A 57,671-nucleotide genomic window follows, 5' to 3' on the forward strand; every position below is an offset into this window, starting at 1 on the left:
CGCGCCTCGCCGCAGACCACCCCCGCCGAACTGGCCGCCGCCCGGGCCGACGCCGACTGCACCACCCGCACCAACCTGGCCGGGATCTGGTTCACCGTCCTGGCGGGCTACCAGCGCCAGCAGATCGACCGCAACGCCCCGGCCCTGGAGTCCCACCGCGAGGCCGTCCGGGCCCAGGACGCCAGGCTCACCCGGCTGCTCACCGAGGGGGACGCCGGTCCGACCCCGTGAGCACGGAACGCGTCGGGCCCCGGGCGCCGCGGAACGGCACCCGGGGCCCGACGGGGCCGGACGGATCAGCGGCGGTTGTAGCCGACCGTGTTCGGGGTGGCGTAGTCGCTGCCGTCGTCGATGATCACGATCTTCGGGATGATCCGGGTCTCCTCCTCGACGGGCCGCCCGGCCGCGGCGCCCGCGCCCTCGGCGGCCTCCGCCGCCACCACGGGCGGGCCGGCCGGGCGCGGCGGCACCGGGCCGGTGGCGACCGCGGCGGCCGGGGCGACCCGGCCCGGGGTGACTCTCAGCACCGCCGTGGCCGGCTCACCGGCGGGCGCCGGGACCGAATCCTTGCGCAGGTCGGCCCGCGGGTCCGCGACGACGGGCAGCGGGATCTCCCCGGTGTCCGCCTCCGAGTCCACCGCCGCGGCCCGGTCCTCCGGGGCCTGGTCCCCCGCAGCCCGATCCGCGGGCGCCCGGTCGGCCGGGGCCCGGTCGGCCGGCGGGGCGTCCGCCGGGGCGTCCGCCGGGGCGCCGTCGGCCGGCCCGGAGCCGGCGGTGAGCGCCACGGCCTCCAGCCCGGCGGAGTCCAGCGCCGCGGACTCCAGCGCCGCGGGCTCGATCGCACCGACCGCCGCACCCGTGAGCGAGGCCAGCGTCGCCTTGATGTGGTCGAGGTGCTGCTGCACCGTCTCCAGCCTGGTCGCGTACTCGCGCTGCTCGCGCTCGCTCGCCGCGTTGATCCGCTCGGCCTCGCGCCGGGCCTGCTCGATCAGCTGGTCCGCCCTGGCCTGCGCCTCGGCGTCGCTCTGCTTGATCTGGCCGAGCACCGTCTCGCGGAACTGCTCGGCCTCCTTGACCCGCCGCTCGGCGGTGGTGGAGACCGCCGCGTCCTCGGCGTCGGCCTCGGCCTGCGCCTCGGCGAACATCTCGTCGGCCTTGCGGCGCAGCTCGGCCAGCTTGGCCTCGGCCCGCTCGGAGGCCTCGGCGGCCGCGACCCGGACCTTGGCGGCGTGCGCGGTGGCGGCGTCCCGGACGGCCCGGACCTCGCGGTCGGTCTCGGCCCGGGTCGCCTCGGCCTCGGCCCTGGTCCGCTCGTCGGTGCGGCGGGCGGCGGCGTCGGCCTCGGTGCGGGTGGTGGTCGCGTACTCCTTGGCGGCGCGGTCGAGCGCCTGGCCGGCCTCGTACACCTCGTCGCGGAGGTCCTCGGCGAACCGCTCGGCCTTGTCGCGGACGGCGCGGGCCTCGGTCTCCGCCATCCTGGCCAGGCCGGCGGCCTCGTCGCTGAGCACCTGGTAGTCGGGCTCGGGGGCGTCGGCGGCGGCCTGCTTGATCTCGGCCAGCCGGCGCTCCATCTCCCGGAGTCCGGCACCGAGCACGCTCAGCCGTTCCCACCCCTCGTCGCGCTGCGCGGTGAGCGCGGTCAGGGCTCGGTCGACCTGCTCCGGCGCGTAACCGCGCCGGGCAACGGTGAAGCCGTACTGGGGGACGGCGTCGCTCATGGTGGGCTCTTCCCCTCGTGTCGCGGGCTGCGGAGCCCATGATCGGACGGATCGGTCTGCTCGGGAACCAGGTCGGGGAACCCGGTCGGGATTGGGGCATCGGGCGGATCGAAACATGTCGAGGATGGACGCTTGCGACCATCCTCTTGACCTATTTTGCGCGGATGTGGACGAAACCCCAACGAGGCACCGCCGCGGCGGTACGCCGAAGGGGCCGTTCCGGGCACCGGAACGACCCCCTGCCACCTGCGCGGATCCGGCACGGCCTGCTTAGAGCAGACCGTCCCAGAACTGCTCCAGCAGCACGGCCCACCAGGTGTCCGCCGACTGCAGCGCAGCCGGGTCGATCGCGGCCAGCTGGGCCTGGAAGTCGGTCGTCCAGCGACCGGCCTGGTCCGGGGTCAGCCCGTACCGCAGCCGCCACATCCGGCCCAGCAGGGCCAGGGAGCGGACGAGTTCCGGTACACCCGTGTTGACGAACCGGGGGGGCTCGCCGGTTCCTTCCAGGTCCACCGCGACCACGTGCGCGGTGCCGTACTGCACGCAGAGCTGGCGGCCGTAGTCGTTGCCGAGCACCAGGTAGCCGCCGAAGTCCGGGCCGCCCGGCAGGCCGCGCTCGGCGGCCAGCTCGGCGAGCGTCGGGATCGGCCGGCCCTCCTGGGCCTGCGCCCAGAAGAACGGTCCGAACTCGCGCGGCAGGCCCGACCACATCAGCGTCTGCGCCACCGGCTCGGGCACGCCCTGGCGGGCCACCGCGCGCTGCTCGAAGCGGAACACGTTCGGCCCGAAGGCCTGCCCGAGCTCCTGGGCGAGCTGCTGCGGCGCGAGCGGCGGCAGGGGCGCGACGGTGCCCGGCGCGGGCGGCGGCACCCGCAGCGGCCGGACCCGCTGCGGGCCGGAGGCCAGCTGGTGCAGCTCGTCCAGGTGGTCGAGCAGCTGGGCCATGCCGGCCTGCCGGGAGTGGTGGTCGCGGCCGTAGTCGGCGGTGTGGGTGAGCCGGACGTTCGGCCAGGAGGCGGCGATCATCCGGTTGCAGTACCCGCCGGGCAGGTCGCAGGACTCCAGCTCGGTGTAGAGCTCCAGCACCTGCTCCGGCGGCACGTTGAGCCGCCGCAGGTCCTGGAGGATCTTCCACTCCGGGTGCGGGGTGCCGGGCTCGCTGCGGTGCAGCAGCTTCTGCTCCGAGCCGTCCGGGCCGCGGTAGCTGAGCGCGGCGAAGTAACCCGGGCCGACGGCGGGCACGCCGGGCGGCACCGGGGCGCCCTGCGGCGGCCCGGGGACGGGCGCCGGCGGGGCGGCCGGGGCCGGGGCCGGGGCGGGCGCCGGGGCGGCGGCGGGCGCGGGGCCGCCCGGGTAGCCGTAGCCGGCCCCCGGGGCTCCGGCGGGCGCGCCCGCGCCAAGCGGCGGCGGGACGGCCGGGCCGCCGGACGGCGGGGTGCCCGGGTCGGCGGGGGCGCCGGCGAACAGCGCCGGGTCGATCGCGCCGGCGAGCTGGGTGCGCTCGTACGCCACACCGCCACCCGGTGCAGGCTGGGCGGGCGCGGCGGGCGGCGCGGCCGGGGCGGCGCCGGGCCGCAGACCCGCCGGGGGCGGGGGCGGCGGGGTGCTGACGGCGTTGCGGCCGCCGGCCGCGGCGGGGGCCGGACCGGCGCCGCCGCGCAGCCCGGCGGGCGGGGGCGGCGGCGGGGCGGAGGCGGGGTTGCGGCCCAGCGCGCCGGGAGCGGCGCCGGCACCGGGGCCGGACGGGCCGCCGCGCAGCCCCGCGGGCGGGGGCGGCGGCGGGGCGGAGGCCGGGTTGCGGCCCAGCCCGCCGGCCGGCGCGTCGGCGTGCGGCGGCACCGGGGCCCCGGGCCCTGGCGCGCCGGGCAGGCCCGCCAGGCCGGGCAGGCCGTCGGGCGAGGCCAGCATGGTCGGGGCGTGGTCGACGGCGGCGCCCTGCGGCGGGACGGGCGTCCCGGGCGCGGGCGTCCCCGGGCCGCCGGGCCCGGGTGCGCCGGGTGCGCCGGGAAGACCCGCCAGACCGGGCAGGCCGTCCGGCGGCGCCAGCAGCGTCGGCGCCGGCTCCACCGCCGCGGCCTGCGGCGGGACGGGCGTCCCGGGCACGGGCGTCCCGGGCACAGGCGTCCCGGGCACAGGGGTGCCGGGACCACCGGGCACGGGCGCGCCGGGCAGGCCCGCCAGCCCCGGCAGACCGCCCTCCGGCAGCAGCACGGTGGCGGCCTCCGAACCGGCCCGCGGCTCGCCGGGCAGCCCGGCGCCGTTGGTGCGCAGCCCGTCCGGCAGCAGCACGGTGGCCGCCTCGACACCCGCGTGCGGCGCGGGCGGGCCGGCCGGCTCGTCGTGGCCGGGCGGCGGGGCGAGCATGGTCGGCGCGTCCCCGGCGGGCCGCTCGGAGGCCGGCGGCGTGGTCAGGACGGCGGGCGCGGGCGGGTCCCCGGCCTCCACCGGAACCGGCGGCACGGCGGGCGGCGCCACCGACGGGGCCGGCGGCGCGGGCGCAGCCGCCGGCGGCACGGGCGCAGCGGGCGCGGCGGCCGCCGGCGCCCCCGTCCCCAGCCGCTCCGCCTCCGCGGCGAGCGCCGCCTCGCCGGCCTCCTGGAGCCACTGCGGCGGGCTGAGCAGGAAGGACGTCGCCTCGACCGGCCCCGGCGCGGGCCGCGCCGCCCCGGCCGGGTTGGCCGCCACCGGCCGCCCGTAGGCCTCCTCGTACTGCCGGACCACCTCGTTGACGGGCAGCGCGGGCCAGAGCGTGCTCGCACCGGAGTCCCGGGCGATCACCAGCCGGGCCTCCCCCTCGGCTCCGCCGGCACCGTCGCCGGGCTGCACCGCCCAACAGACGAAGCCCAGGTCGAACTCCCGGACCCGCACCTCGCGCTGCCGCTCCTGCGGCACCCCGCCGTTGATCCACTCCTCGGCGAGCTCCTGCGCCTGCGCGTACGTCACCACGCCCGGTTCACCCCTGTCCCCATCGTCCCCGCTCGTTCCAGACCCTCGACGACCACCGCGGACGCCACGTCAGCCCACCGGGACGGCGCGGGCGAAGCCGCCGTCCACCATCAGCCCGGCGACCGTCTCCAGCTCAGCCGGACTGCCCGCCAGCCGCAGCAGGAAGGCGTCGAAGTCCTCCCCGCAGGGCAGCAGCAGGCGCCCGACCCGGTCCTCGGCCGCCTCGGGCGCCCCGGAGTCGCGGGCGTCGTCGTAGAGGCAGAACCAGACCGACCCGGCCCGCTCGCCGCGCACCTTCAGCGCCACGATGCCGCCCTGGGCGTAGGCGATGCCCAGGTAGTCCTTGGTGAGGTGGTCGCGCAGGCACTTGTTGGCGTAGACGACGTCCTCGGTGCCGTACTCCTCGGTGAGGGTCAGGAACGGCTGGTCGAGCAGCAGCCCGAGCTCCGGGTCGAGCGCCACGCCGACCGGGGCGCGGCCGCCGGCGAGCTTGAGGAAGGTCCGGTAGGCGCCGGGCAGCCGGTGGCCCAGCCGCTCCTCGGCGCGCTGCACGAGGTCCTCGGAGACGCCGATCGGGTCGCCGCCGTCCTTGGCGAGCGAGAAGTGCACCGGCCGCTTCTCCTGCAACGGCCGGGTGCCGCGGCGCGTGTGGTCGGCGGAGGAGGTGGCCAGGCCGCCGTGGTGCCGCAGCAGCGCCTTGACCTCGACCGGGACCAGCTCCATCCGCCGCCAGCCGGGCGCGGCGCCGCCGACCGCGTGGTGCCAGGTCCAGCCGGGCGGGGTGGCGACGGCGGTCTCCAGGTCGGCCCAGAGGGGGTGGCCCTGGGTGAACAGCGCGGCGTTGGCCGAGACGTGGTCGGTCAGCCGCAGCTCGTCGACGCCGAAGCCGGCCGGCGGGTCGGCGACCTCGGCCGCCGCGGCGGCGTACGGGCCGAAGTCCGGGTAGCCGTGCTCGTCCACCCTGACCCCGGCGGGGTGCCGCTCCGCGCGGACCGGGTCCGGGAACTGCACCACCTGACCTGCGTACGCCGCGTTCGGTGCGGCGGCGACGCCGGGCCGACCTGTCGTCATCTGGGAGCCCCCACTGGCTGCTGCATGTTCTCGGTGCGCTTGTCGGCAACCAGCGTAGGGGGTGCGCCCGCGGCCCGGCCCCCCGCCCGCCGCGCCCGTGGGTGACCGGTGGACGGCGGGTACGCGGCCGGGGGGTGGCCGGCGGGTGCGCCGGCTCAGGCCGCCAGGGCCTTGGCCAGCACCTCCACCACCCGCTCCTGCTGCGCGGCGGTGATCTGCGGGTACAGCGGCAGCGTCAGCAGCTCCCCCGCGGCCCGCTCGGCGACCGGGAACGCCCCCTCGCGGTACCCGAGGTGCCGGAACGCCGGCTGGAGGTGGACCGGCACCGGGTAGTGCACGCCGGCGCCGATCCCGGCCGCGTTCAGCGCGGCCAGCAGCGCGTCCCGCCGCCCGCGGCCGGCGGCGACCCGGACCGCGTAGAGGTGCCAGACGTGCTCGTTGCCGGGCGCGGTGCGCGGGGTGACGATCCCCTCGGTCCCGGCCAGCAGCCGGTCGTAGCGGGCGGCGGCGGCCCGCCGGGCCTCGTTCCAGGCGGGCAGCCGGCGCAGCTTGGCCCGCAGCACGACGGCCTGCAAGGCGTCCATCCGGGAGTTGAAGCCCAACCGCTCGTGGACGTACTTGCGCGCCGAGCCGTGGTCGCCGATCAGCCGCACCGCGGCGGCCAGGTCGTCGTCGTCGGTGACGACGGCGCCCGCGTCCCCGTAGGCGCCGAGGTTCTTGCCGGGGTAGAAGCTGGTGGCGGAGATCCGGCCGTACCGGGCCCGGCCGTCCTGGCGGGCGCCCTGGGACTGCGCGGCGTCCTCCACCACCGGGCGCCCGTCGGCCAGCTCCAGCAGCGCCGCCATCGGGGCGAGCTGGCCGCAGAGGTGGACGGGAAGCAGCGCGACGGCGTCCGCGAGCACCTCGGCGACCCGGGCCGGGTCGATCAGCAGGTGGTCGGGGTCGGCGTCGACCGGCACCGGGCGCAGACCGGCCCGCTGGACGGCCTCGGCGGTGGCGACGAAGGTGTTGGCGGGCAGCACCACGCCGCCGCCGGGCGGCAGGTCGAGGGCGCGCAGGGCGAGTTCCAGGGCGTCGGTGCCGTTGGCCGCGCCGACGCAGTGCCGGGCGTCGGAGAAGGCCGCGTACTCCTCCTCGAAGCCGGCCACCTCCGGTCCCTTGACGTAGCCGCCGCCGGCGAGCACCCGGTCGAAGCCGGCCCTGACCTCCGCCTCGATCTCGGCGTGCGCGGCCGTGAGGTCGACGAGCGGGACGGGCTGGTCGGTGGTCATCCTGTGGTCTCCCCTGGGCCGGTCGGTGGGCATGGCGGGCGACGGACGGAGGTGCGGCCGGGCTCAGCCGAGCGCGGCGCGCAGGGCGGCCGCCACCCGGTCCTGCTGCTCCTCGGTCAGCGTGTGGAACAGCGGCAGGATCAGCGAGCGCCGGGTGAGCAGTTCGGTGGCGGGCAGCGGCACCCGGGCGGTCCCCTTGTACGGGGCCTCCAGGTGGGCGGCCATGATGCCGCGCCGGGCCGAGACTCCGGCCGCGGCGAGCCGGGCCAGCAGTTCGGACCGGTCCGGGGCGCCGTCGGGCGGCAGCACCCAGCAGGACTGGTAGTTGGTGGTGCCGTGCTCCGGGTCGTCGACCGGCCGCAGTCCGGTGCCGGCCAGCAGGTCCCGGTAGCGGGCGGCGAGTTCGCGCCGCCGGGCGACCATGGCGGGCAGCTTGCGCAGCTGCACCAGGCCGACGGCGGCCTGGACGTCGGTCATCCGGTAGTTGAAGCCGATCTCGTCGTACGTCTCCAGCACGCCCGCCCCGCCCGCCGAGGCGTGCCGGTCGGCGGCCGAGACGCTCATCCCGTGCTCGCGCAGCCGCCGCAGCCGGGCGGCGAGTTCGCCGTCCCGGCAGGTGACCATGCCGCCCTCACCGGTGGTCAGCAGCTTGCGCGGGTGGAAGGAGTACGCGGCGAGGTCGGCGCCCGCGCCGGCCGGCCGGCCCCGGTACACCGAGCCGGCCGCGCAGGCGGCGTCCTCGACGACGGTGACGCCGCGCGGGGCGACGGCGGCCCTGATGCCGTCCAGGTCGACCGGCACCCCGCCCTGGTCGACCGCGATCACCGCCCTGGTCCGCCCGGTGAGCAGCGGCTCGACGGTGGCCGGGGTGAGGTTGCCGGTGGCCGGGTCGACGTCCGCGAAGACCGGCACCGCGCCGACGTAGGTGACGGCGTTGGCGGTGGCGATGAAGGAGAGCGAGGGGACGACCACCTCGTCCCCCGGCCCGACGCCCGCGCCGATCAGCGCCAGGTGCAGCGCGGTGGTGCAGGAGGAGACCGCGACGGCGTGCTCGACGCCGAGGTACCCGGCGAAGGCCCGCTCGAACGCGGCGACCCGGGGGCCCTGGGCCACCCAGCCCGAGCGGACCGCCTCGGCGGCGGCCTCGGCCTCCTCCTCGCCGAGCCAGGGCACCATGACCGGGATGGTGGGCGGGACGGTGGTGCTGGACACAGGCGCGCTCCGGGCGTGGCTCAGGGGTGGTCGGGGACGGGAAGGAGGGCTACTGCTCGCGCCACCAGGCGACCAGCCGGCGCAGGCCCTCGTCGAGGCCGAGTTCGGGCTTCCACCCGAGGTCGCGCTCGGCGGCGGAGATGTCCGCGAGCCGCCGGACCACACCGCCGGCGGTGCCCCGGGCCGGGCCGTGCTCGACGCCCAGGTCGGTGCGGTCCATCGCGGTGAGCAGCGCGTCGGCCAGGCCGCGCAGCGAGACCTCGCTCGCGCTGGCGATGTTGTAGACCCGGTCGGTGACGGGCGCGGCGGCGGCCAGCAGGTTGGCCCGGGCGATGTCCTCGGTGTAGACGAAGTCCATCGTCTGCGCGCCGTCGCCGAAGATCAGCGGCGGCTGCCCGGCGGCTATCCGCTCCATCCAGCGGATGAACACCTCGGTGTAGCGGCCGTGCACGTCCATCCGGGGCCCGTACACGTTGAAGTAGCGCAGCGCCACGTAGTCCAGGCCGGCCATGGCGTGGAAGGAGCGCAGCAGCCCCTCGTTGAAGACCTTGGCGGCCCCGTACAGGGTGTCGTTGTTGTAGGGGTGGTGGGTCTCCGGCGTCGGGAAGACCTCGGCGAGGCCGTAGACGGAGGCGGTGGAGGAGGCGACCAGCTTGCCGACGCCGACCTCGGCGGCGGCCTCGACCACGTCGAAGGTGCCGTCCACCATGACCTCCAGCGCCAGCCTGGGCTCGCTCGCGCACTGGGTGATGCGGATCGCGGCCAGGTGGAACAGCAGGTCGGTGCCGGGTTCGAGCAGCCGGCGCAGCAGCGCGCGGTCGCGGATGTCGCCCTCCACCATCCGCAGCTGCCCGGGGGCGGCGATCCGCTCGGCGTGGCCGAGGTTGGCCGTCCGGCCGCGGACCAGGTTGTCGAGCACGACCACCTCGCGGGCGCCGGCCTCGATCAGCTGGTCGACCACGGTGGAGCCGATGGTGCCGGCGCCTCCGGTGACCAGGCAGCGGGAGCCCTCGATCTGTACAGCGTTCACCGCGTGGCGGACCTTTCCTGAGCTTCGGACAGTGCGGAGTCGAGGCCGATGCCCACCGGGACGGTGGCACCGCCGAGTTCGAGGCTGAGCGAGGCCGCCTCCAGCAGTTGGAGCACCCGCAGGCCGGCCCGGCCGTCGGTGAGCGGGGCGCGGCCCTCGGTGATGGCGGCGGCGAACTCGGCCATCACGTTGCGCAGCGCCTCCTGCTCGACCAGGGCGGGGGCGACCATCGAGCCGACCCGGTACGAGATGAGCGCCCGGTGGCGGATCGCGTCGGTCAGCTCGTCGGGCGGGGTGAGGTCCACGCCGCGGTCGTGGACCGCGAGCCTGGCCTGCGGGTTGAGGTCGTCCCAGACCAGGGTGCGCCGCGAGCCGCCGATCATCGTGGTGCGGACCTTGGTCGGCGAGAGCCAGTTGACGTGGCAGTGCGCCAGCGCGCCGTTGCTCAGCCGGACGGTCAGGTAGGCGACGCAGGCCCGGCCGGCGCCGATCGGGTCGGCCGCCTGGGCGGAGACGCCGACGGGTTCGACGCCCGGCGGCAGGACGAAGTCCAGGATCGACAGGTCGTGCGGGGCGAGGTCCCAGAGCACGTCGACGTCCGGCTGGACCAGCCCGAGGTTGATCCGCACCGAGTCGAAGAACTGGACGTCGCCGATCTCCCCGCCGTGCACCAGTTCGCGGATCCGGCGCACCACCGGGGTGTAGCAGAAGGTGTGGTCGCACATCAGCACCAGTCCGCGCTCGTCGGCGAGCGCCACCAGTTCGGCGGCCTCCGCGGCGGAGGTGGTGATCGGCTTCTCCACCAGGACGTGCTTGCCGGCCTCCAGCGCGGCCCGGACCAGCCGGTGGTGCGCGGCGGCCGGGGTGGCCACCGCGACCGCGGCGACCCGGTCGTCGGCCAGCACCTCCTCGAAGGAGGTGGTGGCGCGGACGGTGCTGTACTCGCCGAGCACCCGGCGGGACCTCGCCTCGTCCAGGTCGCAGAGCCAGTGCAGGCGCAGCGCCGGCGTCTGCTGCGCGTTGCGGACGAGGTTCGGGCCCCAGTAGCCGGCCCCGACCACCGCGATCCCGATCCGGCGGGCCGGTGCGGGCGGCGGCGGTGTGCCCGGAGTGGGCACGTGCTCACCCGGTGCCTCGTTGGCGGTTTCCGTCTCCGTCATCGCAAGACCCCCCTTGCCAGGCATCGGGGCCCCCCGGCCCCGGCGGCCCCAACGGCCATGGCGAGCAAGGGCGTTGCCGTTTCCCCCCGGAAACCCCCACCGGACCGGCCGACCCCTTGGGCTCGCTGCTGGAACGCTACCGGCCGTCGCGGCGACCCGGGGGCGGATTCGGGAAACCCGGGGACGAGTGGTGATGATGCCGTGCGGATCCGGCCAACATTGCGTGCCCGCCCGCCGGTCGGCCGCACCCGCCGACCCCCGGATGTGCGGTTGTCAGTGTCATTTGACAGGCTGGCCCCTGACAGCCGTGCCACACCGGGCCGGGCGGAAGGGCCGGGCGGGAGGCGGACGGACGGACGACGAGCGGGACGACGAGGAGGGCGACGCGCCATGACCACCGGGGAACCGGCCGGGCCGCCGGTGCTGCACCACCACCGCGACAGCCTGCTGCCCGCCGTCGCCGCCGCGCTGTCGCTGAAGGGCGGTGAGGTGCAGACCCTGGCCGGCGACAAGTCGGACCGCCTCCCCGTGCTGCACCCGCTGGTCGGCGGCTTCCTCGACGCGCTGCCGCCGGAGCACCGCGAGCGCTTCACCGGCCGCTGCCCGGAGGCGGTCCTGCTCTCCCGCTACCTGACCACGGTGGACGGCCGGCGCTCCAAGCGCGCCGCCCGCAAGCCGATGAGCCTTCACGAGGCGCGCAAGGCGCTCAAGGGCGCCCGGCTGACCACCGTGCGGATCCGCGAGGAGCACGATCCCGCGCACGGCACCCACGCACCGCCGTGCCGCTCCTGCGCGCCGCTGCTGGAGCACTTCACCGTCCAGAGCGTGGTGGTCGGACCGGCCGCCGCCGGCTGACCGGTCCGCCGGACGGCCGCCCCCGCGCCGGCCGTACGGCGCACCGCCCGTCCCCCGTCCCCGAGCCACCGGAGCCCGTCCTGAATCCGCCCGCCCCCTCCCCGACCCCGACCGCGCCGCCGGCCTCGTCCGGCGGTCCCGCGCTGCGCACCCGCCCGCGCTTCCCGGCCGACGTCGCCGCCGAGCTCAAGGCGGCCGGCTGGCACCCCGGACGCTGGCAGATCCGGCAGGCCGAGGAGTGGGCCGACGCCCTGGTCGGGTACGGCAGCCCGGCCGGCGTCCAGCACGCGGTGTTCCCGGCCGCGGTGGAGGCCTGGGCCGAGTTCGGCGGCCTCGCCTTCGACCTGGCCGGGCCGGGCCGGCAGCTGGCCCGCACGCCGTTCCTGGTCGACCCGCTGTGCGGCCTGCACCAGCCGCGCACCCTGGCCGACCTGGGCCGCGCCCTGGACACCCGCCTCGCCCCGCTGGGCGAGGAGGCGTACGGGCAGGCGCTGCTGGCGATCGACGAGGAGGGCCGGGTCTACAGCCTGGACCACACCGGCGAGTGGTTCCTCGGCCACGGCGTCGACCAGGCGATCTCGGCCCTGGTCCTGGGCACCCTCCCGGAACGGCTGCGCACCGCCGAGGACGGCTGAGCGAGGGCCCAGGACACGTCCGACGGTTCGCGCCCCGACGGGAACTGTCGGACGCGCCCTAGACCAGCCGGTCCTGGCGGACCGCCAGCCGGGACGGCAGCACCGCCTCGACCCGGAACCCGCCGTCCCGCTCCGGCCCCGCCGAGAAGGTGCCGCCGAGCGCGACCACCCGCTCGCGCATCCCGACCAGCCCGTTGCCGCCGCTGGGCAGCGCGGCCGCGGCCCGCTCGCCGCCCGGGCAGGCGTTCACCACGCTGACCCGCACGCCGTTCGGCGCGTACGCCAGCAGCACCGACACCTGTGCGCCGCCGGCGTGCTTGTGCGCGTTGGTCAGCCCCTCCTGCACCACCCGGTACGCGGTCTGCTCGGCCTCGCCGGTGAACTCCTGCCGGCTGCCGCTGACGGTCAGGGTGACGGCCATCCCGGCCGCCCGGGACTGGTCGACCAGCCGCGGCAGCCCGGCCAGCGAGTCCGGCTCCGGCCCGCGCTCGTCGGACATCCGCAGCACGCCGAGGATCTCCCGCAGCTCGTTGAGCGCCTGCCGGCCGACCTCGCCCATCAGCTTGGCGCTCTGCGCCGCCTTCTCCGGGTCCTTGGCGGCGATCCGCTCCAGCGCCCCGGCGTGCACCACCATCAGCGAGACCCGGTGCGCCACCACGTCGTGCATCTCCCGGGCGATCCGGGTGCGCTCCTCCAGCCGGGCCCGGCGGGCGCGCTCCCTGGCCTGCTCGGCCAGCAGGTCCAGTTCGGTCTCCAGCCCGTGCGCGCGGTCCTGGAGCGACTCGATCAGCCGTCGCCTGGCACCGACGTACAGGCCGGTCACCACCGGCACCGCGGTCGCGCCGGCCGCCATCAGCAGCGACAGCACCACCTGGCCCCAGAACGGCGGCTGGTCGACCACCGGTTCGCCGGGATTGGCCATCGACATCAGGATGACGCCGGCCGTCTCGGCGTAGGCGAGCGCCGAGAGCGCCACCACCCGCCGCCGGCGCGAGGGCCACTCCCAGGTCTCGGCCAGCGTGTACAGCGCCACCAGCAGCAGCACCATGCTGGGCACGGCCGGCATCACGAGCAGCGCGACCACCACCGGGACGGCCGGCCAGCGCCGGCGCACCACCAGGGTGGCGCCGGCCAGCGCGGCGAACATCCCGACCCCGATCTGGGCCGCCGCGCCGAGGTGGATCCGGCTGCCGATGTAGGCGATCGAGCTGGCCGCGCACTCCAGTGCCGCCACGGCGGCGAGCCCGGCGTCCAGGAGGGCGCTGCGCCGCCGCGGCCACCACAAGAACGACGACCGGTCCCGCATGCGCTCCCCAGGCGACTTGCTCATGCCCCACAGACTACGGCGCGCCCCGGGCCCGCCCCCACCGGGTCACGCCGGGAGGGCGCGCGGCCGCCCGCCGGGCTTCCCGCAGTGGTCCAGACCACATACGGTCCCGGGGCATGTCTGTCCGCCATCCGGCCACTTCGCGGACAGCGCCGCGGCCGACACCTATGCTGGTCGCGTCGGACAGCGCGGTCCGCACGCGTCACACCCGCCACACGCGGGGCAGCCCTGTGACGATGAGCCGTTGCCGAACACCCCACCACCCCGAGGGAGCCAGCCGTGACCGCTCCGGTCCCCAGCCAGGCGGACAACCCGACCCCCGTGGTCGCCGACAACGCCGCATTGCGCGCGGACATCCGTCGCCTCGGCGACCTGCTCGGCGAGACGCTGGTCCGCCAGGAAGGCCCCCAGCTGCTCGGCCTGGTCGAACAGGTCCGGCTGCTCAGCCGCACCAACGGCGAGGCCACCGCCGAACTGCTCTCCGACATCGACCTGGAGACCGCCGCCAAGCTGGTGCGCGCCTTCTCCACCTACTTCCACCTCGCCAACGTCACCGAGCAGGTGCACCGCGGCCGTGAGTTCGCCACCCGCCGCGCCCGCGAGGGCTCGCTGCTCGCGCAGACCGCCGACCAGCTGGCCGAGGCCGACCCCAAGCACCTCGGCGACACCCTGGCCCACCTCGCCGTCCGCCCGGTCTTCACCGCGCACCCGACCGAGGCGGCCCGCCGCAGCGTCCTCAACAAGCTCCGCCGGATCGGCGAGCTGCTCGACCGCATCCACCGCGAGGAGATCGCCGCCGGCCTCTCCCAGGCCGACCCGGCGCGGACCTCCTCCGCCCGCCGCCAGGCCGACCGCCGCCTCGCCGAGGTCATCGACCTGCTCTGGCAGACCGACGAGCTGCGCATCGCCCGCCCGGAGCCCACCGACGAGGCCCGCAACGCCGTCTACTACCTCGACGAGCTCTACCGCGACGCCGTCCCGCAGGTCCTGGAGGAGCTGCACGAGGAGCTCGCCCGGGTCGGCCTGGAGCTGCCCGACGGCGTGCGCCCGCTCACCTTCGGCACCTGGATCGGCGGCGACCGCGACGGCAACCCCAACGTCACCCCGCAGGTCACCTGGGACGTCCTCAACCTCCAGCACGAGTACGGCATCAAGGACGCCCTCGCCGCCATCGACGACCTGCGCAGCACCCTCTCCACCTCGGAGCGGCTGGCCGGCGCCTCCGTCGAACTGCTCGCCTCGCTCAACACCGACCTCCACCTGCTCCCCGAGCTGAGCCCGCGCTACAAGCGGATGAACGCCGAGGAGCCGTACCGCCTCAAGGCCACCTGCATCCGGCTCAAGCTGGAGAACACCCGCGAGCGCCTGGCCGGCGGCACCCCGCACGTCGAGGGCCGCGACTACCTCGGCACCCGCGAGCTGATCGCCGACCTGCGGATGATCCAGGACTCGCTGCGCGCCCACCGCGGCGGGCTGATCGCCGACGGCCGGCTCGCCCGCGCCATCCGCACCATCGAGGCGTTCGGCCTCCAGCTCGCCACCATGGACGTGCGCGAGCACGCCGAGGCCCACCACCACGCGCTCGGCCAGCTCTTCGACCGGCTCGGCGAGGAGGCCTGGCGCTACGCCGACATGCCCCGCGAGTACCGCCAGCGGCTGCTCGCCAAGGAGCTGCGCTCGCGCCGCCCGCTCGCCCCCACCCCGGCCCCGCTGGACGCCGCCGGCGCCAAGACCCTCGGCGTCTTCACCACCATCCGCGAGGGCTTCGAGCGGTTCGGCGACGAGATCGTCGAGTCGTACATCATCTCGATGTGCCAGGGCGCCGACGACGTCTTCGCGGCCACCGTGCTGGCCCGCGAAGCCGGCCTGATCGACCTGCACGCCGGGATCGCCAAGATCGGCATCGTGCCGCTGCTGGAGACCACCGACGAGCTCCAGCAGGCCGACCGGATCCTCGACGAGATGCTCTCCGACCCCTCCTACCGGCTGCTCGTCTCGCTGCGCGGCGACGTCCAGGAGGTCATGCTCGGCTACTCCGACTCCTCGAAGTTCGGCGGCATCACCACCTCCCAGTGGGAGATCCACCGCGCCCAGCGCCGGCTGCGCGACGTCGCCCACCGCTACGGGATCCGGCTGCGGCTCTTCCACGGCCGCGGCGGCACCGTCGGCCGCGGCGGCGGCCCCTCGCACGAGGCCATCCTGGCCCAGCCGTGGGGCACCCTGGAGGGCGAGATCAAGGTCACCGAGCAGGGCGAGGTCATCTCCGACAAGTACCTGCTGCCCTCGCTGGCCCGGGAGAACCTCGAACTGACCCTCTCCGCCACGCTGGCCGCCTCCGCGCTGCACACCGCCCCGCGCCAGGCCCCCGAGGAGCTGGCCCGCTGGGACGCCGCGATGGACCGGGTCTCCGAGGCCGCGCACACCTCCTACCGGGCCCTGGTCGAGCAGGACGACCTGCCGAAGTACTTCTTCGCCGCCACCCCGGTCGACCAGCTCGCCTCGCTGCACCTGGGCTCCCGCCCGTCCCGCCGCCCCGACTCCGGCGCCGGCCTGGACGGCCTGCGGGCCATCCCGTGGGTGTTCGGCTGGACCCAGTCCCGCCAGATCGTCCCCGGCTGGTACGGCGTCGGCGCCGGCCTGGCCGCCGCCCGCGAGGCGGGCCTGGGCGACGTGCTCGACGAGATGTACGGCCAGTGGCACTTCTTCCGCAACTTCCTGTCCAACGTCGCCATGACGCTGGCCAAGACCGACCTGCGGATCGCCCGCCACTACGTCGAGCAGCTGGTGCCCGCCGAACTGCACCACGTCTTCGACCAGATCCAGGCCGAGCACGACCTCACCCTGCGCGAGGTGCTCCGCCTCACCGGGGAGAACGAGCTGCTGGAGCACAACCCGGTGCTCAAGCAGACCTTCGCGGTCCGCGACGCCTACCTCGACCCGATCTCCTACCTCCAGGTCGCGCTGCTGCGCCGGCAGCGCGAGGAGGCCGCCACCGGCCGCCACGAGGACCCGCTGCGGGCCCGCGCCCTGCTGCTGACCGTCAACGGCATCGCCGCCGGCCTCCGCAACACCGGCTGACTGGCCCCGGGCACGGGGAGGGCCCCGTGACGCGTACGTCGCGTCACGGGGCCCTCCCCATGCCCGCACCGGCCCACCCCCGCCGGGTCAGTACGGCCGCACCTTGATCACCAGGGGGAAGTAGCGGGCCCTGATCTCGTCCTGCGCCCCCAGCGCGACCACGACCACCCCGGCACCGTCCTCGGAGACTCGGGCATCCCGGATGTCCACGCCCTTGGCCTCCCAGTAGAAACGGTCGGTCTCCATGATCCGCTCGGTCAGCGCTGCGAAGTCCTTGCGCGAGGCCATCACGTTCACGAACTCGATCTCCACGCCCGGATGCCGGACGTCGTCCAGCGCCTGCCGGTCGAGGTCCCCGCCGGGGGTGCGCTGCACCCACACCTTGTTCATCGTTTGGTCGAAGCAGACTCCGAACCACCGGTCCGGGAAGTGCCTCGCACCGAACTGCCCGATCGCGAGCGCCACCTCGGCCGCCGAACGGCCGCCCTGCACCGTCGAGGGCCCCACGGCCGGGTCCGACCAGTCGGGCAGTGTCACTGTCGTCTGTCCCGCCTCTTCCAGCCCCAGGGCACCCGGGCCCCTCGGGCACGGCTTCGGCAGCTCCGTACCCGTGAGGTACGAGGGCAGGTCCGCCTCGGTGCGCCCCGATGCCGGACGGTGCACAGTCCCGGCAGGACCGCCCGACCGGCCGAGCTGCGTCACGGCCCCCAGCCCCAGCACCAGGGCGAGCGCCCCCACGACCGACCGCACCGCCAACCGCCGCCGCGCCCTGCGCCGGCCGGCCGACCGGAGTTCCGCCACCGGCGGCCGCCCCCGCACCACTGCCGCCCTGGAGTCGAGGCGGACGACGAGCTCCTCCTCGAACGCGTCCGGCTCCGGCCCTCTCCTCTCACCCGTCATGACACACCATCTCCCGTACCGGTGCCAGCTCCTGCCGAAGCGTCCTCATCGCGCGCGCCAGATGGGTCTTGGCCGTCGCGGTCGAGCAGCCGAGCTCCTCGGCCACCTGGGCCACCGACAGGTCGACGTAGTACCGCAGCACCACCGCGGTCCGCTGACGGGGCGGCAGCGACCGCAGCGCCGCCTCCAGCTCCTCGTCCCGGGGGTCCGCCGCGGCCACCGGGGACTCCGGGAGCAGCGGCGTCAGCACCTCCCGCCGGGTCCGCCGCCACCGTGACACATGGGTGCGGACCATCGCCCGGCGGACGTACGCCTCGGCCGCGCCCGGGTCGCGGATCGCGCCGCGCCGCACGTACACCCGGGACAGGGCGTCGTGCAGCAGGTCCCGCGCGTCGTGGACGTTCCCCGTGATCAGGAACGCGCCGCGGAGCAGTGCCTGGTACCGCGCCGCGACGAACTCGTCGAACGGATCGTCCCTCCGGGTGTCCTCGGTGAAGCCCCCCGGCCGCATCGATTCGCGCTTCATGCCAACCAGACGCACGGGCGGTCGCCGACGGATGACACGTCCCGGAAAAAAGACCGGACGGAACACCGGAGGGGCCGGGAACGGGTCGACCCCGTCCCCGGCCCCTCCTCAGAGTCCGTTCACTCCCCCGCTTCGCCCGCCCGGTGGCGCTTGACCCACAGGGCCGCGCCGCCCGCCGCGACGACCAGCCCGCCGCCGACGGCCAGCAGGCCGGCGTCACCGCCGACCGAGCCGCCGAGCACCGGGCCGAGCTGCGCCGAGACGGGCTCCGGGGACACCACACCCGGATCGGGTTCCGCGATCGGGTCGGCGTACGCCGCACCGGCCCCGCCCAGCAGCACCCCGGCAACACCGAGCGCTCCCGCGGTGCCCAGCGCACCCGCCGTGCCCACCCGCCGTCCGAGCCTTCCCAGCCGAACCACCCGGATCCGCCGAAGGCGCCGGACCGGCCGCAAACTCCGCATCGAGAACTCCCCAACCCGTTCGCGTACTGGCCTGACGCTATCCGATCGGCACAGATTTCTCACAGGGATTCAGGTTTGGTCCCCCAAGAGTTGTACGACTGTTGCCCGGTCGGACCACCGCCCTTCCCCTGGGGGCGGAGGCGGGGCGCTGACCCCGGATCAGGTGTTGTAGGTCGACTGGGCCCGCTCCAGGCCCTCGGAGAGCAGTGCCTCCACCGCGTCCGCCGAGCGGTCCACGAACCACTCCAGGTCCTTGCGCTCGGTGGCGGAGAAGTCCTTCAGCACGAAGTCCGCGACCTCCATCCGGCCCGGCGGGCGGCCGATCCCGCACCGCACCCGGTGGTAGTCGGGGCCGAGCGACTTGGTGATGGACTTCAGCCCGTTGTGCCCGTTGTCGCCACCGCCCAGCTTCAACCGCAGGGTCGCGTAGTCGATGTCCAGCTCGTCGTGGACGGCCACCAGCGCGGAGGCCGGGACCTTGTAGAAGTCGCGCAGCGCGGTGACCGGCCCGCCGGAGAGGTTCATGAACGACATCGGCTTGGCCAGCACCACGCGCCGCCCCGCCAGCCGCCCCTCGGCGACCTGGGCCCGGCTCTTGTGGGCCTTGAACTTCGCGCCCATCCGCTGGGCCAGCAGGTCCACCACCATGAACCCGATGTTGTGCCGGTTCCGGGCGTACTGCTCCCCCGGGTTGCCCAGCCCGGCCACCAGCCAGGGGCCCTCGTACGACTCGTCGTTCATCCCACCGCTCCTCGTGGTCATGTTCACCGCCATCATCCCGGACACGCCGCTGCCCCGGCCGCTCCAGCGGGAGCGACCGGGGCAGCGGTCTCAGACTGTGCGAGAGGCTCAGGCCTCGGCGCCGGCCTCGGCCTCGGCGGCCTCCTCCTCGGCCGGGGCGGCCTGGGCGGCGATCACCTGGAGCACGACGGCGTCGGCCTCGACGGCCAGCGAGACGCCGTTCGGCAGGGCGATGTCCTTGGCGTGGATCGAGGCGCCGGCCTCCAGGCCCTCGACCGAGACGGTGACGGCCTCGGGCAGGTGGGTGGCCTCGGCCTCGATCGGCAGCGCCTGGAGGACGTGCTCCAGCAGGTTGCCGCCCGGGGCCAGCTCGCCCTCGGTGTGGACCGGAACCTCGACGGTGACCTTCTCGCCGCGCTTGACCAGCAGCAGGTCGACGTGCTCGATGGTGCGCTTGATGGCCTCGCGCTGGACGGCCTTCGGCAGCACGTACTCGTCCTTGCCCTCGATCGGCACGACCAGCAGGGCGTTCGGGGTCTTCAGGGCCATCATCAGGTCGTGGCCGGGCAGGTTCAGGTGAACCGGCGCGTGGCCGTGGCCGTAGACGACACCGGGGACGAAGCCGGCGCGGCGGGCGCGACGGGCGGCACCCTTGCCGAACTCGGTACGGGTCTCGGCGGCAAGGCGGATCTCGGACACGACTGCACTCCTCGTGAAAGCTGGCGCGGGGGTGCAGGCAACGCGAAAAACCGCCGGGACCACACCCTCATTTCGGGGGTCACTCGGCGGCGCACGACCTCTGCCGGAAGTCCGGGACTCCGGAACCGGCAGCGCGTCGATCACGGAGCGGGCACCCGCGGTGCGGGCGCACGGCATCCCTCGCCGAGCAGTTTCACGAGTCTAACCGGAGTCGCGGTCTCTCGCGAAATCGGCGGCGGCCCCGGTCCGCAGGGAACCGGGGCCGCGCGCACGGGGCTTGGTCAGTGCACGCCCTCGAAGAGGCTGGTGACCGAGCCCTCCTCGAACACCTCGCGGATCGCGGCGGCGATGGACGGGGCGATCGACAGCGTGGTGATCTTGTCCAGCTGGAGCGAGGCCGGGGTCGGCAGGGTGTTGGTGAACACGAACTCGCTGACCCGGGAGTTCTTCAGACGGTCCGCGGCCGGGCCGGAGAGCACGCCGTGGGTGGCGGCCACCAGGACGTCCGCGGCACCGGCCTCGAACAGCGCGTCGGCGGCGGCGCAGATCGTGCCGGCGGTGTCGATCATGTCGTCGACCAGGACGCAGACCCGGTCCTTGACGTCACCGACGACCTCGGCCGACAGGATGGTGTTGGCCTGGGTCATGTCGCGGCGCTTGTGGATGATCGCCAGCGGCGCGTCCAGCCGGTCGCACCACTGGTCGGCCACCTTGACCCGGCCGGCGTCCGGGGAGACCACGGTGAGCTTGCTGCGGTCGACCCGCTCGCCCACGTAGTCGGCCAGCAGCGGCAGCGCGAACAGGTGGTCCACCGGGCCGTCGAAGAAGCCCTGGATCTGCGCGGTGTGCAGGTCCACGGCCATCAGCCGGTCGGCGCCGGCCTGGCGCAGCAGGTCGGCGACCAGGCGGGCGGAGATGGGCTCGCGGCCCAGGTGCTTCTTGTCCTGGCGGGCGTACCCGTAGAAGGGCAGGATCGCGGTGATGCTCCGGGCGGAGGCCCGCTTCAGAGCATCGATCATGATCAGCTGCTCCATGATCCACTGGTTGATGGGAGCCGTGTGGCTCTGCATCACGAAGCAGTCGGCACCGCGGGCCGACTCCAGGAAGCGGACGTAGATCTCACCGTTGGCGAAGTCCAGGGCCTTGGTCGGAACCAGTTCGGTCCCCAGCGACTCGGCCACCTCCTTCGCCAGCTCCGGGTGGGCACGGCCGGAGAAGAGCTTCAGCTTCTTCTCGCCCGACGTCGTGATCCCGCTCACTGCCACCGTCTCCTCGCGTTGCTGACGTCGATCCCGTCCGTACCGCGGGCAGGCGTCCGCCAGCCGGCGAGAGGGGTCGGGGGAATTGTCGGTACGCCTGGACACGGGCGGTAAGCCCAATGGCGCACGTATGACCCCAAGGTTACGCGCCCGCTCGCGAACCGTCCGCCCCGGGACCTTGTGCCGGGCCTCCGCCCGCCCGCTCAGGCCTCCGTCGCGGCCTGTTCGTCGCGCTCCGTCGCCACCGCTGCGGCCTGCGCCGACGCGGTCCCCGGGCGCTTGCGCTGCACCCAGCCGGCGATGTTCCGCTGCTGGGCCCGGCTGACGCCGAGCGCGCCGGGCGGCACGTCGCCGGTGATCACCGAGCCGGCGGCGGTGTAGGCACCGTCGCCCACCGTGACCGGCGCGATGAACATGTTGTCGGATCCGGTACGGCAGTGCGCACCGATCACCGTGCGGTGCTTGTTGACGCCGTCGTAGTTCACCGTGACCGAGGCGGCGCCGACGTTGGTGCCCTCGCCGATCGTGGCGTCGCCGATGTAGGAGAGGTGCGGCACCTTGGCCCCCTCGCCCAGCTCCGAGTTCTTCACCTCGACGTAGGTGCCGACCTTGGCCTTGCGGGCCAGCCGGGCGCCCGGGCGCAGGTACGCGTACGGGCCCGCGGTGGCGAGGTCGCCGATCTCCGCGCCGTCCGCCGTGGTGTTGCTCACACGCGCGCCGGCGCCGACCCGGGTGTCCTTGACCGTCGAGTTCGGGCCGACCTCGCAGCCCTCGCCGAGGTGGGTGGCGCCCTGCAGCTGGGTGTTGGGCAGCACCACCGCGTCCGGCTCGTAGGAGACCTGGACGTCGAACCAGGTGGTCGCCGGGTCCACCACGGTCACGCCGGCCCGCATCGCCCGCTCCAGCAGCCGGTCGTTCAGCAGCCGGCGGGCGTGCGCGAGCTGCACCCGGTCGTTGATGCCGAGGATGTCGCGGTAGTCGGCGGCGACCACGGCGCCCACCCGGTGCCCGGCCCGGCGCAGGATCTCCAGGGTGTCGGTGAGGTACTCCTCGCCCTGTGCGTTGTCCGTGGTGACCTCGGCCAGCGCGTCCACCAGCAGCTTGGCGTCGAAGGCGAACACGCCGGAGTTGATCTCGTCGATGGCCCGCTGGGCGTCCGAGGCGTCCTTCTCCTCGACGATCGCCGCGACCGCGCCGTCCGCGCCGTCGCGCAGGATCCGCCCGTAGCCGAACGGCTCCGGCACCACCGCGGTCAGCACGGTGACGCCGTTGCCCTGCTCGGCGTGGGCCGCGGCCAGTGCGCTCAGCGTCCCGCCGGTCAGCAGCGGCGCGTCGCCGGTGGTGACGATCACCGTGCCGTCGAGCTCGATCCCGTCGGCCGCCAGCGCCTCCAGCGCGGTGCGCACCGCGTGCCCGGTGCCGTTCTGCTCCTCCTGGACCACGGCCCGGGCGCCCGGGTGATGCGCGGCCAGGTGCCCGGCCACCTTCTCCCGCATGTGCCCGATCACCACGACCAGCTGCTCCGGCGTCAACTCCTCCGCCGCCGCCACCGCGTGGCCGACCAGCGACCGCCCGCAGACCTCGTGCAGCACCTTCGGGAGGCTGTTCGACTTCATCCTGGTCCCGCCACCGGCGGCGAGGACGACAACGGCGGCAGGCGAATTGGCACTCACGGGGGGAGGCTCCTCATTCGGTTACACGGGGAGGGCAGAGCGGCCAGCGGCGGGACCCGCACGTCAGCGCCCTGGCCGCTTCGAGGATAGTGCGCGGAGCATGACCGTTCCTCCGGCCCCGGGGGCCGTCGCCCGCCGACCCCGCCACCGGCCGGGCCGACCGGCCCTGAGATGGCTCCCGGAGGAGGATTCGAACCCCCATAAGCTGGACCAAAACCAGCTGTCCTGCCCTTAGACGATCCGGGACCGGCGCGTCCGCTCCCGTTCCCGGGGACGCGCTTCGCCAAGACTACGGGGAATGGGCCGTCACATCTACCTCCTCCGGCCTGCCCGCCGGGGCCCCGCCCGAGAACCGGATGTCATCCATCCAGTCGGGTGAATTCACTCAAGCGCCGCCCGGCTGCGTATTCCCTCGGTGGCGGAGCGCAACCTACGATTCCGTAGGTTACGCCAACGTAGCCTCCGTCCTCTCCCCCGCAAGGGACGCCCATGACCATCCAGGCCGGCGAGGCGCACGCCGATTCCGCGCGCCCCATCGACTCCTCCGCCCCCGGACCCGACGCCCCCGACCCGTCCGCCACCGCCGCCACCGCCGCCCCCGCTTCCGACTCCGGCTCCGCCGTTCCGGACGCCGGGGCCGAGGCGCGGCGGCTCTCCGCCACCCGCGGCGGGGAGCGGCAGGGCGCCGCCGAGCGGATCGCGCTCGCGCTGTTCATCGCCGTCCCCTTCGCCGCCCTGGTCGCCGCCGTCCCGGTGGCCTGGGGGTGGGGCCTCGGCTGGACCGACGTCGCGATCGCCACCGTCATGTACTTCCTCACCTGTCACGGCATCACCGTCGGCTACCACCGTTACTTCACCCACGGCGCCTTCAAGGCCAACCGCCCGCTGCGGCTCGCCCTCGCGGTGGCCGGCTCGCTGGCGATCGAGGGCCCGCTGGTGCGCTGGGTGGCCGACCACCGCAAGCACCACCGGTACAGCGACAAGGACGGCGACCCGCACTCGCCCTGGCGCTACGGCGAGACCGTCCCCGCGCTGCTCAAGGGCCTGTGGTGGGCGCACATGGGCTGGCTCTTCGACGAGGAGCAGACCCCGCAGCTCAAGTACGCGCCGGACCTCGTCCGCGACCCGGCCATAAGGCGGATCTCCCGGCTGTTCTGGCTCTGGACCACCCTGTCGATGCTGCTGCCTCCGCTGGTCGGCGGGCTGGTCACGCTCTCCTGGCAGGGCGCGCTGTCCGCCTTCTTCTGGGGCTCGCTGGTCCGGGTGGCGCTGCTGCACCACGTCACCTGGTCGATCAACTCGATCTGCCACGCGGTCGGCCGCCGGCCGTTCCGCTCCCGGGACCGCTCCGGCAACGTCTGGTGGCTGGCCGTGCTCTCCTGCGGCGAGTCCTGGCACAACCTGCACCACGCCGACCCCACCTCGGCCCGTCACGGCGTCCTGCGCGGACAGCTCGACTCCTCGGCCCGGCTGATCCGCTGGTTCGAGCTGGCGGGCTGGGTCCGGGACGTCCGTTGGCCGGACGCGCAGCGGATCGCCGCCCGCCGCGCCGCATGAGGGCGCACCTGCAGCATGATGTAGGGGTGAACGGGAGCAGCGCAGACAGCACAGGCGGCCACCAGAGCACGCGGACGGACGCCGCGCCCGGTCCGGCGCAGGCCCGTCCGCGTGCCGCCGCCGGGCCGGACGCCGCTGCGGCCACGCCGCGCCGGCGGGGCGGCCGGGTGCGGATGACCGGCAAGCAGCGCCGGGAGCAGCTGCTGGAGATCGGCCGCACGGTGTTCGCCGAGCGCGGCTACGACGGCACCTCGGTGGAGGAGATCGCCGAGCGGGCCGGGGTGTCCAAGCCGGTGGTGTACGAGCACTTCGGCGGCAAGGAGGGGCTGTACGCGGTGGTGGTCGACCGCGAGATGCAGCTGCTGCTCGACATGGTGACCGGGGCGCTGACCGGCGGGCACTCGCGCGAGCTGCTGGAGCAGGCGGCGTTCGCGCTGATGGACTACATCGACACCTCGACGGACGGTTTCCGGATCCTGGTCCGGGACTCCCCGGTGGCCCAGTCGACGGGCACCTTCGCCTCGCTGATCAGCGACATCGCGACCCAGGTGGAGGACATCCTGGGCCTGGAGTTCAAGGCCCGCGGCTTCGACGCCCGGCTGGCGCCGATGTACTCGCAGATGCTGGTGGGGATGGTCGCGCTGACCGGCCAGTGGTGGCTGGAGGTGCGCAAGCCGGAGAAGGCCGAGGTGGCCGCCCACCTGGTGAACCTGGCCTGGCACGGCCTGGAGGGGATGGAGCGGCACCCCAAGCTGGTCGGCGATCGCAAGGCCTGAGCGCGTCGGGCCTGAGCGCATCGGGCCAGTCTGAGCGCGTCAGGCCCGCTTCACTCCGACGGCGAAGATCCGGCGGAACGGGAAGACGGTGCCGTGCGGCCCGGCCGGGTAGGCCTCGCGCAGCAGCGCGCCGTACTCGGCGAGGAAGGCGGCCCGCTCGGCCACGTCGCCGAGCCGGGTGAGCACCGGCCGCAGGGCGGTGCCCTTGACCCACTCCAGCACCGGGTCCGGCCCGGTGAGCAGGGTGCTGTAGGTGGTCTCCCAGACGTCGGCTGCGCAGCCCGCGTCTTCCAGCGCGTCCAGGTAGGCGCCGGGCTCGTGGACGCCGGCCCGGGTGGCGTCCTCGCCGAGGACGGCCCGCCAACGGGGGCTCTCGCGCAGTTCGGCGAGCGCCGTGTGGCTGGGCGAGCCGAAGTTCCCGGGCACCTGGAAGGCGATCACCCCGCCGGGCTTCAGCGCCCGCGCCCAGCGCGGCAGCAGCCCGAGGTGCCCTTCGGTCCGTCCCTCCTCGCCCGCCTTCGGCGAGACGGGCCCCTGTGGCGGTCGGCCGCTCGCCCCGAAGCCGATCCACTGCAGGGCCGCGTTGGAGACGATCGCGTCGGGGGCGGCCTGCGCCGGGTCGTAGTCGGCGGCGTCGGCGAGCAGGTAGTCGGCGGTGGGCTCGCCCTCACCGCGGGCGGCGGCGAGCATCTCGGCGGAGTTGTCGATCCCGGTGATCCGGGCGGCGGGCCAGCGCTCGCGCAGGACGGCGGTGGAGTTGCCCGGGCCGCAGCCGATGTCGAGGACGACCGGGGCGGGTTCGTGCGGGAGGGCGGGGACCCTGGCGAGCAGGTCGCGCAGCGGGCGGGTCCGTTCGTCGGCGAAGCGCAGGTACTGCCCGGGGTCCCAGACGGGGGTGGTCATGGTCGGCCTCACAGGTATCTCGACATCAAGATATCCATGCCAGCTTCGGGACTGGATTTCTCGATGTCAAGAGACTTCACATCGACACAACCCCCGATACACTGATCGCCATGGAGGACGAGGTCGATCGGCTGGTCGCAGCATGGCGCAGGGAACGCCCCGACCTCGACGTGGAACCGCTCGAAGTGCTCAGCCGGGTCAGCCGGCTCGCCCGGCACCTCGACCGCGCCCGCCGGACCGCCTTCGCCGAGCACGGTCTGGAGCCCTGGGAGTTCGACGTGCTGACCGCGCTGCGGCGGGCCGGCTCCCCGTACCAGCTCTCCCCCGGCCAGCTGCTCACCCAGACCCTGGTCACCTCCGGCACCATGACCAACCGGATCGACCGGCTCACCGGCAAGGGCCTGGTCAAGCGGCTGCCCGACCCGGACGACCGGCGCGGCGTCCTCGTCCGGCTCACCGACGACGGACGCGACCGCGCCGACCAGGCGCTCGCCGGGCTGCTCGCGCACGAGCGCGAACTGCTCGCCCAGCTGACCTCCGCCCAGCAGGGCGAGCTCGCCGGGCTGCTGCGGCAGCTGGTCGCACCCTTCGACAACATCCCGTAGGACCCGGCGGCCCCCGGCGGCCTCCGCCAGGGTCTCTAGAACCCGTCCGGGTAGGGCGTGCTCAGCGCGGGCACCGGGGCGGGGGCCGGCTCCGGTGTCCGGTAGCCCGGCAGCAGCTCGGCCAGCCGGCGGCGCACCTCGTCGTCGCTGTTCACCGCCGCCGCCCGGTACAGCCCGGTCAGCCCGCCGGCCAGGTCCTCCGGACCGGCCGCGGCGTCCGCGACGGTGGCGTAGATCCGGGCGTGCTCGGTCGGCAGCCGCTCCTCGCCCTCCGAGAACAGCGCCTCGTTGAGCTTCTCCCCGGCCCGCAGCCCGGTGTAGCGGATCTCCACCTCGTCCCTGGCCAGCTGCACCTGCTCGGCGAAGTTGTGCACCAGGTCGACGATCCGCACCGGCTCGCCCATGTCCAGCACGAACACCTCGCCGCCGCGCGCCATCCGGCCGGACTCCAGCACCAGGCCGACCGCCTCCTCGATGGTCATGAAGAACCGGGTGACATCGGGGTGGGTGACCGTCACCGGCCCGCCGCTGCGCAGCTGCTCGGCCAGCACCGACAGCAGCGAGCCGCGCGAGCCCAGCACATTGCCGAACCGCACCGCGGAGAACACCCCCGTGCCCAGGGCGCGGGCGTCCCTGGCGTTCGCCCGGACGATCAGCTCGGCCAGCCGCTTGCTCGCGCCGAGCACCGAGGTCGGGTCGGCCGCCTTGTCGGTGGAGATCAGCACGAACCGCTCGACGCCGGTGGCCAGCGCCGCCTCCACCAGGTGGTCGGTGCCCAGCACATTGGACTTCACCGCCTCGCTGGGGTGGCGCTCCAGCAGCGGCAGGTGCTTGTGGGCGGCGGCGTGGAAGACCACCTCGGGCTTGAGGTCGCGAAAGATCTGCTGGATCCGCGGCCGGTCCCGGATGTCGGCGATCACCAGCGACTCGTCGGTCAGCAGCGCCTCGCCCCAGATCTCCAGCTGCAACCGGTGCAGATTGGACTCGTCGTGGTCGAGCATGTAGAGCGCGCTGGGGTTGAACGCGTGCACCTGGCGGCAGAGTTCGCTGCCGATCGAGCCGCCGGCGCCGGTCACCAGCACGCGCCGGCCCTCGATCACGTCCCGGACGTCGGCGGAGACCACGTGCACCTCGTGCCGGCCGATCAGCCGGTTGACGTCCAGGCTGCGCATGTCGGAGCCGACCACCTCGCGGCGCAGCGCGGCGAGGAAGGACGGCAGGTAGCGGACGGCCGCGCCGGCCGCGGCGGCGGCTCCGGCCAGCTCCCGCACCCGGCGCGGGTCGAGCCCGGGGATGGCCAGCGCGACGACGTGGGCGCGGTGCTCGACGGCCAGCGCGGTCAGCTCGGCCAGCGTGCCGAGCACCGGGACGGCGTCCACCGTCTGGCCCGCCTTGGCCGGGTCGTCGTCGAGCAGGCCGATCGGGGCGAGGCCGAACTCCGGGGCCCGGCCGAGGTCGCGCACCAGCGCGGTGCCGGCCGCCCCGGCACCGACCACCAGCGTGCGCAGCCCCGTCGGCGGCGCGGCGGGGCTGCCGGAGGCCGGATCGGAGCTGCCGGACGGTGTGTCCGGGCGGGCGCCCGGGGCGCTCACGGCCTCGTTCGCGCCGTCGTTCGCGCCCTGCTGGGCCGCGTGCGGACGTGCGGAAGTGCTGTGCGGCGACATCTGTCCTCCGGAGTTCCCTGACCTGACGGACCTGAGCCGGCGGCGGGGACGGCCCCGGGCCGGTACCTGGGTGTGACGGACGGGCGGATCAGCCGGCGCCGGGAGAGGTGGACGTGGCGACGGACGGCGGGACGGTGGGGGCGGCGAGTTCCGACGGGCTGACGCCCGCCCGGCGGGCCACCGCGACGGCGGCCAGGGTGGAGTGCACCCCGAGCTTGCCGAGGACGTTCTGCATGTGCGTGCGGACGGTGTGCGGGGAGAGGTAGAGCCGCTCGGCGACGGCCTGCCGGCCGAGGCCCGCGACCATGCAGCGCAGGATCTGCTTCTCCCGCGGGGTGAGCGTGTCGACCAGGCGCTCGCTCTCGGTGCGGTCCCGGCGGGCCGTGGTGAGCTCGCGGATCACCCCGGTGAGCAGCGCGGGCGGCAGATGGGTCTCGTCCCGCAGCACGCCCCGGATCACCGCCAGCAGGCGGGCCAGCGAGCTCTCCTTGGCCACCCAGCCGGTGGCGCCGGCATGCAGGGCGCGGGCGGCCCGCTGCGGGTCGTCGGCGGTGGCCAGGACGATCGCCCGCAGACCGGGGTGGTGGCGGCGGACCCGGGCCAGCAGGGTGATGCCGTCGGGTACCGGGGCGGTGGACGGCGCGGCCGCCGACGGCGCCTGGGCGGTGGACGGGGTCGCCGTCGCGGGGTGCGGTTCCTGGTACGGGCCGGCCGGTCGCGCGGCGGCCGGGTAGCGGGCCGCCCCGCCGGGGGCGCCGGCCGGGCCCGGCGCCGTGGGCGGGCCCGCGGTCGGAGCCGTCGGCGGGCGGCGGGGCGAGGGCACGGCGGGTCCCGGGCGGCGGCGCAGCGCGTCGGGCGGGTCGGCGCCCGGTTGGCGGGGTTTGCGCGCGGCCAGGGCGCCGCCCTCGGCCACCCCGAGATCGGCGTCCACCAGGACGACGTCGAACGCCCGCCCCTCGGTGGCGGCACGCTCCAGGGCGCGCTCCGCGGCGGCCGCGCTGCCCGCCGCGCCGACCTCGACGTCGGGCTCGGCGGCGAGCGCCGCGGCCAGTGCCTCGGCGAAGATCCGGTGGTCGTCGACCACCAGGACGCGGATCCGCCCCATCGTGACTTCCCCCCTGCTCAGCTCCGGCCCCGCGTCCGGGACGGCGCCCCACGTCCCGCCGCCGTTGTCCGGGCGCTCCTGCGCCGACCGCCTCCCGGACATTCGGAAGCGCCGAGGTGCCGGCCCCCACCGGTACCGGAATCAGCGTACGGGGTGGGCGCCGGCTCGGTGGGGGTTTGGTGAAGTTTCGTCAGGAGGTGCGAAATTGGCGTGACTTGGTGCCTCGACGAGCCGCTCCCGGCCGGCCGCGGAAACGCCGGGGCGCCGCCCCCTCGTCGGTACGGGGGCGGCGCCCGGTGCGGCGGCGGAGCCGGCGGGCCTACAGCCCGTTCTTCTCCAGGGTGAACTTCCAGGCGTCGGCGACGATGTCGTCCAGGTTCGGGCGGCGCGGGGTCCAGCCCAGCTCCTGGTGGGCGCGCTCGGCGGAGGCCACCAGCACGGCCGGGTCGCCGGCCCGGCGGCCGGAGACCACCACCGGGATCTCCCGGCCGGTGACGCGCTTGACCGACTCGATCACCTCGCGGACCGAGAAGCCGCTGCCGTTGCCCAGGTTGCAGATCAGGTGCTCGCCCGGCTTGGCGGCGTCCAGCGCCAGCAGGTGCGCGTCGGCCAGGTCCGCGACGTGGATGTAGTCGCGGATGCAGGTGCCGTCCGGGGTCGGGTAGTCGTCGCCGTAGACCGCGATGTGCTCGCGCTGGCCGAGGGCGGCCTGGAACACCAGCGGGATCAGGTGCGACTCGGGGTCGTGCCGCTCGCCGTAGGCGCCGTACGCGCCCGCCACGTTGAAGTAGCGCAGCGAGACGGCGGCCAGGCCGTGGGCGACGGCCTCGCTGGTGATCAGGTGGTCCACGGCGAGCTTGGTGGCACCGTAGGTGTTGGTCGGCGCGGTGCGGGCCGTCTCGGCGATCGGCACGGACTCCGGCTCGCCGTAGGTGGCGGCGGTCGACGAGAACACCAGCTTGCGCACGCCCGCCGCGCGCATCGCGCTGATCAGCTCCAGCGAGCCGGCGACGTTGTTGCGCCAGTACTTCTCCGGGTCCGCGACGGACTCGCCGACCTGCGAGGAGGCGGCGAAGTGCAGCACCCCGTCGAAGGAGGCGTCCAGGACCTTGCCGGCCTCCTGGATCCGGCCCTCGACGAACTCGGCACCGGCCGGCACGCCCTCGCGGAAGCCGGTCGAGAGGTCGTCCAGGACGGTCACCTGGTGCCCCGCCTCCAGCAGGTGGGCGGCGACCACACTGCCGACGTAGCCGGCGCCACCCGTGACCAGGTACTTACTCATGATGCGACCTCCAGCGGGCGATGGACCGCCGTCGGCGGGCCATCGGGGACGTTCGTACGACTGCGGCCCATTCTCCCTGGCCGCCGGGGGTGCTCAGGACCACTTCGGGAGGACGCTCCGCCCGCCCCTTCCGCCCGGTTCGCCCCGCTTCCGCCCGGGCGCACGACCCGCGTCCACCCGCCCGACGGCCTCCCGTCAGCCGCGCGCCATCCGCTCCAGCAGACCGGTGCGCGCCGCGACCGCCGCCGCCTCCAGCCGGGTCCGCGCGCCGAGCTTCATCAGCACCCGCTGGACGTGCGTACGGGCCGTGCTCGCCGCGATCCGCATCCCCGCCGCGATCGCCGCGGTGTCCTCGCCGTCCGCGATCCGGGCCAGCACCTGGACCTCCCGCCGGGTCAGCAGCCGCAGCAGCCGCACCGCCTCGTCGTCCGGCTCGGCCGCCGGTCTCAGCAACTGGTCGAACGCGCCCCGCAGCACCTCCACCGCGACCGCCGCCTCACCGGCCCGGGCCCGCGCGATCGCCCGCTCGACCACCTCGATCCGCTCGTCGCTCGGCACGTACCCGGCCGCACCCGAGGCGAACGCCCCCGCCACGCCCCGCAGTTCACCGACCGGACCGAGCACGATCACGGCCACCTCGGGCCGCTCCCGGCGGATCCGCCGCAGCCCGTCGAACGCCCCCGGCTCCCCCGGCGCGGCCACTCCCAGCAGGCACACCTCCGGCCGCCGGCCCGCCACCAGATCGGCCGCCGCCGAGGCCGGCGAACCCACCGCGAGCACCCGGTGACCGCGCAGTTGGAGCGCGGTGGCCAGCGCCTCCGCCAGCAGTCGGTGGTCGTCCACCACGACGAGGCGCACACCCATGAGACCCTCCAGGTCGGCGTCCGCCCACAGCCCCGCCCGGCTGGGGAACGCGGCCGATGACGCACCATCAGAGCGCATTCCGTACCCGACCTGCCAGAGCGTCTCAGCGGACCGTCTCACCACCCGGCCGCGCGGGCCCGTGAGCATGCGGCCTGCGGCCGCCTGGGCACGTGGGCATGTGGGCACGTAGGCACAACGAAAAGGACCCCCGCCCGAAGGCGGAGGTCCTGACCGAGCCCCCATGCGGAATCGAACCGCAGACCTTCTCCTTACCATGGAGACGCTCTACCGACTGAGCTATAGGGGCCTGTTCCCTGTTCTCGCTCCCGGCCTCGCTTTCCGCTCCGCCGACCGCTCGAACAAGGAAGACATTACACGGCCGGAGGGCCGATTGGGAAATCGGTCGCGGCCTTGCGACTGCGCGGCACACCGGCCACCGCGAGGTCCGTTCCGCTGGTCTCCGGCAGCATCCGCAGGCAGATCAGCGCCACCACACCCCACGCCGCCAGGTACCAGCCGACCGGCTCCGCCGTCCCGTACGCCTCGGTCAGCCTGGTCGCGATCAGCGGTGTCGTCGCGCCGCCCACCACCCCGCCCAGGTTGTACGTCAGCGCCGCCCCCGTGTACCGCACCCGGGTCGGGAACAGCTCCGGCAGGAACGCCGCCAGCGGCCCCAGCAGGCACCCCAGCACCACCATCGCCCCCGCCAGCGCCACGAACATCAGCCCGCGCCGCTCCGTCTCCAGCAGCGGGAACAGCACCAGTCCCCACACCGCCGCCAGCCCCGTCGCCCCCTGCAGCGTCCGGCGCCGCCCCCACCCGTCGCTGCGCCGCGCGCTCAGCCACACCGTCACCGCCTTGCCCGCCGCACCGGCCAGCAGCATCGACAGCACCACCGTGCTCGGCACCCCGAGCCCGGTCGTCGCGTACGCCAGCGCGTACGTGGTGGTCAGGTAGAACAGCGCGTACCCCACCGTGATCGCCCCGCACCCCACCAGCACCGTCCGCCAGTGCCCGCGCAGCACCTCCACCACCGGCGCCCGCTCGGCCCCGGTCCGCACCTCGCCCCGGAACAGCGGCGTCTCCTCCAGCCGCAGCCGCACGAACAGCCCCACCGCCACCAGCGCCAACGACGCCAGGAACGGCACCCGCCAGCCCCAGGACCGGAACGCCCCCTCGTCCAGGCCGAGTTGCAGCGCCAGGAACACCCCGTTGGCCAGCACGAACCCGGTCGTCGGCCCCAACTGCAGATACGCCCCGTACCGCCCCCGCCGCCCCGCCGGCGCGTTCTCCGCCACCAGCAGCGCCGCCCCGCCCCACTCCCCGCCCAGGCCCACCCCCTGGCACACCCGCAGCACCACCAGCACCACCGGCGCCCACCACCCCCACGCCTCGAACCCCGGCAGCACCCCCACCGCCGCCGTCGACAACCCCATCAGCAGCAGCGACACCACCAACGTCGTCTTCCGCCCCAGCCGGTCCCCGAAGTGCCCGAACACCACCGCCCCCAACGGCCGCGCCAGGAACGCCACCGCGTACACCGAGAACGCCGCCAACAACGCCCCCACCGTGCCCAGTTCGGGAAAGAACACCTCCCCGAAGACCAGCGCCGCCGCCGTCCCGTAGATGAAGAAGTCGTAGAACTCGATCGCCGTACCGATCAACGCCGCCGCAGCGGCCCGCCGCATCTGCCCCGTCGCACCCATACCCCCAACCCTGACGACCCCACCCCACCCCCAACAGCACCCACCCGAGTGACACCCGCGCCCAACCCCACCCCCCACGCCCCCCAGCGCCGCCCACTCCTCATCACATCCCTGCGCGCAGCACTACCTGGCGTACGGGTTGTCGCTCGGCGGAGTCGGCGGCCCGTACGACGGCGGGGGCGGCACAACGCCCGCCGCCGCTTGCTGCGACCGCGCGGCCCGCCGCCGCGCGACCACGACGATCACCGCCGCAACCAGGACCAGCCCCACGGCCACGCCCACTACAACGGGCACGACGCTCCCCGCGCCGGAATCCTTCTCAACCACCGGCTGCTGCTGCGGCACCGGTGCAGCAGGAACGGAGGCCGAAGCGGACGGTACGCCAGGAGCCACGGACGACGGCACCGGACTCGGTGATTCAGCGGGTGCCGACGACGTCACGCTGCCCGCCGGATCCGCCAGTGGGCTGACATCGGCCGGCCCCGGATCACCGGGAGTGGTCAGCGCGATCCGCGGGCGGACGATTCCGTAGCCGATGAAGTCGCTCCGGCTGGAACCATCCTTGGGCTTCCCGGCCGTGTTGATCAGTACCCTGGCGATCTGGTTCGGAGTCCAATCGGGATGAACCGACCAGAGAAGTGCCGCCGAGGCGGAGACCAGGGCAGTTGCGTCGGAAGTACCGTGCTTCTTGCAATAGCCGGAGTCCGCGACACACGACGTGTAGATGTCCACTCCGGGGGCGGCGATGTCGATCTGCGGACCGTGCTCCGATTCCTCGGTCGCCGTACCCGCGCGGTCGGCCGCCGCCACCGCGACGATGCTCGAGAGCGCGGCGGGGTACAGGGCGGGATTTCCCTGCTGTCCGCTGTTCCCGGCACCCGCTACGACCAGCGCGCCCTTCCCACTCGCATACTTGACGGACTTCTCGAGTTCGGCGATGTCTCCCGCAGAGACCCCCGAGGAACCGGCGACCGACGAGACGTTGATGACCCTCGCCCCTTGGTCTGCCGCAAAGGTGATCCCCTGGCTCACCTGCTTGAGGTATCCGGACGCGTCTATCGGCTGTGCCGGGTCGTCATTGATGTTGATCTTGATCGGAAGGATCTTGGCGTCGGGCGCCAGACCATAGGCGCCCTTCCCTCCCAAGCCCTTGCCGGACCCCGCGATGAGACCGGCGATTCCAGTGCCGTGACCGCTCTTGTCGACACCGATGCCACCGGAGAGGCCACTCAGGTCCCTACCGAGCAGCAGCTGACCAGCCAGATCCGGGTGGTCGAGCCGGAAGCCACCATCGATCACCGCCACGGTGACCCCCTGGCCCTTGCTCGTCTGCCAGATCTCGGGCGCCTTCATGGTGTCCAGGTGCCACTGCTGCTCACGAATCGAATCCACCGCGGCTGCCGGCCCCACGGCCGGACCGGCCACGATGCCTGCCGTCAACAACCCTGTGGCGAACACACGCCAACGCACACGTACGTTCGTCCGCCGCATTCCTGCTCCCTCGTCACTTCCCCGTCGGGCAGGGGCCTCGCCCCGTGCAGGACTGCCCGGCCACCGGGTGTGGGCCCAGTGGCCGGGCAGTCGTTCCGCACTACTCAATCACGCTCGGATTGCTCTTCGGAGTACCGCTGGTCCAGGTCTCCTCGTCCTCGTGCAGGTAGTCGGCCCGCTGGCGACGGTCACGCTCGCGCCGCTCCCCCGCGCCGCCCATCATGCCCGGGCCCATCATGCCGTTCTGGCCCGGCCGCGCCGCGCCTTCGGCTGCCGCCGCCCCGGCCGCGGACGCCCGGTTGCGCAGGCCGCTGCCCCCCGGGGTGAACTCCCCGCCGGCCGTCGGGCTCTTCCCGCCGCCGACCACGCCACCGACCACACCGCCACCGGTCGAGCTGTAGCCCCGGCCGCGCGAACCGCCGACCGCACCGCCGCCGTGGCCTCCGCCACCCGGGTGCATCCCGCCGGCCGGTCCGCCGAAGCCGCCACCCCCGCCAGGCCCACCGGCCGCCCGCCCCTGGGCCGCCTCGCGCGCCCCGAAGACGGTCCCGCCGTTGGTCGGCACCGGAGCACCGTTCTTCGCCGGCGGGTTCCCACCGCCGAAGGGGCCGGTCCGGTTCACCGGAACGGGGCCACCGCCGCCGCCCTTCAGCGGCGTGGTCCCACTGGTGAACGGACCGGTGCCGCCCATCGGGATCGGCCCGCCGCCGGGGAACGGCCCCGGCCCACCACCCGGCATGCCCGGGTGCCCGGGACCGCCGCCCTGGGGGTACGGCGACACCGGGCCGCCACCAGCCGGCCCGACGGGACCGGTCTGCCCGGGCAGCGTCGGCACCGTCGGCAGGCTGTCCAGCCCAGTGCTGGGACGGTCCCCGGGGAAAGTGGCCGGCGGAATCACCGCCCCGGGCGTGTTCGGGTCGCTCGGCAGCGGCACCGAACCGCGCGGCGGGGTCGGCGTGCTGTGCCCCGGAGCCCTCGGCCCGTCCGGCACCGACACCGGCGGACGCGGCGTCACGGAACCGCCACCACCGCCATAGCCGCCACCGGTCGAGACATATCCCCCGCCGCTGTAGCCACCACCGACGCCCCTGCCGGTCCCGGTCCCTCCCGAACCGTAACGACCGCCAGCGGGCCCCACCGGAACCTCGGTTCCACCGTCGACCGCCTTCGGCCCATCACCGGGAGTGCCGGGCAACTCGGGCAGCTTGAGCCCGTTCAGCTTGGCCGTCGCCGCCTCGTACGCCTGCCCCAGCTTCTCCATCTGGTGGATGGCTTCCTGGTGCGCGGTGTCCACCCGCTTCTGCGCCGCCGCGGCCTCTGCGGAGGAGACCCAGGTCGGGTCCTCCTTCTTCATGATCGCGTCGGTCATCGCCGTCGGGTTGCCGAAACCGGCGATGCTCAACGGCGAGGGCCGCAGGCACGGCTGCGTGGCGTGCCGCTTCACCATGTCGACGTCCTTGGCGGGCACCTCCGGCACACCCGTCTTGGCGCCGCTCAGGGCCTCGCCGGCCTGGACCATCGCGTCGCCGGCACCCTTGGAGTACTCGCTGATCATGGCGGCCGACTTGTTCAGGTTGCCGGCCCACGTCTTGAAGTTCTCGGCAGCCGGCCCCTCCCATTGGATCTGCCCGACGTGGGCGGCCAGTGCCCGGCTGAGGTCGTCCAGTACGCGTCCGGCGTCCTTGAGTTGGTTTCCGCGGCTGGTCACCTTCGACGGGTCGCTAGTGGCGATCATCGACTTGAGCTGCGGATGGTTGATGCCCTCGAAGTTGGTCCCACCTGCCATCAGTTACCCCCCGTTCCGGTCGATCCCGCGTATCCGCGCGTCATCAGTAGTCACCGCTCTTCGCCCCCGGCCCGTTGGGCCCGGCGGCCGGGGTGTAGATGTCCGCGTTCTTCGCGACCGCGTTGACCGCCGTCGTCTGGTGCTCCTCGTTGCTGCCGTAGCTGCCCGCCGTCTGCGCGACCGCCTGGCTCATCTTGTCGATCTGCTCCGCGAACGCCTTCGAGAGCTGCGCTATCGCCGCATGGGTCCGGTCGTACGCCGCCATCAGGTCCGTGGACTCGTGGAAGCCGGTGCCGAGGTTGCCCGCGGTCAGCTTCTGCTCCTTGATCTTGTGCTGAGCCGCCTCCGAGCCCTCCAGCGAGGCCAGGAGCGCGTCGACCTTCTTCTTGAACGTGGTCAGCGTGTCGAGCTCGATCTTGACGTCATTGGAGCCGAACGCCGCCACCAGCGCGGTGGCGCTGACATCGACCTGGGCCTGGCCGACCACACGGCCGATCCAACTGTTGTCGAGCGTCCACGGCTTCACCTCGCCGTTGGGGCCTTCCGCCCAACCCGCGCCACCCGGTCCAGCCTCGCCTGGCACAGCAATCCACCTCTCCCCCGTACGCGGCACGACCCGCAGGTCGCCGCACCGCGACACACCGTCAACTACTCGGTCCTACACAGCCTGCTCGCCCAGGCCGGACGGATCCGGGGTGTGGGCCCCGCACCGTCCCGCCCGGCGAAACCGTCCGCCCTTTGGGACGGGCGGCGCCTCGTTCATCGTAGCCATCGCCGCCGTCGAACCGGCAGGGCCCATGGCCCGCCTGTACGCGATCGGTACGAACTTGACACGTGGGGCCCGGTGGTGGCCGTTAGACTGGCCGGGTCCGGTCGTGCCGGACACGACCTCATCTGCCGCGCAGCGTCGCACAGCAGCGACCCTGGCCGCCCCTCGCCCGCACGGTCCGGTACCGCGCCGGCGGGCCGGCGGCCCCGGCGCGGATCGGATGGTCCCCCGTGAGCCGCAACTCCACCGCAGACGTCCCCTGGTGGGCGCGGGCCGTGCGTCCGGCCAGGCCGGTGCCGCCGGTCGCGGCGATGGTGCGGGCGGCGCTCGGCATGGCGGTGGCGCTGGCCGCCGGGGTGCTGGTGCACCGGGTGGACCTGGGGGTGTTCGCGGGGCTCGGGGCGATGCACGCCACCATGAACGACCGGGACGAGCCCGTGCGGCTGCGGGCCCGGCGGATCGCCACCGCCGCGTCCGCGTCGGCGGCGGGGATGCTGGTGGGCACCGCGCTCCAGCAGGCGCAGGCCGGCCCGCTCGCGCTGGGTGCGGCGCTCACCGTGACGGCGTTCGTCTCCGGCGCGTTGAGCGCGACGGGGCCGCGCGGATCGGCGGCGGGACTGCTGCTGCTCGTGTCCGCCGCGCTCGGCAGCGGCATGCCGCTGCCGGACCCGTGGTGGGCGGCGGCGCCGCTGCTGGCGGCGGGCGCCGCACTGGTGCTGCTCCTCGGCCTACCGCTTCTCGGCCCACCGCCGCGCGGCCGCCGGGCGCCCGGTGCCGGCCCGGTCGTCCGGGCGCTCGCCGCCGCCTACGACGCGCTCGGCGCGATGCTCGCCGATCTCGGGACGCCGCGCGGCGCGTCCTCCCGCCAGGTGCTGACCGACCGCCTGACCCGCCTCCAGGACGTGCTCCCGCCCCCACGCCGTCTCCGCTCCCACCGCGCCCACCGCGCCCACGAGATGTACCGGGCCGCGCTGGCCGCGACCGAGGCCGCCACCGGCCTGCTCTGGGCCCGGCGGCCGGTGCCGCCCGAGGTCGCCGCCGTCCCCGGCCTGCTGGCCCGGGCGGTGGAGCGCGGCGGCGGCGAGGTCGCGGTGCCCGACTGGGCGCCGGACACACCGTCACGGCGGGCCCTGGACGCGGCGCTGCGCGCGGCCGCCGGGACGGTGGCGGGCCGGGAGGCGGCGCTCGGGACGGCGCCGGTCCCGCCGCCGGACCCGTGGCGGCTGCGGGTGCGGCTGGTGTCGCCCGGCGCGGCCCGGTACGGGGCGCGGCTCGCGCTGTGCATCGCGGTCGGCGCGGCGGTGACCGCCGCCCTGCCGCTGAGCAAGGACTACTGGGTGCCGATGACGATCGCCTTCGTGCTCAAGCCGGACCTCGGTTCGGTGTTCCTGCGCGCGGTGAGCCGTTCGGTCGGGACGGTGCTGGGGGTGGCGGTGACGGCGGCGGTGCTGGCCCTGGCCGTCGGCCCGTGGGCGCTGGTGGCGATCGCCGCGCTCTGCGTGGCGCTGCTGCCGTACGCGACGGCGGCGCACTACGGGCTGAACACCGTGGTCATGACGCCGATGGCGCTGGTCCTGCTGCAACTGGGCGGACAGGACGGGGCGGCCGAGTTCTGGCCGCGGGTGCTGGACACCGCCCTGGCCAGCGCGATCGTGCTGCTGTTCGGCCACCTGCTGTGGCCGGAACGGCCGCGGCACCGGATCGGGCCGCGCCTGCTGACCGCGACGACGGCGCTCAAGGCCTACCTCCGCTCGGTCACCGAGCCGGACGACCCGCGCCCCGAGGCCGAGGTCTGGCTGCGCCGCACCGCCTACCGCGCGCTGGCCGACGCCCGCGCGGAGGTGGAGCAGGGGCTCGCCGAGCCGCCCCCGACCGGACGGACGGCCGCCGATTGGCTGCCGGCGACCGCCGCCCTGGAGCGGCTGAGCGGCGCGGTGGCGGCGTTCGCGGCGCAGCGCCGTTACGGCGGACGGGTGCCGGACCCGGTGGAGGTGGAGCGGCTCGGCCGGGCGCTGGACGAGCTGACGGCCGCGGCCCGCGCGCACCGTCCGCCCACCCGGGCGGCGGCGCGTCCGACCCGCCCGCACGACCCGACGCGCAGCGCGCTGGGCCGTGCGGCGGACGAGCTGGACGCGCTCCTCGCCGGCGGCGGCTCCTGCGGGAAACCCTGAGGCTCCTGACCAGGACCAGGGGCTCAGACCTGCTCGGCCAGCTCCAGCCAGCTCATCTCCAGCTCCTCCTTCTCCTCCCGGACCGCCCGCAGCTGACCGTCCAGCTCGGCGACCTTGGAGAAGTCGGCGGCGTGCTCGGCGAGCTGGGCGTGCAGCTTGGACTCCTTCTCGTCCAGCTTGGCGATCTGCCGCTCCAGCTTCTGCATCTCCTTCTTGGCCGCCCGCAGGTCCCCGCCGGACAGCGCGGGCGCCCCGGCCTCCCCGCCGGCCGCCGGGGCCGCCGCGCCCGAGGCGGCGGCCGCACCGGCGGAGGCGGCGGCGGCCGCGGCGGCGGCCATCGCGGCGCGCCGCTCCAGGTACTCGTCGACGCCGTTGGGCAGCATCCGCATCCGCCGGTCGCCGAGCAGCGCGTACGTCACGTCGGTGGTCCGCTCGATGAAGAAGCGGTCGTGGCTGATGACGACCATCGAGCCGGGCCAGCCGTCGAGCAGGTCCTCCAGCTGGTTGAGCGTCTCGATGTCGAGGTCGTTGGTGGGCTCGTCGAGGAACAGCACATTGGGCTCGTCCATCAGCAGCCGCAGCAGCTGGAGCCGGCGCCGCTCGCCGCCGGACAGGTCGCCCACCGGCGTCCACTGCTTGTCCTTGCCGAAGCCGAACTGCTCGCAGAGCTGCCCGGCGCTCATCTCCCGGCCCTTGCCGAGGTCGACCCGGGAGCGGACCTGCTCGACGGCCTGGAGCACCCGGGTGGCCGGGTCCAGCTCGGCGACCTCCTGGGAGAGGTACGCGAGGCGCACCGTCTTGCCGACCTTGACGACGCCGGACGCGGGCTGGACGTCTCCCTCGGAGGCGTAGGCGTCGCGCATCGCGCGCAGCAGCGAGGTCTTGCCGGCGCCGTTGACGCCGAGCAGGCCGATCCGGTCGCCGGGGCCGAGCTGCCAGCTGAGGTTCTCCAGCAGCAGCTTGGGGCCGGCCTTGACCGTCACGCCCTCCAGGTCGAAGACGGTCCGCCCGAGGCGCGCGTTGGCGAACTTCATCAGCTCGCTCTTGTCGCGCGGGTCGGGGACGTCGGCGATCAGCGCGTTGGCGGCCTCGATGCGGTAGCGGGGCTTGGAGGTGCGGGCCGGGGCGCCGCGGCGCAGCCAGGCGAGCTCCTTGCGGGCGAGGTTCTGGCGCTTCTGCTCCTCGACGGCCTCGATCCGGGACCGCTCGGCGCGCGCGAAGACGTAGTCGGAGTAGCCGCCCTCGTACTCGTGGACGGCACCGTGCTGGACGTCCCACATCCGGGTGCAGACCTGGTCGAGGAACCAGCGGTCGTGGGTGACGCAGACCAGCCCGGAGCGGCGGGCCTGGAGGTGCTTGGCGAGCCAGGCGATGCCCTCGACGTCGAGGTGGTTGGTGGGCTCGTCGAGGACGATCAGGTCCGGCGAGCCCAGCAGCAGCTTGGCGAGGGCGATCCGGCGGCGCTCGCCGCCGGAGAGCGGGCCGATGACGGTGTCCAGGCCGTCGGGGAACCCGGGCAGGTCGAGGCCGCCGAAGAGGCCCTCGATGATGTCGCGGATGCGGGCGTCGCCGAGCCACTCGTGGTCGGCGCGGTCGGCGATGACCTCGTGCCGGATGGTGGCGGTCGGGTCCAGCGAGTCGTGCTGGGTGAGGACGGCCATCTGAAGGCCGCCGGACCAGGTGATCCGGCCCCCGTCGGGCTCCTCCAGCTTGGCGAGCATCCGGATCAGGGTGGTCTTGCCGTCGCCGTTGCGCCCGACGACGCCGATCCGGTCGCCCTCGCTGACGCCGAGGCTGACCCCGTCCAGAAGGGCCCGGGTGCCGTAGACCTTCGTGACGGACTCGATGGTGGCGAGGTTGACGGCCACGTGTGCTGCGCTCCTGGGTTCGACGGTCCGGGCTCGGGCGGAGTCCGGAGCCTCCCAGCCTAGTGGGCCCGCCCCCGGTACCCGCCCGGTCGATCGGCCGTCACGCCTCCACGACCACGGCGGCGCCGGGCACCGGACCGTGGGTGGCGTGCGCGGCCCGGCAGCTGCCGGAGGCGCGCAGTGCGGCGGCGACGGCCTCGGCGGCGTCGGCGTCCTTGGCCAGGAAGGCGCAGGTCGGCCCGGAGCCGGAGACCAGCGCCCCGAGCGCGCCGGCCTCGGTGCCGGCCCGGAGGGTGTCGGCGAGGGCCGGGCGCAGCGACAGGGCGGCCGGCTGGAGGTCGTTGGCGAGCGCGGCGGCCAGCGCGACGGCGTCGCCGTCGGCGAGGGCGGCGAGCAGGGCGGGGTCGGCGTCGGGGGTGGGCACCTCGGTGTCGCTGGAGCCGGTGCCGGCCTCCTCGCGCAGCCGGTCGCACTCGCGGAACACGGCGGGGGTGGACAGGCCGCCGTCGGCGACCGCGAAGACCCAGTGGTAGCCGCCGGTGACGGGCAGCGGCTCCAGGATCTCGCCCCGGCCGCGGCCCAGGGCGACGCCGCCGACCAGGGCGAACGGCACGTCGGAGCCGAGTTCGGCGGCCAGTTCCAGCAGCACCTCGGTGGGGGTGTTCAGCCCCCACAGGGCGTCGCAGGCGACCAGCGCCGCCGCGCCGTCGGCGCTGCCGCCGGCCATCCCGCCGGCCACCGGGATGGCCTTGGCGATGTCCAGCCGGACGTCGGGCGCGGCCAGGCCGTGCCGGGCGGCCAGCAGCCGGGCGGCGCGGGCGGCGAGGTTGCTGTCGTCCAGCGGGACGGCGTCGGCGTCCGGCCCGGTGCAGCCGAGGGTGACGCCCGTGCCGGGCTCGCCCGCCGTCGCCGTCACCTCGTCGCCGAGGGCGACCGCGAAGAAGACGTTGGCGAGGTCGTGGAAGCCGTCGGCGCGCAGCCCGCCGACCCCGAGCTGGACGTTGACCTTGGCGGGTACGCGGACCGTGACGCTCACTGGAAGACCCCTACTCCGGCTTGTGCTCGGCGATGGCGGCGAACTGCTCGACGGTGAGCATCTCACCGCGCAGCCTGTGGTCGATCCCGGCGGCGGCGAGCGCCTGCTCGGCGCCGGCGGCGGAGCCGGCCCAGCCGGCCAGCGCGGCCCGCAGGGTCTTGCGGCGCTGGGCGAACGCGGCGTCGACGACCGCGAACACCTCCGCGCGGCTCGCGGTGGTCCGCGGCGGCTCGCGGCGGATCAGCGAGACCAGGCCGGAGTCGACGTTGGGGGCGGGCCAGAAGACGTTGCGGCCGATGGCCCCGGCCCGCTTCACGTCGGCGTACCAGTTGGCCTTGACCGAGGGGACGCCGTACACCTTGTTGCCGGGCTTGGCGGCGAGCCGGTCGGCGACCTCGCTCTGCACCATGACCAGGGTGCGCTCGATGCTGGGGAAGGTGGCGAGCATGTGCAGCAGCACCGGCACGGCCACGTTGTACGGCAGGTTGGCGACCAGCGCGGTCGGCGCGGGGCCGGGCAGCTCGGTGACCAGCATGGCGTCGCTGAACACCAGGTCGAACGCGTCGGCCTTGCCGGGCATCCGGGCGGCGACGGTGTCCGGCAGGTGCCGCGCCAGCACCGGGTCGATCTCCACGGCGGTGACGTGCCGGGCGGTCTCCAGCAGCGCGAGCGTCAGTGACCCGAGCCCGGGCCCGACCTCGACCACCGCGTCCTCCCCGGTCACCTCCGCGGCCCGGACGATCCGCCGCACGGTGTTGCCGTCGATGACGAAGTTCTGCCCGCGCTGCTTGGTCGGCTTCACGCCGAACGCGTCCGCCAGCGCCCGGATGTCCGCGCCGCCGAGCAAGGGGGTCCCCCCGTCCGAAGGCTGGGGGCGGATGTCAGGGGTGGGATCGGTGCTGCTCACCCGCCAAGGATACGGGCGCGCGGCCCCTTCACAGCTCGACGACCGCCGCGAGGTCGATCTCGACGGGGCAGGGGACGGTGGCCCGCAGCACGCCCTCGTGCTGCGCGACCGGCAGGTGGACGCCCTTCTCCTCGTCCCGGTGGAACTCGTGGACGGTCGGCAGATCGTCGATACCGCGCTCGACCCGCCAGTAGTAGGGGATGCCGGCCTCGGCGTACTGCCACCGTGGTCGGTCCGACCACGGTGGTCGGCGTGAGTGGAAAATCGATTTTTCTTCGAATCGGCTCAGTAGCCGAAGGCCCGGGCCGTGTTCTCGGCGATCGCGGTGGCCAGCTCGTCCTCCGACAGGCCCAGGGTGGTGGCCATCGAGCGGACGGTGACCGGAATGAGGTACGGGGCGTTGGGACGGCCGCGGTAGGGATGGGGGGTGAGGAAGGGGGCGTCGGTCTCGACCAGGACCCGGTCGAGGGGGGTGACGGCCAGGGCGTCCCGCAGCGGCTGGTTGGCCTTGAAGGTGACCGGGCCGGCGAAGGAGAGGTACCAGCCGTGCTCGGCGCAGACCTTGGCCATCTCGGCGTCGCCGGAGTAGCAGTGGAAGACGGTCCGCTCCGGGGCGCCCTCCTCCAGCAGGACGGCGATGACGTCCTCGTGGGCGTCCCGGTCGTGGATCACCAGCGCCTTGCCGTGCCGCTTGGCCATCGCGATGTGGCGGCGGAACGACTCCTTCTGGATCTCCACGCCCTCCGGCCCGGTGCGGAAGTAGTCGAGGCCGGTCTCGCCGACCGCGACGACCTGCGGCAGCGCCGCGAGCGCGTCGATCTCGGCCAGCGCCGCGTCCAGCGCGGCCTGCCCGCCGGGCTCGCGCCGCTGCCCGGACCAGCCGTCGGGGTCGCCGAGGAAGATCCTCGGCGCCTCGTTGGGGTGCAGGGCGACGGCGGCGTGCACCTGCTCGAACCGGGCCGCCAGGTCGGCGGCCCAGCGCGAGCCGGGCACGTCGCAGCCGACCTGGACGACGGTGGCCACCCCGACCGAGGCGGCCTTGGCCAGGCCCTCCTCGGGGGTGCCGGACTGCATGTCCAGATGGGTGTGCGAGTCGGCGACCGCCACCGCCAGCGGGGCGGGCAGCGGCGGCGGGGTGGACCGGTCGTCGTCCTTCTTCGGCATCAGTCGTCCTTCTCCGGCGTACGGTCGTCCTTCTGCGGCGTGCGGTCGTCCCGCTCCGGCCTCAGGAGGCCGGCTTCTCCTCAAGACGGGGGAACAGGATCTCGCCCTTGGTGACGGTGGCCCCGGCGGGCAGCCGGCCCCACTGCGCCGCCTCGGCGACGGTCTGCCCGGCGAGCGCGCCCAGGCCCTCGGCGGCGCCCAGCGACGCCCAGAGCTTCTCGGCGGTGGCCGGCATCACCGGGTTGAGCAGCACCGCGGTGGCCCGCAGCGACTCGGCCGCGGTGTAGAGGATGGTGGCCAGCCGGTCCCGGCCCTCGGCCGAGTCGTCCTTGGCGACCTTCCACGGCTCCTGCTCGGTGAGGTAGCCGTTGACCTGCTTGACGAAGTCGAAGACCGCCGCGAGCCCGCCCGCGAAGTCCAGCTCCTCGCCGATCTTCCGGTCGGCGGTCGCCACCGCCGCCGCGAGGCCCTCCGCGACGGCCCGCTCGGCCACGCCCGGCGCCGCCGCGGCCGGCAGCGCGCCGTCGAAGTACTTGCCGACCATGGCCGCCACCCGGGAGGCGAGGTTGCCGAAGTCGTTGGCCAGCTCGGAGGTGTACCGGGCGGTGAAGTCCTCCCAGGAGAACGAGCCGTCGGTGCCGAACGGGATCGCCCGCAGGAAGTAGTAGCGGTAGGCGTCCACGCCGAAGTGCGAGGTGAGGTCGGTGGGGGCGATGCCGGTCAGGTTGGACTTGGACATCTTCTCGCCGCCGACCATCAGCCAGCCGTTGGCGACGACCCGCTTCGGCAGCGGCAGGCCCGCGGCCATCAGCATCGCGGGCCAGATCACCGCGTGGAAGCGCAGGATGTCCTTGCCGACGAGGTGCACCGACGCCGGCCACAGCTCGGCGAACCGCTCGGGGTCGGCGCCGTAGCCGGCCGCGGTGATGTAGTTCTGCAGCGCGTCCACCCACACGTACAGGACGTGCTTCTCGTCCCAGGGCAGCGGGACGCCCCAGTTGAAGGTGGAGCGGGAGATGGAGAGGTCCTGCAGCCCCTGTTCGACGAAGCGCAGCACCTCGTTGCGGGCCGACTCGGGGGCGATGAAGCCGGGGTTCTCGGCGTAGAACTCCAGCAGCTTCGGGCCGTACGCGGAGAGGCGGAAGAAGTAGTTCTCCTCCTCCAGCCACTCGACCGGCTTCTTGTGGATCGGGCAGAGCTTCTCGCCCTCGGTGGCGCCGTCGAGCAGTTCGGCGGGGAGCTTGTACTCCTCGCAGCCGACGCAGTACGGGCCGGAGTAGCCGCCCTTGTAGATCTCGCCCTTGTCGTACAGGTCCTGGACGAACTCCTGCACCCGGGCGGTGTGCCGCTCCTGGGTGGTGCGGACGAAGTCGTCGTTGGCGATCTCCAGGTGCCGCCAGAGCGGCTTCCAGGCCTCCTCGACCAGCTTGTCGCACCACTCCTGCGGGGTGACGCCGTTGGCCTCGGCGGTGCGCAGGATCTTCTGACCGTGCTCGTCGGTGCCGGTCAGGTACCAGACCTTCTCGCCGCGCTGACGGTGCCAGCGGGTCAGCACGTCGCCCGCCACGGTGGTGTACGCGTGGCCGAGGTGGGGGCGGTCGTTGACGTAGTAGATCGGGGTGGTGACGTAGTACGCGGGGGTGGTGCCCCCGGTGGTGCTGTGCTCTGCAGTGGCGGCCATGGTCCGCAAGCTTAGTCGGGCCGGTGCGCGCCGCCCGACCGCGAGGCCCGCCGGTCCGGGGGCCACCCGGACCGGCGGGCCGACGTCGCTCCGGCCCGGCCGCCGCCGCTCAGCCCCGCATCCGCGCCCAGAACCGGGCCCAGCGGCCGCCCGCCGGGGCGGTCCGCACCGGCGTGGCCGCCGCCGAACCGGACACCCCGGCCGCACGGGGCGGCTCGGCGTGCCCCGCGTACCCGGGGGCGTGCTGCCAGGACTGGTCGGCGGCGCCCACCCGGCCCTCGCGCATGATCCGCACGGTGTGGCCGCCGCAGCCCGGGCAGGTCGGCTTCAGCAGCGGCGACGGCACCCGGACTCCGTTGGCGTGGTACTCGACGACCACGTGCCCGTCCCGGGCCGTGCGGTGCTCGATGTCGTACGCCTGCTCCCAGCCGTACCCGCAGCTCAGGCACGCGAAGGAGTAGGCCTCCCGGACGGTCTCGACGGGAGTGTGCGTCCGGCCCGCCTGGCCGGTGCCGCTCGGGCCGGGGTCGCTCAGGGCGTTGCCACCGCGGGGGCTACCGATCGTCTCGCTCATAGCCGTCTCCCAGCGCCCGCCGGGCGCTCGCCCGGCTGGGTCTTTCCATCCCAGGAAATGCCCGGAACACCCCGGGCGATGCCCGTCTTGTGAAGACTTGGAAGCGGGTTGGGAATCCCTATACGAAAGGGTGGGTCCTCTCCGAAAACCTCGACCGAAGCTTCAGCTCGACGGGTGTTTACCCGGGGCCTTCTCTCCACGGTACGCGCTCGGGAGCGCTGCGGCACATCGTCGGCGAACGGTACGTACCCGCAGCTCAGCGACTTGTCGCGGGCACCTCAGGACGGTTCGGCGGCCGCCCGTCCGGTGCCTCCCGCGGCGGCGTTCTTGGCCGCCACGACCGCGTCGAACACCTCCCGCTTCGGCATCGACAGTTCGGACGCGACCGCCGCGATCGCCTCCTTGCGGCGCTCGCCGGCCTCCTCCCGGACGGCCACCAGCCGGGCCAGCTCGGCCGGGGTCAGCTCCTGCGGCGCGGCCGGCGGCGCACCCGCCACGACGACCGTGATCTCGCCCTTGACGCCCTCGGCCGCCCAGGCCGCCAGCTCGCCGATCGGCCCGCGCCGGACCTCCTCGTAGGTCTTGGTCAGCTCGCGGCAGACGGCGGCGGGCCGCTCGGGCCCGAACGCCTCCGCCATCGCGGCGAGCGCCTCGGCGATCCGGTGCGGGGCCTCGAAGAACACCATGGTGCGCGGCTCGGCGGCGACCGACGCCAGCTGCCGGGCCCGGTCGCCGCTCTTGCGCGGCAGGAAGCCCTCGAAGGTGAAGCGGTCGACCGGCAGCCCGGACAGCGCCAGCGCGGTCAGCACCGCGGACGGCCCGGGCACCGCGGTCACCTTGACGTCGGCCTCGACGGCGGCGGCCACCAGCCGGTAGCCGGGGTCGGAGACGGACGGCATCCCGGCGTCGGTCACCAGCAGCACGCGGGCGCCGCCGAGCAGCGCCTCGACGAGTTCGGGGGTGCGCCCGACCTCGTTGCCCTCGAAGTAGGAGACCACCCGCCCGGCCGGGGTCACCCCGAGCGCCTGGGTGAGCCGGCGCAGCCGCCGGGTGTCCTCCGCCGCGATCACGTCCGCGGTGGCCAGCTCGGTGAGCAGCCGGGGCGGGGCGTCCGCGACGTCGCCGATGGGGGTGCCTGCCAGTACGAGTACTCCTGTCACGGACCCCATCCTTCCAGCAACCGGCCGCCGGGCGCTTTTGGTGACGATTCGGGCAGCTTCGGAGGGAGCCTCGGCAGGCTCACGATGCGCCCCTACGATGTGGCGGATGAACGGCGACACGGCGGCGCAGACGCCCACTGGTACAGACCACACCGCGCGGGGTGACGTCGGCGTGCCGGTCCTGACGGACCAGCCGTCACCCGCCCTGCCCGGCCCCCGCGACCCGGACGGCACCGCCGGCCCCGACGACCCGCCGGGCGAGCCCGGCGGCGGCAGCGGCAGCGGCGGTGACGAAGGCGGAAGGAGCGACGGCGGCTCCATACCCCCGCCGCCGCCCCGCCCCGCCTGGCTGCGCGGCCTGGCCCGCTTCGGTTACGCGCCGCCGCCGACCGCGACCCTGGCCGAACGCCTGGTCCCGCCGATGCCGGACGGCCCGGGCGTCACCCCGAAGCGGGTGCCGCCCTCCCCCCTGCTGCTCCGCGTGGGCCTGTCCCTGCCGGAGCCGCTCTGGTCCTGGCTGGTCCGCTGGGCCGGCTGGCTCGGCCCGCTCGCGGTGGCGCTGTTCGCCGGCGCGCTGCGGTTCAGCGACCTCGGCACGCCGAACGCGGTCGTCTTCGACGAGACGTACTACGCCAAGGACGCCTACGCGCTCTGGCACGGCGGCTACGAGATCAGCTGGCCGGACGGCGCCAACGAGAAGATCATGGCGGGCGAACCGGCCCCGTACCGGCCGAACCCCTCCTACGTGGTGCACCCGCCGGTCGGCAAGTGGATCATCGGCGCCGGCATCCAGCTGTTCGGGATGAACCCCTTCGGCTGGCGGTTCGCGGTGGCCCTGCTCGGCACCCTCTCGGTGCTGATGGTGGCCCGGATCGCCCGCCGGCTGTTCCGCTCCACCCTTCTCGGCTGCGTGGCGGGCCTGCTGCTCGCGGTGGACGGCCTGCACTTCGTGATGAGCCGCTCCGCGCTGCTGGACCTGGTGGTGATGTTCTGGATCCTCGCCGCCTTCGGCTGCCTGCTGCTGGACCGCGACCACACCCGGGCCAGGATCGCCGCCCGCCTCGAAGCCCGCGGCGGCCTGCCGGACCCGGAGTTCGCCCGCCGGATGAACCTGGGCTGGCGCCCGTACCGGATCGCGGCCGGCGTCTGCATCGGACTGACCTGCGCGACCAAGTGGAGCGGCCTGTACGTGGCGGCCGCCTTCGGCCTGCTGACGGTGCTGTGGGACGTCGGCTCGCGCCGGCTGGCCGGCGCCGAGCGCCCCTACCTGTGGACGCTGGCCCGGGACGCGGTGCCCGCCTTCGTCTCGATCGTGGTGACCTCGGTGGTCGTCTACATCACCTCCTGGTGGGGCTGGTTCGCCAGCAGCAACGTGTCCAACCAGGGCGGCTACGGCCGTGACTGGGCGGTCGGCCGCTCCACCGACTACCCGTGGATCCCGGAGGGCCTGCGCTCGCTCTGGCACTACCACTCGACGGTCTACGACTTCCACACCCACCTGAGCGACCCGCACACCTACGAGTCGAACCCGTGGAGCTGGCTGGTGCTGGGCCGGCCGGTCTCCTTCTTCTACGAGTCCCCGAAGCTGGGGACGGCCGGCTGCGAGGTGAACGAGTGCGCCCGCGAGGTACTGGGCATCGGCACCCCGCTGCTCTGGTGGACCGGCGTGATCGCCCTGGTCTACTGCCTGTGGCGGTGGGCGGCCCGGCGTGACTGGCGGGCCGGCGCGGTGCTCTGCGGTCTCGCCGCCGGCTACCTGCCGTGGTTCGCCTACCAGGAGCGGACGATCTTCCTCTTCTACGCGGTCTGCTTCGTGCCGTTCCTGGTGCTCGCCGTGACCATGCTGGTGGGCGCGATCATCGGACCGCCCGGGGCCTCCAGGGACCGGCGGATCATCGGCGCCGCGGCGGGCGGCCTGGTGGTCCTGCTGATCATGTGGAACTTCCTCTTCTTCCACCCCCTGTACACCGGCGAGACGATCCCGATGGAGGACTGGCGCCGGCGGATGTGGTTCAACACCTGGATCTGACGACCTGGATCTGACGCGGGCCGCCGTCGGCCTGAGGGCGGGACGGGACGGGGCGGCGAAGGGTACCGGAGTGGTGTGCGGCACGTACCAGAACCGTCACAAGACCCGGTCCCTTCGTCGGTGCACGGAGCCCGGCTGCCTAGGCTGGGCTCCGAACGCGCATCCGGCCACCCTCCGGCTGCGGCCCGATCGCCTGACCCTTGGGGGAACCTCACCATGCGCAATGGCGCGAAGACCGGCATCATCACCGGCGTGGCCGTCGCCATGCTCGCCGCCGGCGGCTACGGGGCGTACAGCCTCGTCGGCGGCTCGGACGACAAGGACGCGCCGGCGGCCAAGAAGCAGCGCACCGTGGTCGCCGAGCCGCCGACCGCCGAGCAGGCCGCGGCCGGGGCCAAGGACTTCCTGGAGGCCTGGGCGGCCGGCGACATCGCCAAGGCGGCGTCGCTGACCGACGACCCGGCGGCCGCGACCACCGCGCTGACCGCGTTCCAGGAGCAGGTGAAGCCGAGCGCCCTCACCCTGGCGCCGGCCGGCCCGGCCACCCCGGCGGCCTTCGCCTCGGCGACCGGCACCCCCTCCCCCGCCAAGAGCACGGCCCCCGCAACCGCCCCGGCCACCCCGGGCGCCACCGCCACCGATGCCGCGTCCGCCACCGCGCCCGCCGCCCCGACCGGGACGCTGATGGGCTTCAAGGCCCGCGCCGAGTTCGAGGGCACCAACCGGGTCTGGGACTACAGCGGCTTCCTCGGCGTCGTGAAGATGAGCGACAACACCCCGGCCGTGCACTGGGCCCCCTCGGTGATCCACCCGCACCTGGCCACGGGCGAGACGATCTCCGTACAGCCGCTGCCCCCGCTGGCGGGCAACGTGGTGGACCGCAACAACAAGGCGCTGAACAGCCCGTCGATCACCCCGCTGATCGCCACGGTGCAGGCCAAGGTCGCCAAGCTGCTCGCGGACCAGAACAAGGACCAGAGCGACAACGGCACCGGTGTGGTGATCACCAACCCGGCCGACCAGAACAGCACCCCCGACCGGCTGTTCACCATCGTCGACCCCAAGCCCCCGAAGCCGTTCAAGCTGACCATCGACGCCAACCTCCAGGCCGCCGCCGAGAAGGCGATGACCGACCTGGGCGGCAAGAAGGGCTCGATCGTCGCCATCGAGCCGAGCACCGGCCAGGTCCTGGCCTTCGCCAACGCGCCGGTCACCGGTCTCAACCGGGCCTTCCAGGGGCAGCTCGCCCCGGGTTCCACGCTGAAGATCCTCACCTCCACCGCCCTGCTGGAGGCCGGAATCAACCCGGACACCCCGGTGCCGTGCCCGGTCCTGAGCAGCAACCCGAAGAAGATCCCGAACTCGTTCCCGGACCCGTTCCCGAACAACACCCTCCAGCAGGACTTCATGATGTCCTGCAACACCGCCTTCATCGACCAGGGCCTGGCCAGCCTCAAGCCGGGCGCGCTGACCACCACCGCCAAGGACGTCTACGGCATCGGCCTGAACTGGCAGACCGGCCTGCCCAGCTTCGACGCGGTGATCCCGGACGCCGGCGCCAACAAGGACGAGCAGGCCATGCAGTCGATCGGCCAGGGCAAGGTCCAGATGAACCCGCTGGCCATCGCCTCGATCACGGCCACCGTGCAGAGCGGCACCTTCAAGCAGCCGGTGCTGGTCGCCGAGCTGCCGCAGCAGAAGGCCGCCCGCGACATGACCCCCGACGTCGCCGGCAAGCTGCGCCAGATGATGGCCGCCACCGCCACCGGCGGCACCGCCGCGAACGTGATGGCCGGGATCTCCGACAACGCGGGCGCCAAGACCGGCTCCGCCGAGGCCACCGGCATCGCCACCAGCAACAGCTGGTTCACCGCCTACCGGGGCAACCTCGCGGTCGCCGCCGAGGTCGAGGGCGGCGGCCACGGTGTGGACGCCGCCGGCCCCGCCGTCGCCTCGATCATCAAGGCCGCCGGCAACCGCTGACAGCTGTTCGCCCGCCAGCCGGGGGCACACCCGCCCGCCTCCGGGGCGAGTGCTCGTCCGCTCGGCCGGGCCCGCCCTACCGCGTCGTCGGCAGGGCGGGCTCCGCGTGTGCCGGCAGGCAGGCCGCCGGGACGGGCGGGCGGGCGCTCCACCGCCGGGCGGCCAGCCGGGGCCAGATCATCAGCACGGCCGGCAGCGCCAGGTAGCCGAACCGCCCGGCCGGGGCCAGTGTGAAGGCGATCGCCAGCCCGCCGGCCAGCAGGTCGGCGGCGGCGATCGCGGAGACCGGCGGCCGGGCCAGCAGCCAGACCGTCACCCCCAGCCCGCCGACGGTCAGCAGCACCAGCGAGGCGATGTGCCCGCTGGGCCCGAACCCGGCCAGCACCTTGCCCGGCAGCGGGCTGCCGGCCGGCGTCTGGATCGCGGTCAGCCCGAGCGGGAAGCGCACCACCTGCTCGCGCAGCTCCTCGGCCCGCGCCAGGACGTACGGCACCATGACGGCGGACGCCGCCCCGAGTGCGGTCAGCCCGGCCCGGGCGGCCGGCCGCCGCCCGTAGAGCCGCCAGAGCAGCAGCACGGCCACCGGCAGCGCCGGCCAGACCGTCCACTTCAGACTCCCGGCCAGGGCGAGCACCAGCCCGGCGGCGACGGTCCGGTCCCGTTCGGCCAGCGCCATGGCCAGGCAGCAGAGCCCGATCAGCGGCAGGTCCACCCCGCCGCCGACCAGCGCCAGCGCGACCAGCGGCGAGGCGGTGAGCACGGCCAGCGGCAGCAGCGGCGCGCGGTCCCGGGTGGGCCGCAGCAGCCGCCAGCTCGCCAGCAGGCAGGCGACGAAGGCCAGCGCGAACCAGATCCGGGCGTCCCCGGCCAGCCGCGCGAGGGCGGTGCCCTCGCCGAGGAGCGTGTGCGGCACCCCGAACAGCGACATCGCCGGCAGGTAGGGGTTGTAGTCGGTGACCACCACCGGGTGCGGCAGGTACGGGCTGCCGGTGCTGAACAGCAGGTGTGCGGAGCGCTCGACCACCATCACCTCGGACTGGTGGCGGCCCTGGAGCACCAGGACCACCAGCGGCACCAGCGCGGCGCCCAGCAGGGCCGTCGCCGCCGCGGCCCGGGCGGCGAGGCGGCGCGGCAGGACCGCGCAGAGCAGCCCGGCGAGCAGGTAGGAGGGCGCCGCGAGGGTGCCCCACAGCCGCTGGTTGGGCAGGTCGGAGACGAGCGGGAAGCCGGCCGCCCAGCCGGCGGCGAGCAGGCAGCCGAGCAGCTGGACGCCCCGGTGCGCGGCCAGTGCGGCCGGCTTCAACCGGCCTGAGGAGCGCGCCGGGCCGCGCCGGCCGCGCTGACGGGGGAACGGGCGGCGGGCCCGGTCATGGGAGACAGCCCGGGAAACGGCCGGGGAAACAGTGGGGGAAACGGCCCGGGAAACGGCCGGTGCCGGGGTCGTCGGGATCGTCGGGACCGCGCCCCGGCCGGTGAAGCGGCCGCGCGGGCGGGAATGACCGGGCGTGCGGGTGCTCACCATGGTGGAAGGTTATGGCCGGGGGCGGCGCGCTGTCGCCATGTCGGCGAAGCCCGTCCGCACCGATCCGGACGGGGCCGCCAGGGGGTGCGATCCCCCCGGGCGGCCCCGTCGACGGCGCACCGCGCTCAGCCGACCCTGGTGTCGGCGTCGGCCTGCCGGTCGGCCCGCTCCAGCTTGGAGTGCTTGATGCTGTAGCCGAAGTACACCGCCACCGCGAGCACCAGGGCGATCCCGCCCGCCACGAAGGTGTCCGTGTGCAGGCCCCGGATCAGGTAGGCGCAGAAGCCGACGCTGATCAGCGGCACGACGGGGTAGCCCGGCACCTTGAAGCCGCGCGGCAGGTCGGGCTGCGTGCGGCGCAGCACGATCACGCCGATCGCGACCACCGAGAAGGCGATCAGGGTGCCCAGGCTGGTGATGTCGGCCAGCACCCGCAGCGGGACGAAGGCGGCCAGCGCGCCGACCCCGAGGCCGACCACGACGGTGTTCCAGACCGGGGTGCCGGTGCGCGGCGAGAGTTCGGCGAAGCGCTTGGGCAGCATGCCGTCGCGGCCCATCGAGTACAGGATGCGGGTCTGGCCGTAGATGACCACCAGGGTGATCGAGAAGATCGAGATGATCGCGCCGATCGCGAAGAGCATGGCCGGCCAGCTCTGCCCGGTGATGTCCTGGAGGATCTGGGCGAGGCCCGCCTCCTGGCCCTCGAACTTCTCCCAGGGCTGGGCGCCGACGCCCGCGAGGGCCACCAGGATGTACAGCACGGTGACCACGACGAGCGAGATGATGATCGCCATCGGCAGGGTGCGCCGGGGGTTCTTGACCTCCTCGCCGGCGGTGGACACGGCGTCCAGGCCGATGAAGGAGAAGAAGATGGTGGAGGCCGCGACCTGGACGCCGCCGATGCCCAGCGGCATGAACGGGGTCAGGTTGCCGGAGTGGAAGCCGGTCAGCGCGACGCCGATGAAGAGCAGCAGGATGAGGAGCTTGATGGCCACCATGGCCGCGTTGACCTTGACCGACTCGCTGACGCCGCGGATCAGCAGGAAGCAGACCATGGCGACCAGCAGCAGCGCCGGCAGGTTGAACCAGTGGGTCTCGTCGGGCGCGCCGGTGAGCACCTCGGGGAGCTGGAAGCCGAAGGCCAGGTCGAGGAACTTGTTGAGGTACTCGGCCCAGCTGACCGCGATCGCGGACGCCGAGACGCCGTACTCCATCAGCAGGCAGATGCCGACCGCGAAGGCGACGCCCTCGCCGAGGGTGACGTACGCGTAGGAGTACGACGACCCGGAGACCGGGATCGCGGAGGCCATCTCGGCGTAGCAGAGCGCGGTGAGGCCGGCGGTGATCGCGGCGATCACGAAGGACAGGATGACGGCGGGGCCGGCCGACGGCACGGCGCTGGTCAGCACGAAGAAGATGCCGGTGCCGATGGTGGCGCCGATTCCTATCGCGGACAGCTGCCAGAGCCCGATCGTGCGGCGCAGGTGGATGCCGGAACGCCCGCCCTCCTCGGGCGCACCGGCGGGCAGGCCGTCGCGGCCTTCGGTCTCGGCGATCAGGGTGGTGACGGGCTTGCGCCTGAGGAGGCGTGAGCCGAGCGTGTTGCTGGCCAAAACAAGGGTCTTTCTGAGCGGGGGGTTCCTAGCGGCCGGTCACATGACGCGCCGAGGGGTGTCATCGGGGACCAACCGAACAAAGATGGGCAGTACACCGCGAAAAGACCAGTGTCGCAAACGAACAGTCCGGCGGCGCGCATTGTACGAACCGTCGCACCGGCATGCACAAACCGGACACTTCGCAGACGGCGGATCTTCCGACGAGCGGCTAACACGGCAGGTCGGAGCGGCCGGTAAGGGGCTCATCCGGCCAGCACCGCCTGCATCACCGCGCGGGCGATCGGGGCCGCGAGGCCGCCCCCGGTCACTTCGGCCGCCTCGCTGTCCGCGATCACCACGGCGACCGCCACCGGCGGAACCGCGTCCGGGCCGGCCGGGCCCGCCCAGGCGATGAACCAGGCGTACGGCGTCCCGCCGTTGTCCACCCCGTGCTGGGCGGTGCCGGTCTTCCCGCCGACCACCGCACCGGGGATCCGGGCGGAGCGCCCCGTGCCGTTCTCCACCGCGTCGGTCATCAGCCGCCGCACCTGCCCGGCGGTGCCCGGGCTCATCGCCTGCCGGAACACGGCGGGCCGCATCGGCTGCACGGTGGCGCCGTCGCTCCCGGTCAGTCTGTCCACAAGCTGTGGACGCATCACGGTGCCGTTGTTGGCCACCCCCGCCGCGACCATCGCCATCACCAGCGGGGTGGCGGCGGTGTCGAACTGGCCGATCGAGGAGAGCGCCAGCTGCGCCTCGTCCATCCGGGTGTCGAAGACGGAGCGGGCCGCCCGCACCGGGGTGTCCAGCCGGGCCTCGTTGAAGCCGAAGGCCTCCGCCGTCGCGACCATCCGCTCCAGGCCGACCCGCACCCCGAGGTACCCGAGCACACTGTTGCAGCTGAGCGTCATCGCGGTGTCCAGCGACAGGCCGGGCTTGTCGCAGGCCGGGGAGTCGTTGACCAGCGGCGTGCCGGTGCCCGGCAGGACGTAGGGGTACGGCGCGTCGGTCGGCGCCTCGATGTCGACGACCACGCCGCTCTCCAGCGCCGCCGCCGCGGTCACCACCTTGAACGTCGAGCCGGGCGGGTACGTCTGGCGCAGCGCCCGGTTGAGCATCGGCTGGTCGGGGTCGGCCTGCAACCGGTTCCAGGCCTCCTGGTCCTCGGCGGAGGTCCCGGCGAAGCTCCCGGGGTCGTAGGCGGGGGTGGAGGCCAGCGCCAGGATCCGCCCGGTGGCCGGCTCGATCGCGGCGACCGCGCCCTTCTGCCCGCCGAGGCCGCGCACTGCCGCCTCCTGGGCGGCCCGGTCGATGGTGGTGTGGACGTTCCCGCCGGGGTTCTGGTGCCGGGTCACCGCGTCCCACACCGCCCATCCCGCCAGCCGGCTGTCGGTGCCGGAGAGCAGCGCGTCCTCGGTGCCCTCCAGCTGGGTGTTGCCGTAGGTCTGCGAGGAGTAGCCGGTGACGGCCGCGAACAGCGGCCCGTCGGTGTAGGTGCGCTTGAAGTCGAACCGGCCGCCGGTGGCCTCGGAACCGGTGACGGGGTCGGTGCCCACCAGGATGTCGCCGCGCGGCTGCGAGTAGCGCTCGATGACCGGCCGCTGGTTGGCGCTGTTGTGGTTCAGCCCGTCGGCCCGGAACACCTGCACCCGGGTGGCCTGGGCACAGAGCGCCACGATCAGCAGTAGGCAGAAGGTGGCGGCCCGGCGCCCGGTGACGGAGATCCCCGGCAGCCCCTGCGGCCCGTCCCCGGCCCGGCCCGCCTCGCGCCGCCGCCTCACCGCGCCTCCCCGGGAACCGGCCGCCGGGCGAGGTCGCTCATCCTCACCAGCAGCGCGACGATGATCCAGTTGGTCACCACCGAGGAACCTCCCTGGGCGACGAACGGCAGGGTCATCCCGGTCAGCGGGATGAGGCCGAGCACCCCGCCCGCCACCACGAACACCTGGAGGCCGACGAGCGCCGCCAGCCCGATCGCCAGCAGCCGCCCGAACGGGTCGCGCAGCGCGATCCCGGTCCGGAACCCGCGCGAGACCAGCAGCGCGTACAGCAGGAACACCGCGAACAGCCCGGCCAGCCCCAGCTCCTCGCCGATGGTGGCGAGGATGAAGTCGGACTTCGCGGCGAAGCCGATCAGCGCCGAGTACCCGTTGCCCAGCCCGGTGCCCAGCTCGCCGCCCCAGGCGAAGGCGAACAGCGACTGGGCGATCTGGTTGGCGCCGCGCCCCTCGGCGATCGAGCCGAGCGGGTCCAGCCAGTCGTTGACCCGGCTGTGCACGTGCGGCGAGAGCCACCCCACCCCGACCGCCGCCACCGCGGCCAGGAACAGCCCGATGACGATCCAGCCGGTCCGCGCGGTGGCCACGTACAGCATCACCACGAAGAGGCCGAAGAACAGCAGCGAGGTGCCGAGGTCGGTCTCCAGCACCAGCACTCCGACGAAGGCCGCCCAGATCACCAGGACCGGCGCGAGCACCCGGCCGGGCGGCAGTCTCCAGCGTCCACTGCGGCTGGGCCACACCCGCTTCCCGGTGAGCGCCAGCGCGTCCCGGTGCGCCGCCAGGTAGGCGGCGAAGAACACCGCCAGCAGCACCTTGGCGAACTCCCCCGGCTGGAGCGAGAGCGGCCCGACGGTGATCCAGATCCGCGAGCCGTACACCGGCGGGAAGAAGACCGGCAGCACCAGCAGGACGAGGGCCGCCAGCGCCCCGATGTGGGCGTAGCGCTGCAGCCGCCGGTGGTCCCGCAGCAGGAGCAGCACCAGGATGAACAGGCCCACCCCGAGCGCGGACCAGAGCAGCTGGGCGGGCGCCGCCTCGCCCGGGGTGGCCCGGTCGAGGCGGTAGATGACGACCAGTCCGACGCCGTTGAGCAGCAGCGCGATCGGCAGCGGCAGCGGGTCCGCGTA

General features: G+C 74.3%; 46 protein-coding genes and 2 tRNA genes (2 of these 48 only partly in view). 11 read left to right on the top strand and 37 right to left on the bottom strand.

Features of this window, described 5'->3' with window-relative positions; translation table 11 throughout:
- Window positions 1-231: the end of a hypothetical protein gene (locus ACFZBX_RS00470; RefSeq protein WP_391530462.1), read on the top strand. The gene continues 438 nt to the left of window position 1, outside the view; only the last 231 of its 669 coding nucleotides appear in the window; the start codon falls outside the window, past its left edge; it ends in the stop codon at window positions 229-231.
- A gap of 65 nt (window positions 232-296) precedes the next feature.
- Here ACFZBX_RS00470 and ACFZBX_RS00475 read toward each other — a convergent pair whose 3' ends face one another.
- From ACFZBX_RS00475 to ACFZBX_RS00505, 7 genes are all read right to left on the bottom strand, one after another.
- Complete coding sequence (locus ACFZBX_RS00475; RefSeq protein WP_391530464.1) at window positions 297-1,718, bottom strand: hypothetical protein; 1,422 nt, start codon at window positions 1,716-1,718, stop codon at window positions 297-299.
- A 270-nt stretch (window positions 1,719-1,988) separates the two neighbouring features.
- Window positions 1,989-4,664 carry an SUKH-4 family immunity protein gene (locus ACFZBX_RS00480; RefSeq protein ID WP_391530466.1) on the bottom strand — a complete coding sequence of 892 codons (2,676 nt, stop codon included), beginning with the start codon at window positions 4,662-4,664 and terminating at the stop codon, window positions 1,989-1,991.
- 69 nt (window positions 4,665-4,733) lie between these two features.
- Window positions 4,734-5,735 (bottom strand): SMI1/KNR4 family protein, encoded by a 1,002-nt coding sequence (locus tag ACFZBX_RS00485; RefSeq protein WP_391530468.1) that lies wholly within the window; start codon window positions 5,733-5,735, stop codon window positions 4,734-4,736.
- 155 nt (window positions 5,736-5,890) lie between these two features.
- Complete coding sequence (locus ACFZBX_RS00490; protein ID WP_391530470.1) at window positions 5,891-7,006, bottom strand: DegT/DnrJ/EryC1/StrS family aminotransferase; 1,116 nt, start codon at window positions 7,004-7,006, stop codon at window positions 5,891-5,893.
- 63 nt (window positions 7,007-7,069) lie between these two features.
- Window positions 7,070-8,218 carry a DegT/DnrJ/EryC1/StrS family aminotransferase gene (locus tag ACFZBX_RS00495; protein ID WP_391530471.1) on the bottom strand — a complete coding sequence of 383 codons (1,149 nt, stop codon included), beginning with the start codon at window positions 8,216-8,218 and terminating at the stop codon, window positions 7,070-7,072.
- 49 nt (window positions 8,219-8,267) lie between these two features.
- Window positions 8,268-9,248, bottom strand: a complete 981-nt coding sequence (locus tag ACFZBX_RS00500) for an NAD-dependent epimerase/dehydratase family protein (RefSeq protein ID WP_391530473.1) — start codon at window positions 9,246-9,248, stop codon at window positions 8,268-8,270.
- Window positions 9,245-10,408, bottom strand: coding sequence for a Gfo/Idh/MocA family protein (locus ACFZBX_RS00505; RefSeq protein WP_391530474.1), 1,164 nt, complete (start codon window positions 10,406-10,408; stop codon window positions 9,245-9,247). The genes ACFZBX_RS00500 and ACFZBX_RS00505 overlap by 4 nt, the downstream gene beginning before the upstream one ends.
- A 390-nt stretch (window positions 10,409-10,798) precedes the next feature.
- Between ACFZBX_RS00505 and ACFZBX_RS00510 the strand changes: the two genes are divergently transcribed.
- Complete coding sequence (locus ACFZBX_RS00510) at window positions 10,799-11,263, top strand: YwqJ-related putative deaminase (protein WP_391530475.1); 465 nt, start codon at window positions 10,799-10,801, stop codon at window positions 11,261-11,263.
- A 143-nt stretch (window positions 11,264-11,406) separates the two neighbouring features.
- Window positions 11,407-11,898 (top strand): SUKH-3 domain-containing protein, encoded by a 492-nt coding sequence (locus ACFZBX_RS00515; RefSeq protein ID WP_391531019.1) that lies wholly within the window; start codon window positions 11,407-11,409, stop codon window positions 11,896-11,898.
- Between the two features lie 58 nt (window positions 11,899-11,956).
- Here the strand turns inward: ACFZBX_RS00515 and ACFZBX_RS00520 are convergent, their stop codons facing one another.
- The gene (locus ACFZBX_RS00520) at window positions 11,957-13,228 is read right to left on the bottom strand and encodes a sensor histidine kinase (RefSeq protein ID WP_391530477.1); all 1,272 of its coding nucleotides are present in this window, start codon (window positions 13,226-13,228) and stop codon (window positions 11,957-11,959) included.
- A 276-nt stretch (window positions 13,229-13,504) separates the two neighbouring features.
- Here ACFZBX_RS00520 and ppc point away from each other — a divergent pair, with 276 nt between their 5' ends.
- Complete coding sequence (ppc, locus tag ACFZBX_RS00525; protein WP_391530479.1) at window positions 13,505-16,303, top strand: phosphoenolpyruvate carboxylase; 2,799 nt, start codon at window positions 13,505-13,507, stop codon at window positions 16,301-16,303.
- A gap of 87 nt (window positions 16,304-16,390) precedes the next feature.
- Here ppc and ACFZBX_RS00530 read toward each other — a convergent pair whose 3' ends face one another.
- The 8 genes from ACFZBX_RS00530 to ACFZBX_RS00565 form a co-directional block, all read right to left on the bottom strand.
- Window positions 16,391-16,840, bottom strand: a complete 450-nt coding sequence (locus ACFZBX_RS00530) for a hypothetical protein (protein ID WP_391530481.1) — start codon at window positions 16,838-16,840, stop codon at window positions 16,391-16,393.
- A gap of 352 nt (window positions 16,841-17,192) precedes the next feature.
- Window positions 17,193-17,729: a SigE family RNA polymerase sigma factor gene (locus tag ACFZBX_RS00535; protein WP_380754287.1), complete on the bottom strand. Its 537-nt coding sequence runs from the start codon at window positions 17,727-17,729 to the stop codon at window positions 17,193-17,195.
- Between the two features lie 119 nt (window positions 17,730-17,848).
- Window positions 17,849-18,121, bottom strand: coding sequence for a hypothetical protein (locus tag ACFZBX_RS00540; RefSeq protein WP_391530483.1), 273 nt, complete (start codon window positions 18,119-18,121; stop codon window positions 17,849-17,851).
- Window positions 18,122-18,352: 231 nt separating this feature from the next.
- Complete coding sequence (gene pth, locus ACFZBX_RS00545; RefSeq protein WP_380754281.1) at window positions 18,353-18,934, bottom strand: aminoacyl-tRNA hydrolase; 582 nt, start codon at window positions 18,932-18,934, stop codon at window positions 18,353-18,355.
- Window positions 18,935-19,042: 108 nt separating this feature from the next.
- Window positions 19,043-19,633: a 50S ribosomal protein L25/general stress protein Ctc gene (locus ACFZBX_RS00550; protein ID WP_380754278.1), complete on the bottom strand. Its 591-nt coding sequence runs from the start codon at window positions 19,631-19,633 to the stop codon at window positions 19,043-19,045.
- 281 nt (window positions 19,634-19,914) lie between these two features.
- Window positions 19,915-20,892, bottom strand: a complete 978-nt coding sequence (locus tag ACFZBX_RS00555; RefSeq protein ID WP_391530484.1) for a ribose-phosphate diphosphokinase — start codon at window positions 20,890-20,892, stop codon at window positions 19,915-19,917.
- 203 nt (window positions 20,893-21,095) lie between these two features.
- Window positions 21,096-22,565 carry a bifunctional UDP-N-acetylglucosamine diphosphorylase/glucosamine-1-phosphate N-acetyltransferase GlmU gene (gene glmU, locus ACFZBX_RS00560; protein WP_391530485.1) on the bottom strand — a complete coding sequence of 490 codons (1,470 nt, stop codon included), beginning with the start codon at window positions 22,563-22,565 and terminating at the stop codon, window positions 21,096-21,098.
- A 172-nt stretch (window positions 22,566-22,737) separates the two neighbouring features.
- Window positions 22,738-22,811: transfer RNA gene (locus ACFZBX_RS00565), tRNA-Gln, on the bottom strand.
- 243 nt (window positions 22,812-23,054) lie between these two features.
- Between ACFZBX_RS00565 and ACFZBX_RS00570 the strand changes: the two genes are divergently transcribed.
- Window positions 23,055-24,122 carry an acyl-CoA desaturase gene (locus tag ACFZBX_RS00570; RefSeq protein WP_391530486.1) on the top strand — a complete coding sequence of 356 codons (1,068 nt, stop codon included), beginning with the start codon at window positions 23,055-23,057 and terminating at the stop codon, window positions 24,120-24,122.
- A 173-nt stretch (window positions 24,123-24,295) separates the two neighbouring features.
- Window positions 24,296-24,898 (top strand): TetR family transcriptional regulator, encoded by a 603-nt coding sequence (locus ACFZBX_RS00575; protein WP_391531020.1) that lies wholly within the window; start codon window positions 24,296-24,298, stop codon window positions 24,896-24,898.
- Window positions 24,899-24,937: 39 nt separating this feature from the next.
- On the opposite strand, the gene ACFZBX_RS00580 is transcribed toward ACFZBX_RS00575, so the two are convergent.
- The gene (locus ACFZBX_RS00580; RefSeq protein ID WP_391530487.1) at window positions 24,938-25,801 is read right to left on the bottom strand and encodes a methyltransferase domain-containing protein; all 864 of its coding nucleotides are present in this window, start codon (window positions 25,799-25,801) and stop codon (window positions 24,938-24,940) included.
- Between the two features lie 110 nt (window positions 25,802-25,911).
- On the opposite strand from ACFZBX_RS00580, the gene ACFZBX_RS00585 reads away from it, so the two are divergent.
- Window positions 25,912-26,406 carry a MarR family transcriptional regulator gene (locus ACFZBX_RS00585; RefSeq protein ID WP_320435994.1) on the top strand — a complete coding sequence of 165 codons (495 nt, stop codon included), beginning with the start codon at window positions 25,912-25,914 and terminating at the stop codon, window positions 26,404-26,406.
- Between the two features lie 35 nt (window positions 26,407-26,441).
- On the opposite strand, the gene ACFZBX_RS00590 is transcribed toward ACFZBX_RS00585, so the two are convergent.
- From ACFZBX_RS00590 to ACFZBX_RS00630, 9 genes are all read right to left on the bottom strand, one after another.
- Window positions 26,442-28,070 (bottom strand): polysaccharide biosynthesis protein, encoded by a 1,629-nt coding sequence (locus tag ACFZBX_RS00590; protein ID WP_391530489.1) that lies wholly within the window; start codon window positions 28,068-28,070, stop codon window positions 26,442-26,444.
- A gap of 88 nt (window positions 28,071-28,158) precedes the next feature.
- Window positions 28,159-29,175: a LuxR C-terminal-related transcriptional regulator gene (locus ACFZBX_RS00595; RefSeq protein WP_391530490.1), complete on the bottom strand. Its 1,017-nt coding sequence runs from the start codon at window positions 29,173-29,175 to the stop codon at window positions 28,159-28,161.
- A 319-nt stretch (window positions 29,176-29,494) separates the two neighbouring features.
- A complete protein-coding gene (gene galE / locus ACFZBX_RS00600) occupies window positions 29,495-30,457 on the bottom strand; it encodes a UDP-glucose 4-epimerase GalE (protein WP_380754258.1) in 963 nt (320 codons plus the stop codon).
- Window positions 30,458-30,652: 195 nt separating this feature from the next.
- A complete protein-coding gene (locus tag ACFZBX_RS00605; RefSeq protein ID WP_380754255.1) occupies window positions 30,653-31,321 on the bottom strand; it encodes a LuxR C-terminal-related transcriptional regulator in 669 nt (222 codons plus the stop codon).
- 234 nt (window positions 31,322-31,555) lie between these two features.
- A tRNA-Thr gene (locus ACFZBX_RS00610) sits at window positions 31,556-31,628 on the bottom strand.
- Window positions 31,629-31,692: 64 nt separating this feature from the next.
- The gene (locus ACFZBX_RS00615) at window positions 31,693-33,027 is read right to left on the bottom strand and encodes an MFS transporter (protein ID WP_391530493.1); all 1,335 of its coding nucleotides are present in this window, start codon (window positions 33,025-33,027) and stop codon (window positions 31,693-31,695) included.
- Between the two features lie 123 nt (window positions 33,028-33,150).
- On the bottom strand, window positions 33,151-34,518 hold the full coding sequence (gene mycP, locus ACFZBX_RS00620; protein ID WP_391530495.1) for a type VII secretion-associated serine protease mycosin: 1,368 nt from the start codon (window positions 34,516-34,518) through the stop codon (window positions 33,151-33,153).
- 100 nt (window positions 34,519-34,618) lie between these two features.
- Window positions 34,619-36,304 carry a WXG100 family type VII secretion target gene (locus ACFZBX_RS00625; protein WP_391530496.1) on the bottom strand — a complete coding sequence of 562 codons (1,686 nt, stop codon included), beginning with the start codon at window positions 36,302-36,304 and terminating at the stop codon, window positions 34,619-34,621.
- A gap of 43 nt (window positions 36,305-36,347) precedes the next feature.
- The gene (locus tag ACFZBX_RS00630) at window positions 36,348-36,887 is read right to left on the bottom strand and encodes a hypothetical protein (protein WP_391530498.1); all 540 of its coding nucleotides are present in this window, start codon (window positions 36,885-36,887) and stop codon (window positions 36,348-36,350) included.
- 416 nt (window positions 36,888-37,303) lie between these two features.
- On the opposite strand from ACFZBX_RS00630, the gene ACFZBX_RS00635 reads away from it, so the two are divergent.
- A complete protein-coding gene (locus tag ACFZBX_RS00635) occupies window positions 37,304-39,244 on the top strand; it encodes an FUSC family protein (RefSeq protein WP_391530499.1) in 1,941 nt (646 codons plus the stop codon).
- A 23-nt stretch (window positions 39,245-39,267) separates the two neighbouring features.
- Here ACFZBX_RS00635 and ACFZBX_RS00640 read toward each other — a convergent pair whose 3' ends face one another.
- The 3 genes from ACFZBX_RS00640 to rsmA form a co-directional block, all read right to left on the bottom strand.
- Window positions 39,268-41,112: an ABC-F family ATP-binding cassette domain-containing protein gene (locus ACFZBX_RS00640; protein ID WP_391530501.1), complete on the bottom strand. Its 1,845-nt coding sequence runs from the start codon at window positions 41,110-41,112 to the stop codon at window positions 39,268-39,270.
- Between the two features lie 100 nt (window positions 41,113-41,212).
- Entirely contained in the window at window positions 41,213-42,148 is a 936-nt protein-coding gene (locus tag ACFZBX_RS00645; RefSeq protein WP_391530502.1) for a 4-(cytidine 5'-diphospho)-2-C-methyl-D-erythritol kinase, read from the bottom strand.
- Between the two features lie 10 nt (window positions 42,149-42,158).
- Window positions 42,159-43,055: a 16S rRNA (adenine(1518)-N(6)/adenine(1519)-N(6))-dimethyltransferase RsmA gene (gene rsmA, locus ACFZBX_RS00650; protein ID WP_391530503.1), complete on the bottom strand. Its 897-nt coding sequence runs from the start codon at window positions 43,053-43,055 to the stop codon at window positions 42,159-42,161.
- On the opposite strand from rsmA, the gene ACFZBX_RS00655 reads away from it, so the two are divergent.
- On the top strand, window positions 43,045-43,311 hold the full coding sequence (locus ACFZBX_RS00655) for a hypothetical protein (protein ID WP_391530505.1): 267 nt from the start codon (window positions 43,045-43,047) through the stop codon (window positions 43,309-43,311). The two genes, rsmA and ACFZBX_RS00655, sit on opposite strands and share 11 nt — an antisense overlap.
- A 29-nt stretch (window positions 43,312-43,340) precedes the next feature.
- Here ACFZBX_RS00655 and ACFZBX_RS00660 read toward each other — a convergent pair whose 3' ends face one another.
- The 4 genes from ACFZBX_RS00660 to rsmI form a co-directional block, all read right to left on the bottom strand.
- Window positions 43,341-44,219: a TatD family hydrolase gene (locus tag ACFZBX_RS00660; RefSeq protein ID WP_391530506.1), complete on the bottom strand. Its 879-nt coding sequence runs from the start codon at window positions 44,217-44,219 to the stop codon at window positions 43,341-43,343.
- Window positions 44,220-44,280: 61 nt separating this feature from the next.
- Window positions 44,281-45,900, bottom strand: coding sequence for a methionine--tRNA ligase (gene metG, locus ACFZBX_RS00665; protein ID WP_391530508.1), 1,620 nt, complete (start codon window positions 45,898-45,900; stop codon window positions 44,281-44,283).
- A gap of 109 nt (window positions 45,901-46,009) precedes the next feature.
- Window positions 46,010-46,474: a hypothetical protein gene (locus tag ACFZBX_RS00670; RefSeq protein ID WP_391530509.1), complete on the bottom strand. Its 465-nt coding sequence runs from the start codon at window positions 46,472-46,474 to the stop codon at window positions 46,010-46,012.
- A 278-nt stretch (window positions 46,475-46,752) separates the two neighbouring features.
- The gene (rsmI, locus tag ACFZBX_RS00675) at window positions 46,753-47,634 is read right to left on the bottom strand and encodes a 16S rRNA (cytidine(1402)-2'-O)-methyltransferase (RefSeq protein WP_391530510.1); all 882 of its coding nucleotides are present in this window, start codon (window positions 47,632-47,634) and stop codon (window positions 46,753-46,755) included.
- A 106-nt stretch (window positions 47,635-47,740) separates the two neighbouring features.
- Here rsmI and ACFZBX_RS00680 point away from each other — a divergent pair, with 106 nt between their 5' ends.
- Both ACFZBX_RS00680 and ACFZBX_RS00685 read left to right on the top strand, forming a co-directional pair.
- A complete protein-coding gene (locus ACFZBX_RS00680) occupies window positions 47,741-49,663 on the top strand; it encodes a dolichyl-phosphate-mannose--protein mannosyltransferase (protein WP_391530512.1) in 1,923 nt (640 codons plus the stop codon).
- A gap of 216 nt (window positions 49,664-49,879) precedes the next feature.
- The gene (locus ACFZBX_RS00685) at window positions 49,880-51,646 is read left to right on the top strand and encodes a penicillin-binding transpeptidase domain-containing protein (RefSeq protein ID WP_391530514.1); all 1,767 of its coding nucleotides are present in this window, start codon (window positions 49,880-49,882) and stop codon (window positions 51,644-51,646) included.
- Window positions 51,647-51,722: 76 nt separating this feature from the next.
- Here ACFZBX_RS00685 and ACFZBX_RS00690 read toward each other — a convergent pair whose 3' ends face one another.
- The 4 genes from ACFZBX_RS00690 to ACFZBX_RS00705 all read right to left on the bottom strand — a co-directional run.
- Window positions 51,723-52,949: a glycosyltransferase 87 family protein gene (locus ACFZBX_RS00690; protein WP_391530516.1), complete on the bottom strand. Its 1,227-nt coding sequence runs from the start codon at window positions 52,947-52,949 to the stop codon at window positions 51,723-51,725.
- Window positions 52,950-53,293: 344 nt separating this feature from the next.
- On the bottom strand, window positions 53,294-54,781 hold the full coding sequence (locus ACFZBX_RS00695; RefSeq protein ID WP_391530517.1) for an amino acid permease: 1,488 nt from the start codon (window positions 54,779-54,781) through the stop codon (window positions 53,294-53,296).
- Between the two features lie 245 nt (window positions 54,782-55,026).
- Entirely contained in the window at window positions 55,027-56,487 is a 1,461-nt protein-coding gene (locus tag ACFZBX_RS00700) for a penicillin-binding transpeptidase domain-containing protein (RefSeq protein WP_391531022.1), read from the bottom strand.
- A 53-nt stretch (window positions 56,488-56,540) separates the two neighbouring features.
- Window positions 56,541-57,671: the 3' portion of an FtsW/RodA/SpoVE family cell cycle protein gene (locus ACFZBX_RS00705; RefSeq protein ID WP_391530519.1), read on the bottom strand. Its footprint extends 216 nt past the window's final position; 1,131 of the gene's 1,347 nt are visible here — the last part of the coding sequence; its start codon lies beyond the right edge, outside the window; the stop codon is at window positions 56,541-56,543.

The sequence above is a fragment of the Kitasatospora sp. NPDC008115 genome (assembly GCF_042957205.1).
In the GTDB taxonomy this organism is placed as follows: Bacteria; Actinomycetota; Actinomycetes; order Streptomycetales; family Streptomycetaceae; genus Kitasatospora.

Bases quoted from the DNA above. Each gene is read 5' to 3' on its own strand.
- ACFZBX_RS00580 (WP_391530487.1), bottom strand. From the start codon at position 25,801: ATGACCACCCCCGTCTGGGACCCCGGGCAGTACCTGCGCTTCGCCGAC.
- ACFZBX_RS00485 (WP_391530468.1), bottom strand. From the start codon at position 5,735: ATGACGACAGGTCGGCCCGGCGTCGCCGCCGCACCGAACGCGGCGTAC.
- ACFZBX_RS00475 (WP_391530464.1), bottom strand. From the start codon at position 1,718: ATGAGCGACGCCGTCCCCCAGTACGGCTTCACCGTTGCCCGGCGCGGT.
- ACFZBX_RS00505 (WP_391530474.1), bottom strand. From the start codon at position 10,408: ATGACGGAGACGGAAACCGCCAACGAGGCACCGGGTGAGCACGTGCCC.
- mycP (WP_391530495.1), bottom strand. From the start codon at position 34,518: ATGCGGCGGACGAACGTACGTGTGCGTTGGCGTGTGTTCGCCACAGGG.
- ACFZBX_RS00685 (WP_391530514.1), top strand. From the start codon at position 49,880: ATGCGCAATGGCGCGAAGACCGGCATCATCACCGGCGTGGCCGTCGCC.
- ACFZBX_RS00670 (WP_391530509.1), bottom strand. From the start codon at position 46,474: ATGAGCGAGACGATCGGTAGCCCCCGCGGTGGCAACGCCCTGAGCGAC.
- ACFZBX_RS00590 (WP_391530489.1), bottom strand. From the start codon at position 28,070: ATGTCGCCGCACAGCACTTCCGCACGTCCGCACGCGGCCCAGCAGGGC.
- metG (WP_391530508.1), bottom strand. From the start codon at position 45,900: ATGGCCGCCACTGCAGAGCACAGCACCACCGGGGGCACCACCCCCGCG.
- ACFZBX_RS00660 (WP_391530506.1), bottom strand. From the start codon at position 44,219: ATGCCGAAGAAGGACGACGACCGGTCCACCCCGCCGCCGCTGCCCGCC.
- ACFZBX_RS00585 (WP_320435994.1), top strand. From the start codon at position 25,912: ATGGAGGACGAGGTCGATCGGCTGGTCGCAGCATGGCGCAGGGAACGC.
- ACFZBX_RS00575 (WP_391531020.1), top strand. From the start codon at position 24,296: ATGACCGGCAAGCAGCGCCGGGAGCAGCTGCTGGAGATCGGCCGCACG.
- ACFZBX_RS00615 (WP_391530493.1), bottom strand. From the start codon at position 33,027: ATGGGTGCGACGGGGCAGATGCGGCGGGCCGCTGCGGCGGCGTTGATC.
- ACFZBX_RS00490 (WP_391530470.1), bottom strand. From the start codon at position 7,006: ATGACCACCGACCAGCCCGTCCCGCTCGTCGACCTCACGGCCGCGCAC.
- ACFZBX_RS00570 (WP_391530486.1), top strand. From the start codon at position 23,055: ATGACCATCCAGGCCGGCGAGGCGCACGCCGATTCCGCGCGCCCCATC.
- galE (WP_380754258.1), bottom strand. From the start codon at position 30,457: ATGAGTAAGTACCTGGTCACGGGTGGCGCCGGCTACGTCGGCAGTGTG.
- ACFZBX_RS00680 (WP_391530512.1), top strand. From the start codon at position 47,741: ATGAACGGCGACACGGCGGCGCAGACGCCCACTGGTACAGACCACACC.
- ACFZBX_RS00510 (WP_391530475.1), top strand. From the start codon at position 10,799: ATGACCACCGGGGAACCGGCCGGGCCGCCGGTGCTGCACCACCACCGC.
- ACFZBX_RS00535 (WP_380754287.1), bottom strand. From the start codon at position 17,729: ATGAAGCGCGAATCGATGCGGCCGGGGGGCTTCACCGAGGACACCCGG.
- pth (WP_380754281.1), bottom strand. From the start codon at position 18,934: ATGAACGACGAGTCGTACGAGGGCCCCTGGCTGGTGGCCGGGCTGGGC.
- ACFZBX_RS00520 (WP_391530477.1), bottom strand. From the start codon at position 13,228: ATGAGCAAGTCGCCTGGGGAGCGCATGCGGGACCGGTCGTCGTTCTTG.
- ACFZBX_RS00605 (WP_380754255.1), bottom strand. From the start codon at position 31,321: ATGGGTGTGCGCCTCGTCGTGGTGGACGACCACCGACTGCTGGCGGAG.
- ACFZBX_RS00595 (WP_391530490.1), bottom strand. From the start codon at position 29,175: ATGGGGCGGATCCGCGTCCTGGTGGTCGACGACCACCGGATCTTCGCC.
- ACFZBX_RS00625 (WP_391530496.1), bottom strand. From the start codon at position 36,304: ATGGCAGGTGGGACCAACTTCGAGGGCATCAACCATCCGCAGCTCAAG.